Here is a 56,931-nt window from a genome sequence, read left to right on the forward strand (position 1 = left end):
CCTAGTACTGCAACGGTGTTTGTTCTGATTGCTGGGCAGTTTTCAGGGACTGTGGCCCCGTCGTTTGTAGTGACTGATGCGGGCTTGGTGTTGGCGCCTGCGGCGCCATGTCGACCAATGCAGGATGTGCTCGACCGGGGTGGGACAGCGGTCGGTGAGCCGGGTGATCAGTCGTCGGATCTCGGCAAGGCTCAGGCTGATGAGCTGGGAGGATCCGTTTCTGCTTTGTCCGTGTCCAGTTCTTGCGCCCGCAGGACTGTCAGGCAGGCATGGGCGGCCATGGCGAGAGTCATGTGTCGGTGCCAGCTGGGATAGCGGCGGACTTGGTAGTCGTCCAAGCCGCACTCCTGCTTCGCGGTCTGGAAACACTCCTCGACCGCCCATCGGCTGCCCGCGATGCGGATCAACTCGTCCAGCGTGGTGTCGGCAGGACAGTAGGCGATGTAGTAGGAGATCTCCTCGGGCCTGCTCACGCTGCGACGGGCGATCACCCAATGCCGGCGGTCCTCGCGGTGCCAGGGCCTCACCTCAACGCGGGCCCAGTCATAGATCCGCCGGCCGTGGGCTCCCTCACCACATGAACGGCGTTTCCACTTCTGCCGGGGCAGAGCGGGGAACAGGTCGTGGACTGGGTGGTCGATCGACCAGCGGGTGACGACGGTGTCGTGCCGGGTGGTGGCCACGACGTGCAAGACGTCAGCCTGCTCCAGCTCGATTCGCCAGCCCTTGCTGTAGCCGTAGGCGGCGTCCGCCGTCACCCAGCCGAACGGAATCCGGTCGGCGATGGCCTTGCGGACCATCACCCTGGCCATCGCCACCTTCGTCTCGAAGGCGACACTGTCGTCGATGCCCGCCCGCCGACATCGCTCACGGTCATCCGTCCATGACGTGGGCAGATACAACCGCCGGTCGATCAATGTGCGTCCGCGGCCCGTCGCGTAGGCGAGGAAGACCCCGATCTGAGAGTTCTCGGTGCGTCCCGCGGTGCCGGAGTACTGCCGCTGGACCCCAGCCGAACGGACGCCCTTCTTCAGGAAACCGGTGTCATCGACGATGAGCACGGCATCCCGGTCGCCGAGGTGTTCCACGACGTAGTCACGTACGTCGCCCAGGACCTCGTCAGCATCCCACTCGATCCGGTTCAGCAGCCGGTGGATGCGATCGGGGCCGCCATGACCAGCCTCCTCCGCCAGCGTCCAGCCATTCTTCCGCTCCAGCGGAGCGACCAGCCCGCGCATATAGGCCAGCGCCGACTGGCGCGGCTCCTCCCGGCTGAAGCGGTGCACGAACCGCTCATGCACCGCTTCAAGCTCACCCGCCCACAACCTGACATCAGCAAGGCCCCCACCCATAACCAGACCAACGACCCAACTGGCCACCAGTCACGGCAAGCACCGTTGCAGTACTAGGGCGTTTCTTTCGGATCGCCTCGGCGGCCGGATGAAGACGGGGGCGAGCCGGAGTCTGCCGAGGTGGATGGTGGACGCGGGGCACCCCTGTCAGGCCCCGCGCGCCCCCGCGGCTGGCGCCGGTGATGAACAGGGCCTTGCCGGTGAGCAGGCCGATGGGTGCGCTGTCCGCCGCGGCCGGCCACCGCAGAAACCGCCGCTTGCCCGGGGAGATCCGCGGCCGGTGCTACCAGGTGCGTGCGGTGCGGCGCAGGTCCTCGAAGCTCGCGCGCAGGTGGTGCTCGAGCGTGCGGTGCTCCGGGTCGGTCAGCCACCGGGCTGTGCCGAGTCGGTGCGCGGCGGCACAGACGGAGGCGGTCAGCGTTGCCGCCGGATCGGGCAGGCCCCGCGCGCGCAGTGCGTCGGCGATCGCCTCGCCCAGGGCTGCTACTTTCGCGCGTTCGCGTTCCCGCAGGTCGGCATGCGCATCGAGGAGTTTCCTGCGGCGCTGTGCCGCCTCCCGGTGCCGGTCGAACCAGTCACTGCCGGCGGTGAAGGCCGCGAGGACCGCGTCGAGCGGGGACTGCTCCGGGGGTGCGGCGGCCACCGTTTCGCGGACCTCGGCGACGAACACGTCCTGACCGGGGAAGAGCACCTCGCGTTTGTCGGCGAAGTGGTTGTAGAAGGTGCGCTCGGTCAGTCCGGCCCGCGTCGCGATCTCGGCAACTGTCGTGCGTTCGTAGCCGCGCTCGGTGAACAACTCGATCGCGGCTTCCTGGAGCCGTTCCTGCGTGCCGCCCGGCCATCGTCCCATGGCACGCAGCGTAGTGATTACAGAAACTGCAATCAACGTGTACGGTGATTGCAGAATCTGCAATCACTCTGGTGCTGCGGACAGTACTGCGTCCCGGGTGGACGACGCGCCTCGCGGGCCGGAATCGGACGGAGGAGTTCGTGATGGACGCTGCCGGACAGCGGGTGGGAGTGTTCCTGGGAGGCCCGTTCGCGCAGGCACCCGGAATGACCAACCTCGTGGACCGGGCTGTGGACCTCGCGCACGAGGTCGCCGGCGCGGGCGTGCACACCCTGTGGTTCGGGCAGGGGTCGGACTACGACGCGCCCCAACTCGCGGCGCTGGTGGGCCGGACGGAGACCCGGGTGCACGTCGGCACGTCGGTCGTGCCGATGCACCCTCGCCATCCCCTGCTGCTCGCGGCGGCGGCGAAGACGGCGCAGGCAGCCACCGCGGGGCGTTTCCGGCTCGGTGTCGGGCTCGGGGCACGCACCGTGCTCGAGCCGATGTTCGGCCTGGCGTACCCGCCGCAGATCCGGCACCTGCGCGAGTACCTCACCGCACTGCGCCCGTTACTGGACGGCGACGACACCGTCTTCGAAGGGGAGACGCTGGCGTCCCGTCCGGTCGGCTCGACGGCTGTGGCCGGGGCCTCCCCGGCGATCCCCGTTCTGGTGGCGGCGATGAGGCCGCGGGCCCTCGCGGCTGCCGGCGAGTTGGCCGACGGAACGATTCCGTTCCTCGCCGGGCCGCGCACGCTCGCCGAACGGATCGTGCCGACCATCACCGAGGCCGCCGCCGCGGCCGGGCGGCCGGCCCCGCAGATCGTGGCCGGGGTGCCCGCGGTGGTCACCGACGATGCCGCAGCGGCCCGCGACCGGGTGTCGGCCGCCCTCGGTTTCTACGACAGCATCCCGTCCTACCGGAAGGTCATCGCCGCCGAGGGGTTGTCGCGCGCGGCGGACCTGCTGATCGCCGGCGACGAGGACACCGTCGTCGCCGGGTTGCGTCGCTATCTCGACGCCGGGGCCACCGAGGTCATGCTCACCCACACCGACCTCTTCGAGAGGGAAGAGCGCGTACGGACCTGGAGCGTCGCCCAGCGCCTGTGAGCCAGGGCCGGACCGGCTGCGGCTTCTTCTGCCATGACCGCGCCGGGCCTCGACGACCCGCTGCCGGACCGGTCACCATCAGCACGTCGCGGGGCCTGTCCCATGGGCGGTGCGGCCTTGCCGCTCTACGACAGGACCGCCACCGTCCACCTCGCTGCCCTCTCTCATCCGGTCGGCGAGGTGAACCGAAAGAAACGCCCTAGTCCGTGCAGGTGAGCGACGGGCCGCGACTGCCGTATCCGGACCCACGTGCCCTCTAGCGTGCGGGCATGGAATCCACCCCGATGCCCGAGCCGCTGCGCCGCGCGGTTCACCAGCTCGTCTCCGAAGCGGTCTCCAACTGTCAGGAGGTGCTGCGGTACACCGAGCCCGACCAGGCGCACTCCTGGAAGCGGATGACGATGTACCGGGCCACGGACGCGGCCGACACGATGGACATGGCCGCGTTGCTGATCGCCGCGTACTGCCAGCGCATGGGCATGTCGGATGTGGCGCACCGGTATCTCCAGGCCGGCCAGCAGCACAACCGGGCCGCTGGGCCGCAGAAGGCGGACCACGCCGAGGTCGCCGGCCTCCTGGGCGAGCCTGCCCCCACCACCGACGACGCCGGGTCCCGGCTGCAGTATGCATGGGGCCAGCACTACGCCGAGGACGCACTGACCCCCGAGGACGCCCCGGAGCGGCTGCTGACCGAGGCGTGCCTGCACGGGCTGCGCGCCCGGCTGAGCGACGACATCGGCTCCCTGGACAGCTTCCTCCCGCCCCGCATCGCTCAGATGGCCCGCAAGGTCGCCGACGTTCTCGAAGTACCGCAGCCGGCCCCCGCGTAACACCGCGGGCGCACCCTCGACGGGCGCCTGGCGCGTGCTCCCAGGCAGAGGGCGCGGCCGTGCGGGGCATCACCCCCGCACGGCCGCGCCCACCTCCTGGTGCAGGTCTTCTGCGTTCAGAGCGCGGCGTTACCGCATGGCGGCATAGTCGTGCGGCGCCTTGCTGAGCCTCTCGAACATCTGCTCCTCGCTCATTCCCCGCCAGGCCACCGCGGAGGCGCTGGCGATCTTCTGGAACAGGACGTTCGTGGGGATCGGGGGGGAGACCGGCGAACAGGGGGTGGTGGTCCGCGCCGGCGCCCTCGCTGAACTCGCGGTGCAGCACCCACACGATCTCGGCGAACATGGCCTAGCTGCTCTGATGCTTGTTCCACAGGCACCGCAGTGCGTCGCCACCGAAATCGCGCTTGATGAACCCCCAGTGGTACGACATCTCTGCCGCCCTGTCCGGGAACTGATCGTCACTCAGGTATCGGACCCGGTCATTCAAGATGTCCTGCTTGGGGGGTGAGTTGCTGTGCCTGGACTGTGCTGCCTGAGGGGATTGTCCATCCCGGTCAGACGGCATTGCTGCAGGTAGATCGCGGACGGATAGGGGAAAGGGACCGGTGGCGGACGAGCACCAGAGAGCCGAAGGCCGCGGTCGGGGCCGACCCATCAAGTTGCAGGCGGAGACTGAGCAGGCTGCCGAGCTGGCGATGTGGCTGCAGCAGGTGACCAAGGGATGGTACGCCCGGAGACTCGCCGAGCGGTTCCCCTACAGCGAGACCAAGCGGGCTGACTTCCGCTGGGGCAAGGAGCTGATCCTGGACTGGCTTCTGGAGCAGGTGGTGCAAGCTCTGGTGCGCGAGCCGCAGCTCCGGCGGCTGGAGCTGGCCAAGGGACGGGCGCTGTTGGAAGCCGCGGAGAAGGCGGCGGCCAGGAAGCTGCCTGCTCAGGTCCGTCACCTGCCTGCCACGGACTTGCAGGCGCGGCTGGAGAAGGCTCAGCACGGACAAGAAGAGGTCCTCCAGACGCTCAACCATGCGATGGTGCTGCTCCTGGTCCTGATGAATGCGCAGCGCCAACTCACCGAGGAGTACGAGGCGCTGGAAGAACAGGCACGCCGGGACCAGCACCACATCTACCAGCTGCGGCTTGACCTGGCCCGGGAGCATCTGCGGCAGGCCCGCGCTGTGCGGGAAAAAGCCGAGGATACGCACCTGGCCAGTCATGCCCGGGCCGAGCTCTACCGGCGCCTGCTCCGGCAGGACGACCGCAAATCCTTGCCCCTGGAACACGCCCCAGCTTTCGGGTGGCTACGCGCTGCGGTGGTACGCCCTTACGGCGCGGGCCGGCGGGCAGATTCTTGCCGGTACTGGGCAGGCCGGAGTTCCTCTCTACTGCCATGGGGGTCGTGCTCCGGCCCGGGAGGCGGTGAGCGTGGTGCCGATTTCGGAGGAGGACGGCACCGTCAGCGTCGACCGGTACGAGCAGATCGTGGGCCGGTTACGCGAGGCCGCCGAGAAATTGTCGAAGAGTGCGTTCATCATCGGTGACGGTGCGCTGGATTTTTTACCGACCACCGGGGCCTGTGAACCGGGCCTGAAGCGCGACGATTCATAGATCACATGTCCGCGGGCGGCGAGTTGGAAACGCTGTTGCCGCTCGTTCGTGTGGTCGTCGTGCCGAGAGCGGAAGCGTGGTGGCCGAAGCGTCGCGGCGTGAGGATGCCTGGGGCCGCTGTCCCTGTAAATCAGTCGTCCAAGAGCGTGGGACCCGACACGATACGGTCATGATGGGCGATCTCTTGCTTGACCGGGCCCGGGCACTCTGGAAAGAGCTGGCGGCGAGGCCCGTGGAGTTCTCTTCCTCGCCGGACGGGGCGAACGTTGTGGTCTCTCCTGGCTCGCGGTTGTGTCCGCCGTTGTGGGCAGGGATCGTGGTCCTCGGCGGAGCCAGCATCATCACCGTGCCGAGCATGCAGGTCGGCCAGGTGATGGCAGGCGTTTCAAGCAAGCTGTCCGGTGAGGAGCTAGTCGACGAGGATCGCCTGCGTGAGGTGTTGGCCATCCTCGACGGACTGGGTCCTGCGTCCCTCTTCTATCTCGACCGCGCCGACTTCCTGCCTGCGCAAGGAGGTGCCGCTGTCGAGGAGGCAGTGGACGGTGACGATGAGTTGGCAGCACTCCTGTCCCGTGCTGGTGATGAGGACACCGGCGAAAGTGGCATGGCGGACATCACCTCTCCCGCATTCGTCATCCGTGAGTACGACGACGTGGTTGCCGCGGCCGGCTATCAGGTTTGGCCGCGGTCGGTGGCCCACCTGAGTGTGCTCGTTGCGCCGGGGCATCGAGGACGAGGACTGGCGCGGGTCGTGGCGTCTGCGGCGGTGGCTCATGCTCTTGATGCCGGGCTGCTTCCACAGTGGAGGGCACGGCCTCGTCCGTCAAAGCGTGTGGCACTTGCGCTGGGCTTCCGAGAGCTGGGTTCTCAGCTGAGCGTCCGCATCGCCTGAAGTCGGCCGAGGTAATTCAGCGCACCGTTGAGTCGGCGAGGCGGGCCTCAAGGTCGACGATGCGCCGGTCCTAGAAGCGGACGTCGGATCGAGCGGCATTGAGCCGCTTATCGAGGGTTCGGTTGTCGGCGGTCAGCTGACGCACTTGGGGGTGGTGTTCTCGGTGGTGTTCTCGGTGGCGATCCGCTGGATGCTCTCCTCCGCGCACTCGCTCTCCACGTGGGTCGGCGTCCCAACGGCTGCGGAACGGCAGGTGGTACAAGTGGTACAAGCCGTACAAGCCGTGCGGCGCCCAATCCCTCAGCGTGCTCGGCCAGCTGCCAGCAGTTCTCACGGCCGACCGGTCCCAGCAGGCCGCACACGTAGTCCCGCATCCGCCATCGTCATTCCATCCGGCCGAAGCAACGGTCCAGCGGCTCCTCGGCGCCGGCTCCCAGCGAGGACGGCGTACGGGCCGCCTGTACGCCGACACACGCCGCGGGCCTGGTCCAACTGCCTCAGTTCACCATCGATCCTGCGGGGTATCACGCCGGAGATCAGATTCTTCAGGGCGCGCGGCATTGGTCCGAAGCTGGCGACCCAGGCCTCGACAAGGTAAATCTCACTGCCCTCATCGATACCGAGAAAGCATCGGCCGTGATCGAGCTCGCCGAGCGGGAAGAGACGTCTTCCCAAGGCGTCGCTCCACTCGGAGAACCGGTCGTCCTCTCCCCAAGCCAGCTCCGGGTCCAGTGCGAATGGCTCCCCGGCGCAGTTGATGCCCAGACCGCCGATGCTCACGGTCAGCCCCCGAACTCCTGGAGAAACCTCTCCGCGGCGTCGTGCATGACGATACCGACCCCTTCGAACAGCGATCGCCAGTCGGCCGTGTCGCCCCGCCTGCCCGCCATCCATCCCGAAGCCTCCAAGTCCTTACGCACCGCCGGCGACCATTCGCTCATGAGCTGGCTCGGTGCTCCTCGGTCAGGGACGGCTCGGCGGTCAGCAACTCCTCGTACACCCCGGCCAGAGCGTCCTGGAGATCAGCGGCGGCGGTGCGGTGGCGGCCAGCCGGAGCCGGCCGGAGTGGTCGGTCGGGCCCTTGAGGGCCTCGTGCTGCTCGTCGGCGCGCCGGTCGTCGTCCCTCAGCTTCTCCCAGAGGGCGTGCAACTCGCGGCCGCGGGTGGGCTGGTGCTCTTCGTAGGCGGTGGAGCCGGGGTGGCGGGTGGCGTCCAGGCCGGCGGAGACCGCATCGGGAGTGTCGGAGCTGAGCTTGGCGTACTGCCGGCCCTGCCGGCCCGTGTGTGCGGGGGTGGAGGAAGGCGGTGCCGTCGCTGACCTTCAGCTGCGGGAGCGTTCCGCGAGCTGTGCTTCGAAGGCGTCGACGGCGTGCAGGCCGCGGAGCCAGACCATCAAGACCAGGTCGTCGGAGCCGCTGACGGGTACGGCGAGGCGGACCTCCTTCCTCCGGGCCGGCGCGTTGCCCGTGCCGCGAGATGGGTGCGGGTAACCACCGTGCGGCGGAACACACGTCGAGAGCCCCGCGAGGGGGTTAGCCAGGTCGCAGCGGAAGATGACTGCACTGTCCCGGGCCAACCGCTGAAGTCGGCGACGGGTGGTGGGCTTGCTCATCCCGATCGCCGCCCCGCAGTCGAGGAAGCCGAGGCGTCCGTCAGGACGAGGCTGACGGATTCGAGGTTCGGGCGCGGCACCGCACCTCTACGTAGACGACGGTCGCGGCTTTGGCCACGTCGTACGCGGTGACTTTCAGACCGTTCGCGCGCTGTCGTTCCCAGTGAGGCTGCCGCGGTCGCGTAGTCGCCTCCCCGCTTCGAAAGTTTCGAACGTCATGCACGTGCTTGCGTTATGTTCCTTCCTCATCTCATTCCACTCCTCGCAATGGTTAGTGGGAGAAGAGGCCTGAGCAGCGAAAACATACTCACCGAGACCCCTTCTGACCTATAAAAGAGTTTCCGAAAGAATGTCGAAAGTGTTGACAGGGTCATGGCGCTTTACGAAAACTGTGGCCACCGAGCGACAGGAGACCGTTGTTCCCTTCGCGTCATGTGACCGGGGATGGCGGTCGGTCGTTGCGGCACGACGACGGGCGACCCCCGCCGTGTTCCATGCAAGGCCGCGGGCAGCAGAAGCCGCCCGCCCCACCAGCCTTCATCGGGAGGACGCATGCAGCAGGACAGCACGCAGCAGGACCAGATCCAGCAGAACCCCGCTCCCTTCAGCGGCTTGAGCCGACGAGGCTTCCTCGGCGGCGCCGGCGCCGTCGCACTCGCCACCGCGTCCGGACTGCTGCTGCCCGGCACCGCCCACGCCGCCACCACCATCACCACCAACCAGACCGGTTACGACGGCATGTACTACTCGTTCTGGACCGACGGCGGCGGCTCCGTCTCCATGACGCTCAACGGCGGCGGCAGTTACAGCACCCGGTGGACCAACTGCGGCAACTTCGTCGCCGGCAAGGGCTGGAACACCGGCGGGCGCAGGACGGTCCGCTACACCGGCTACTTCAACCCGTCGGGCAACGGCTACGGCTGCCTCTACGGCTGGACGTCGAACCCGCTGGTGGAGTACTACATCGTCGACAACTGGGGCAGCTACCGGCCCACCGGCGAGTACAGAGGCACCGTCTACAGCGATGGCGGCACGTACGACATCTACAAGACGACGCGGTACAACGCCCCCTCCGTCGAGGGCACCCGCACCTTCGACCAGTACTGGAGCGTCCGGCAATCGAAGGTGACCAGTGGCTCCGGCACCATCACCACCGGCAACCACTTCGACGCCTGGGCGCGCGCGGGCATGAACATGGGCCAGTTCAAGTACTACATGATCATGGCCACCGAGGGTTACCAGAGCAGCGGAAGCTCGAACATCACGGTCAGCGGCTGACCCCTGTCCGGCGAACAACCGGCTGCGGGTTCCGCCCTCGTGGCGGGTCCCGCAGCCGTGGCGAACTCGCCACCACGGGATGGGTAGACCGGTTCGGTAGACCGGTTCGGTAGACCGGTTCGACAACCAGCACCTCCACACAGCTATCGGCGACATCCCACCCCGACGAGCACACGCCTTGTCCGCGATGACCACGTCGGGCCTGTGACGGGGGCCGCCCGGCTCCGGCCCGGGGCACCCCAAGGCGTCCATGACCTCGTGGAAGACGGTGGAATCGTTGACGTTGCCGGGCGTGACGACGACGGCCAGGGCAGGCCCTGGCCGTCGCAGTCGAGACGGAGCTTGGTGGTCAGCCCGTCGCGGGACCGGCCGACCGCCCCGCCTCACCAGTCGCCTCACGTGCCGGATCTTCCAGTTCATCCCGCGTCGCCGCCCCTTTTTGCGGGCCCGGCGGCGTGCTGGTGAGCCCGTGAACCCGGCTGATCGTAGAGCCGACCGACATCGTCCACTCCACGGACCCGACGGAGTCGTCCCGGATGTGGACCTGCTCGAGCAGGTGAGCCCAGGTCCGTCCGCCTCTCCGCGAGCGCACCGCTCATAGACCGTCTGCCACGGCCCATAGCGCTCCGGCAGAGATCACGCCACGAGCACCGGTTCGCAAGCGCCACAACACCCCGTTGATCACCTGTCGGTGCTCCCGCCACGGCCGACCTCGCCCATCAACACCCGGCAGCAGGGGCACTATCCGCTCCCATGCCGCATCCGTCAGCTCACCATGACCCACCATGACCCACCATGAGGCGCGACCCAGAACAGTTGCGCGCGGTGAAGGCCGGCCCTCGTGCCCGCGGCGATGCCGCAGGCAGCCGCGGGCAGCCGCGCTGCACAAGCGCTCCAAGCGTGAGCTCACGGCGATCCGGGCGTGAGCTCGCGGCGATCCGGGCCCGGGCCCGTGCCCACGGCCTCCAGGTTGCTGACCGCGGCCTGCCTGCCCGCCAGGAGCAGGCTCGACGCCTACGCCGCCGCCCACCCGGGCTGCTCCCTTACTCGACCGGCTGAGATCAACCCCGCAGTCACCCCGGCCGCGGCTGGCTGCCGCCGACCAGGGCCTGCCCGATGGGCCAGGTAACCCACCTTTCGGCCAGTCGCTCTGTCCGGTGTGGGGCGGGGTGATCTTTCCGATGACGAGTGGGCTCGACTCGAACCGAGCCTGCCCAGGAGCATTGGGCGGGGCGGACGTTGGCAGTGTCATCGGCGCGTGATCAACGGGGTTCTGTTCCGACAGCGCGCCGGCCTGCCGTGACGAGATCTTCTGACCCGCTTCGGGCGCGCCGGCGTCGGCTGACCGGTGGCCGTTCTTCCAAGTGATGTCCCGTAAGTAATCTCGATGTGCTCACCCCCCGCCACAGTCACAGCCCAAGGGCTCAACTGCACCGTTCGAGTGTCGGCGCGTCGGCCGTGGTCGAGCCCTGGAAGTTCCGTGGACGGCGAGTGCTTCGCCACCTGACGGGCGCCGACGGCAGGGAGACGCGGGTCACATTCGTCCGTGTCACAGGGCGTCGGGCCACCTCGTCTCAGGGGGTGTAGCCACTGACGACCACAGAGGAGCACACCATGGACGCACGCCTGGACTACTTCGCCGACCCTACCGCCGGCAAGGCCCTGAAGTACTTCATGTCGGCGGGCAAGGCGCTCAAGGACTCGCCGCTGCCGGCCGCGACGCAGGAACTGGTGGCGCTGCGCGTGAGCCAGATCAACGGCTGCGCCGTGTGCATGGACATGCACACCAAGGAGGCCGCCGCTGCCGGCGAGACCACGGTGCGGCTGAACCTGGTCGCGGCGTGGCGGGAGGCCACGGTCTTCACCGAGGCCGAGCGTGCCGCGCTGGAACTGGCGGAGGAAGGGACCCGGGTCGCGGATGCGGCCAGAGGGGTCAGTGACGAGGTGTGGTCGTACGCCGCCCAGCACTACGACGAGGAACAGCTCACCGCCCTGGTAATCCTGATCTCCTTCATGAATGCGGTGAACCGGCTGAACATCATCATCCAGCAGCCGGCCGGCAACTACGTGCCCGGACAGTTCCACTGAACGGCATCAGCGACTGGCTCGGGGGCCGGCTGCGGGCTCCGGGCCCGGGCCCGGGCGCGGTGGCGTTAGCGTGACCACCGGTGGTCCGGATGATCACAGAGGACCTGCGCCGGCGAGTGCCGCTGGGTGGGAAGGTGCACGGGGAGGGGATTCGTCGTGAACAAGGTCGAGGAGTTCGAGGAGCTGCGGCCGCTGCTGTTCTCGATCGCCTACCGGATTCTGGGCAGCGTGAGTGAGGCCGAGGACGCGGTGCAGGAGACGTGGCTGCGCTTCGACGGCTCGGCGACCCAGGTAGCGTCGGCCAAGGCGTTTCTGTCGGCCACGGTGACGCGGATCTCGATCGACGTGCTGCGCTCCGCGCGGGTGAGGCGGGAGGAGTACGTGGGCCCGTGGCTCCCCGAGCCGCTGCTCAGCGATCCGTATGAGGATCCGGCGCGTTCGGCGGAGCTGGCCGACTCGGTGTCGATGGCGGCGCTGCTGCTCCTGGAGCGGCTCAGCCCGCTGGAGCGGTCGGTGTTCGTGCTGCGTGAGGTGTTCGGCTTCGGGTTCGACGAGGTCGCCGCGGCGGTGGGGCGGTCGGAGGCGGCGTGCCGGCAGCTGCTGGTACGGGCACGGCGGCACATGCAGGCCAGTCGGCCACGGTTCGAGGCGGACCGTCAGGAGCGGCAGGAGCTGGCGGCGCGGTTCTTCGACGCACTGAAAGATGGTGACGTAGGCGGGTTGCGGAATCTGCTGGCCGCCGACGTCCAGTTGGTTGGGGACGGCGGCGGCAAGGCCCCGCAGCTCGCCAAGGCCGTCAGCGGCACCGAGAACGTGGCCCGGCTGCTCGTCTCTGTCTTGCCCCTGCTCGCCCGGATCGACGTGACGTTCGAGCCGCACGAGATCAACGGGCAGCCCGGCGCGATCTTCCGCGACCGGGACGGCAAGGTGCTCCACATCCTGGCCCTCGAGGTGCTCGACGGGCAGATCCAAACCATTCGCTCAGTGATCAATCCCGACAAGCTCGGCCACCTCGGGCCGGTCGCCGACGCCTGGGCCATTGACCGCGAGGTGAAGCAGGCCCGGAGGCAGATGAAGTTGAAGTGACCTTGGGAACGGTGTGGGCCTCACCGCGAGGCTGACCTCGATCCCCTTGGCGGCGGCCTGCGCCGTGGCCAGCCCACGCGTGATGGCGCGGTAACCGGGCTCGATGTCGTCGAGGAACTGCCGACCGAGCGGGGTCAGCCGCACCCGTCGCGACTGGTGCGCTCGAAGAGCGGCGCCCCGACGCGGCGCTCCAGGCGCTGAATCGTCTGGCTCACTCGTGCCCTGGAGACCCGCAGCCGCTTCGCCGTACGGCCGAAGTGCAGCTCCTCGACCAGGATCACAAAGTCACAAAGCTGTCGATCTCCAGTCTCTCCAGCACCTGGGGCACGCTAATCGTGGCCGGCCCGGACGTCGAGGCGGCGTCGGGCCCCGGATCGTCGTCAGGTCCGGGGCCCGTCAGGCACGCTGCGCGTCAGTCCGCCAGGGGCAGACGCGGTTGTCCGCGGCGCACCAACTCCTCGAAACAGTCACGCACTCCTCGAAACGGTCACGCAGCACGCTTCCGACTCAACACAGTCCAGGGGCCGGTGAAGACCCAGTTCGGGTTCCACCTCATCGAGGTGGCCAGCCGCCAGGACTGACGCGATCGCTGCATGTGCGGCAGATCTGGCGACGCCGCGTGCGACTGCCTCCCTCCCCCGAGGGAGGCAGTTCTGCCCGGCATGGCGCCACGGCCCGCCTGCGCCGCTGCGCAGGGGCGGACCGTGGCGCCAGCAGGTCATGGAGCACTCCCCTACTTTGAGGCCGTGGCACGCCCGGCCCTGGGGGCGTCCCCGCGCGTACGGGCTGCGGCGGCCTCGATCACCCCCCTGGACCTGCGCGCTTGCCGGGAGCACGGCTGCTGCAGCCGCTTGAACACCGCGCCCTCGATGCCGACAGCCGACCACGACAGTCACTTCCGCGCCATCGCCTCATCGACGGGTCTACGGGTGTCGTCCTCGGTCGGTTCGCTGCACAGGTCCTGCTTCCTCGTCGGCCTGCTCTCGGGCAACGGACGTCCGTGCATCGGCCTCGACAAGGACACTGCGGGAGCCCGCACAACTCCTCGGTGCTCGTGGATAACCTCGACGGTGACCTGGCTCCCGTCCCGGCACAGTCGGCGTCCGATTCGCCGGCGGCCCTACTTCGCACACTGGGTCAAAAATGAGGAGTCCGAGACCTGTGAAGCCTCGAAGGTTCCGGACAGGGACGTTCCGCCGGCCGCCGGCGTGTCGAATACCTCGCCACCTACGGGAAGAACGAAGGGACATTGTCAGGCTTGTCGTGTCACGTGCTGGCGGTGGCGGTAGAGCACATACCACCCGCCGAGCAGCGCGCAGCACATCGCCGGTATCCACAATGCGCGCAGGGCGGCCGCGCTCGCCCCGTAGGCACCGGCAACGCCGCCGCCCGCGAAAGTCACCAGGGTGGTGGCCAACAGCACGCCTTTCCAGGCCTGGCCTGACCGTTGCGGTAGCCGCGACATCCGAGCAGGACGCCGAGATCAGTCAGCGTTCCGGTCATGTGGCTGGTGCGCAGCACTATGCCACGGTAGTTGGAGGCCACGGTAGTTGGAGAAAATCCCGTTCTCCAACCCGCATGCAACGGCAGCCACGATCATGGCGTACGGCGGATTCTGCTGTTCGGTGGCCACCAGCGGGGCTGCGCCGAGCAGAGCGGCCTCCACCAGCAAGGAAACTCCGTAGCGGCGGCCGATCGTCTGGGTATGGGGACCGAGCAGGGCACCAGCTGCGATCGCACCGCCGAAGAAGGCGACCAGAACCGTTACCAGACTCGTCAGCCCGCTGAGATCACCGCCGGACACGTCCATGCTGACCTCGGACATCGATCCCGTCACGTGGCTGACCGGGAGGAGCGCCGAGGTGAGGAACACCGAGTTCACGAACCCGGCGACCGCGGCCAACACCGCAGTGGCGATCACCACGAACCGCTTCAGTCGAGCATCCTCGGCGTAGTCATGTATCGAACGACTCCCTGTTGCCTTCGGGGTCACCTTCGTTCACATACGACCTAATGGGTGCTTCTCGCGGTGCCTCCAGCAGCTCAGGCAGACCTGGGCAGGCCACCTGTCGTTGCCGTGACGGGCGACATGGAAGATACGGCCCACCCGGCCCGACGGACAGGACGGTGCGCCGGAGGCGGGACGAAGCCCGGTACAACACATCGGGCAGCACAGTGTCCCCTTGAACTGCACAAACGCGGTCCGCTGGACTACGCAAACGCGGTCCGCTCGACTCGTCCGAGGTCACGACGTCCACACCCGCCCGGAGGCACCCAGGATCAAAACCCATGGCACGGGGCCAAGCGGATGCCGCCAGGGCGTGGCCTGGCCAGACGACATCTGCAAGACCACGCCTTGGCCCGTTTCCGGCGCATCGGGGCCACTCCCCTGGCTCAGCGTCGGTCGACTTTCATTCCATCTCTCTCAAATGGACCATGTACTGGAGTGCATGCGGGTTCCTCACCGTGCGGCCGAGGGCCGGGCGACGGCCGAATTCCCGAGGGAAACCACCCGCGCGATGGAAGAGGCGCCCCGTCGCCGTGTGAGCCGGGGGTGCGACGGCGAATCGGATCCGGGTAGCGCAACCGGGCTCGCGTCGTGAGGCGGCGTCCTTACCTACGATGGGTAACCACGCGTTCTCAGCCGACGTCCTGAGGCTCCGCCCCAGCTCTCCAAGCCTCCAGGCCGAGCTCATGCCGGACATCTCGAACCTGACCCAAGGACGCGTGTACAGCCGCGCCGAGAGTGCTGGCCTCCCCCACGTCGTCAGGCTATCGAGCAAGCCAAATGAGATGACCTGTAAGTGATCGGCTCCGTACACCCTTCGGGGGTTGATCACGTTGGCTGTCCGACACAGGATTCTTCCTGGTGATCGGCGGTGTGCCGGTCGAGCCTGGCCAGTAGATCGTCCAGGTCGGAGGTGGTGAACTTCCACTGGAACGGCTGTGCTGTGGCGTTGTAGCGGTCTTCGAAGGCTTGGAGCCGGTCCCTGACCTGGGCGAGGTCGGTGAAGTCGTTGGGGTGGGCGACCCTGCGCTGCACGACGGAGAAGTAGATTTCCACTTTCTCCGTCGTGCAGCTGGTTCAGCCAGGAAGCGTGCACTGGGGTATGGATTAGCACCGCATTCGGGAAGGCGGCCGACAACCGGTCGGCAGCCTTCTTGCCGCGGTGGGAGGAGCCGTTGTCCATGACCCAGAACACGCATTTCGCGCTGGCGTAGGGCTCGCGGGTCATGACCTGGGTGACCAGGATCATGAACGGGTCGATGCCGGTGGTCTTCTCACAGCGGCCGAACACCTTTGCGTCGTGGACGACCTAAGCGGCCAGGTAGGCCAGGGTGCCGCCGCGTTCGTAGCTGTGGTTCATCCGCATCGCGCGGGCCTGGCCGGGGGCGAGGGTGGGGTGGCGGCGGCAGCGGGCCTGGATGGAGGTTTCTCGTCGGCGCTGATGACGTACTCGTCGGCGACGAGCGGGGTGCCCTGCAAGGTGCGGGCGTACAGGTCCAGCACACGCTGGGCTTTGGCGCGGAAATCGAGGTCGGCGATGAAGATTCAGAAGCGGTGCTGCCAGGGCTTGACCGCATCCTCGGCCAGCCAGCGGCGCACGGTGTCCAGGGGCAGTCCCGTCTCCTGGGCGATACGCGCGTTGGAGCGCCCGCGCGCGGCGTGCAGCACCACCTGTGCACGCACCCGCAGCCGGTGCTCGGTCTTGTGGCCGTAGGCCGTAGCCTTCACCCGCGCGCGGTCGGCGGCACTCGGGGCTATCGGGCAGGCAGTGCGGAGGGGCATGGCGGGCGAGCCGATCGGCCGAAGTGGATCACTGGCAAGCCGCAGCCTTCCCCGCCCGCCGTGGCAGTGGAGCCCAGGCGCCGCGGCGGTCAGCGGGCGCCCAAGCTTGGACTGACCAGATCACTCCACCACGGGCATGCACTCGGCGAGCAGGTCGACGACGTCGCGCCAGGCGCGCTGCGCGTGTCGTGGGTGGTAGCCGACGCCGGGGCGCACGGTGTGGTCGACCGGCGGGTGATGGAAGGCGTGCAAGGCGCCGCCGTAGACCGTGAGGCGCCAGTCGACGCCCGCTGCCTGCATCTCGGCGGTGAACGCGTCCCGTTGGGCGGGCGGCATGATCGGGTCTTCCGACCCGACCCCGGCCCACACCGGGCAGCGGATGTGCGCCGCCTCGCCCGGTCGGCCCGTGGTCAGTGCGTTGACTGTCCCGATCGCGCGCAGGTTGACGCCGTCGCGCCCGAGTTCCAGCCCGATGGCGCCGCCGGTGCCGTAACCAATGGCGGCGATCCGGTCGGGGTCGGTCCGCGGTTCGGCGCGCAACACGACGAGCGCCGCATGGCCAATCCCCCGCATCCGGTCGGGGTCGGCGAGCAGCGGCATGCAACGGGCCAGCATCTCCTCGGGGTCGCCCAGATAGCGTCCGCCGTGGAGGTCGAAGGCCAGCGCCACGTATCCCAGCTCGGCGAGAGCATCGGCTCGGCGGCGCTCGACGTCGCTGAGCCCCGTACCCTCTGGTCCGAGCAGCACCGCGGGTCGGCGGTCGACACCGGCCGGGAGCGCGAGGTGCCCGATCATCGTCAAACCGTCGGCCGGGTACTGGACCGTGCGCGTGGTAATCGTCGTCATGAGACTGGACTGTAGTGATCGTCGAGTCCGGTCCGGCCGGGGTTCGCCGCCGGCAGAACAGCGCGGGTGTCCCCCTGAAATGCGGCGAGGGCCCACAAGAACCGTCACAACCCCCGTTCCCACGGCAGCACCTGCCCCGGCACCACGCACGTCACAGGTTCCGGAGTCCCCCCGAAGGATTCACGGAGCCGGCCACTAAGTTGCCAATTCCGCGGGTGATCGGCGTGGGTGATGTCGCCCAACGGCGCCGCCACCGCTACGTCACGAGGTGCTGACACGGCCCCTCCTTTCCGCTCCACTTCGGTTGGGCAGGCGGCAGCAGTCTTCGCCATACATTCCGCAGCCTGCCAGACCGAATACAGCCGCTGCCGTCGACCTGCCCCCCGACTCGGGCCGGAGTCTGCTCCGACCCTGATCAACCAGGGGACTCTTCATCGGACCGACGAAGCGTGGGTCTCCTGAATGCCGGTTGCAAGCCCACCTCCCGGGGCAGCCACCGTGACCCTCGCGTGGCGTGTGCCGCAAAACGGCAGGTGCCCTAGCGACACACGCTTTCCGCTGGAGTGCTCGCACGCTGGCCTTCGGGACCGTCGTAAAGCGACACACAGCCAAAAGGACACGACGTTCGCCGAGACAAACCCCCACTCCAACCGCTGCGACCACCCGGTCAAGCCCTCCGGCCGGCCCCGTAACACCACCCCGCCGGACAGGGAACCGCCGTGTGACCCGCGAGCGCCTTGGCGGCCGGATCAGCCGGAGCTCAGGTCGGCATGCACCAGGTCGTGATCCGAGTAGTTGTCGTGCACGCCCAGGCTCGGCGCGGAGAAGGTGCCCGTCTTCCGTAGGAAGATGTAGTCGAACTTCTTCCGATACGGAGAGGCGTTGGCTGTCGGCTGGCAGGGCGGACGATTCCGGCTCGGGCCGCAGGCCGGGTCGGCGTCCCGGAACTGGTTCCACATGGGCTGCGTCTCCGAGTACTTGGGGTCGGCATTGAAGTCCCCCAAGACGATGGCGTCCTGGTATCCGCCTACGGCGCCCAGGAGTTGGTCGACCTGCTTGGCGCGGACTTTCGACTGCCCCGCCTGCGCCAGATGGGTCGCGAACACACGCACCTTCTTGCCGGCCACGGTGGTGTCAGCGGCGACATATCCGCGGGGCTCGCTGCCGCCATCGGGGTAGAGGCGGTTCACCTTGTTGGTGAGCGGAGCTGCCGACAAAATCGCGTTGCCGTAAGACGAGCCGTACGGGAAGCAGTTCCGAGCCGTGCTGTCTACGCTGCCGTGGGCAACGTAGTAACGGTATCCCCGGGCCGCTAGGACATCCCTCAGCCGCCTGGTCTCACCCACGCAGATCTCTTCCAGTGCGATGACCTGGGGCCGGTATTTGATGATCTCGTCTGCGATCTGGTTGATCTGGTGGCCAGGGTTCGGCCACCGGCACGGGTTGCACACATTGAAGTTGGCAACGCGGTTCGGGAAGACGGCCTCGGCCCGGGCCTTCGACTGGCGTGGCTTGGCCGGCGCGGCGTCGGCGGCCACGGTGGCGGTACCCGTGAGGGCGGCAGCGAGGCCCGCCGATAGCAGTGCCTTTCTCAGTTTCGCGGATGTGGACATGACACCTCGGATTCGTCAGGGGCGTATGTGCTGCCGTACGTGTGAGTAGTGCGGGCAGCCCTGGCGCGTGCGACGTCGGCCTTGCGCCGAGCGGTCCGGAACGGCCGGGTGACAGGGACTCTGGCGACGAGGGCCGATCCCGGTCAATGCAGGACGCCTGTCCCGGACAGCCCATGGCTGTCCGGCCTGCTCAGAGCCTTGTCCGACTTCCGTCCGTCGCCTTGCGCGCGGAGTCACCTTCCCAGCCGGGCACGGCGCTTTGAACGCGGCTCCGGAGACGCGAGGGTGGCCAGGCGCCTCGCCACCCTCGCATCTCGGAACACCGCCATGATCGACATGCCGGTGACATGTCGCCAACGGTCGTCGGCGACATGCTGAACATCACGCAGTGGGTCGAGTACGTGACGGATGTCCGAGTACGCGAGGTGGTGCCTCAGCCAGAACGACGGCTCCTGGCCCCCTGAGGAAGGAAACCAAGTGCGGCATTGATCAGAATGCGTTGCACGCGCGAAGCGACCCCGCCCCTGCCGAGTGGTCAAGAGCGGGGCCGTCGGGGTGCGGGAGTTACTTCCCGCGGCTTGCCCAGAGGGTCTTGCTGAGTCGCCGTACGTCGTCCTCGGGCGTGTGGTCGGAGATCAGGTCGGCCACCTTCGAGACGTCTCGCCATGGCAGGGTCTTGAGGAGGAAGGAAGGGACCGGTGTCGTGCGAGCGGGAGGCGCGAGTGCCGTTGAGGTTGTGGAACAGATTCGTCCGCGTTCTTCCCGCCACCTGCCAGGAGAAGGGCCTCAGCTACTGCGACGCCCGCTACGGCCGCGTGTCTGCCCATACCCACGGTGCGAGGTTCTCTGTTCGATCCTCGAAGCGCATGAGTACCGGTGCTCATGCGGGGTCCGGTAGATACGGCAGCGGCACGCGGACCCACTGGCTGCGGCCCGCGTGCCGCGTCATGTCAGCCCAGCGTGTCCTGTACTACAGGCTCGTGCCGCTCATGCTGCGTTCCAGGCGGGTTCCGGGCTCAAGTGCGTGAGGCTCGTCTGCATAGACGTGGCAACTGTCCTTGATGGGAACCAAGGACACAGGAGTAAGTGTCTGGCACTGTGGCGTAGTAGAGGCACTGGCGCCACATGTACCCAGGGCGGACGGACATTTCAGGGGGAAAGGAAAGTCCAGGATGCTGTCGGAGGCAATGGCCGGGTTGGCCGCGGCGGGAGGCACCGCGGTCGTGCAGGCCGCTGGAACGGACGCATGGACGGGATTCCGACAGCGGGCAGCCCATTGGTTCGGCCGAGGGAACCCGCAGCGTGAGGCCACGGAACTGGATCGTCTTGACCGGACTGCCGGCGAACTGCAAACCGCCGCAACGGCCGGGCCGACCGAGATGGAGCGAGTGCGCATCCACCAGGAGGCGGCTTGGCAGGCCCGTATCGAAGTCCTCCTGGAGAACCTGGCCGACGCCGAGCTGGCGCGGGCCGTGGAAGAACTGCACTCGCTGCTGGGCTCACACCATCCCCCCGGCAGCGTGTCGGCCGGCCCCGGCGGTCAGGCGATTGGCGGGGACGTTGATATCTCGGCCGACCACGGATCGGCTGCTGCCTGGGTGATGAGGGATGTGACCACAGGAAACCCTTCACAGCCGGAGCCGCGCCAGGGCTGAGCGGATCCGGCGCCATTCCAGCCTCGACTTCCACTCCTCACCACACGGTCCAAGCCTCGCACGGAGGCGTTGCCGCCTCCCACATCGGGCAGCTCCACCAACACATCACCCAGCAGTCGGCTGTCGGCAGAGTTGACCGACCCCGGCCCGTCGAATCCTGGACGGCGCAGCAGCTCGGGGTGCACCCGGCTATCCGCGGTGCCACCGAGGAAGAAGACGATGGTGCGTTCGTTCTGCCGGATTACATCCAGCGGCACCACGACTGGCTGCTGCGCAAGCGTCTGGACGCGGCGGTCTCCAGTGAGCAGCCGACGTTGATGCTTGTGCGAGGAGAATCCTGCACGGGCAAGACCCGCTCCGCCTTCGAGGCTGTCCGGACCTGCATGAAAGGTTGGCAACTGGTCTTTCCCAAGACTGCCGGCAGGCTTCTGGCTTTGCTCGATGCGGGCGGGCCCGCCCCACGCACGGTCTTGTGGCTCAACGAGATGCAGAATTACCTCACCGGGGCCGATGGGGAGGAGGCTGCTGCGGCCTTGCGTGGTTGTCTGGAGCTGCCCGGTCCGCTCATGGTCCTGGGGACGCTGTGGCCCGAGTACCACCGCATTCTTACCGCCACGCCTCCGGCTGGACAGGACACGCATGCCAACGCCCGCGCTCTGCTGGGCCAAGTCAAGCCGGTGGATGTTCCGGCGTCTTTTCCCGCCAAGGTGCTCAAAGACCCGCGGATGCACCGTGATGGTTCGCTGGCCCGGGCCATGGGAACGAGCACGGGCAACAGGATCGCCCAAACCCTCGCTGCCGGACCGCAGTTGGTCGACCACTATCAGCAGGCCACCGAACCTCACGGCCCCTATGGCCACGCCGTCATCACGGCAGCCATGGACGCCCGGCGCCTCGGCTACACCTCACCCCTGCCCGCTGCCTTCCTGGAAGCTGCCGCCCCGGGCTACTTGAGTGGCCAGCAGCGCGCTGCCGCCGACCCTGCCGCCTGGTTTGCCGGCGCCCTGGGATATGCCCGGGAGAAGGTCAAAGGGGTGGCCGCGGCCCTGGAACCCGTTGCGGATTCCGACCGCATGGGCGCTCTGCCTGGCGTCTACCACCTTAGTGACTACCTGGACCACCATGCCCGGGACAGCCGCCGCAGAGCGTTCCCACCGGAGTCCTTCTGGAGCGCGGTCCGCAGTCAAGAGCCTGCCCCGGACGAGCTTGCCGCCCTGGCTGATGCCTCTCGTGCACGGCACCGCTACCGCATAGCGGCAGACCTCTATCAGCATGCCATCGATGCCGGAGACACACGGTGCCTACGGCGGTTGGCGGAACTGCATGAGCAAGCCGGTCACCTCCAAGAGGCGGAGCAGCTCTACCGACGGGGCGCGGCTGCGGGAGACGCGTCGGCGCTGGTGGAGCTGGCGGTACGGCGCGCCCGGGCCGGGGACCTCGACGGCGCGGAGCGGCTCGCCCAGCAGGCCGCCGCTGCCGGCAGCCCCTATGCCTTGATGGAACTGGCAGTGCGGCGTGGGGATAGCGAGACCGTGGAAGCGCTGACTCAACAAGCGATCGACGACGGAGACCCCATGGTCCTGATGGCGCTGTCAGACCTGGCCGGCCAGGCCATGGCCGACGAACAGCTCGGGCAGGAGGAGTGGGGCTCTACAGGCCCCCTTGGACTGACGGAGAGCGCATTACAATCGCCGGAAGACATCACGGAAGAAGAGCTTTGGGACGAAGCCGTCTACGGCGACGAGGATCTCGCCCTGAGGAGCGAAGCGCAGGCGCAGGCGCGGTCCGGTGATTTCGAAGAGAGCGAACAACTGCTTTTGGAGGCCGCCGATGCCGGTGACGCCTCCGCCCTGACGGAGCTGGCACGGCTGCGGGAGGAAGCGGGAGACTTCGAGGCCGCAGAACAGCTCTTTCGGTTCGGCCTGGAGGCTGACGGTTCCCCAGCTCGTCCATGGTGAAGACGCGAAGCGGACGCTTCGGCGTACGACGCGACGAGAGCCTGGCCCCAGGCTTTGTACTGCGAGGGAGGCAGGAGCCAGAGCCTCCGGTGGCGACCTGGCGGTCTCCTACATGTCCGCGGCTTCCGCAAGGCGCAGGAGTTCGGCGACCTGATCGCGGTCTGCCAGGGACCGCGAAGCGACCCGTACACGACCGACGCCGCTCCCCGCCTGGCCACAGCTGTCGATGAGGTGAGCGCCGCGTGACCACCGCAGCCCTGGATGTCAACAGCCGCTGGCGGTGGTGGCACCGGTCTCTGGCCCTCCCCCGCCCCTCAAGCGCTGGCAGCTCACCCGCTGAACGCGCCCGACCCGCCTGCCGGCCGTCGCCCCACCGATCAGAGGTCGATGAGGGTTGAAAACCCCTGATAGATCATGATCGCGGCCATGATGAAGGCGAAGACACGGAAGAAGCTGGAGGTGCCGCCGTCGTGCGTCCGGGCGAGCCGCTCGGGATTGACGATGCCGAGCACGGCGAACACTGCCGCGAGAACGAAGAAGATGACGACAAGACCGACCACAGGTGCCCCCCGAGTAGTTGGACCCCCCATGCCTACCATCTGCACTCGAAGGGCTGGGCAGTGGGGGGCGGAGCGCATACCAGGGACGGTGGGTGCCTGCCGGGCACGGCGGCCGGCCGCGTCGTCGTGCGGCGGCACTGCCACGGCCGAGCGACAACTGCCGGTTCGGCGAACTGGGCACCACGCCTTGAGCGTCCGGCAGTTTCATGAAGGCGAATTCGCAGCTGCCCGTCCGCGCCCCGTGGTGGTCCAGTCGCCCCTCGGCGCCGTATCGGCCCCGGCGAGGACGGCGTCCGCGTACGCATTTACGCCGACGTACGGCGTGCCCCGGACGGTCACGAGCGGTGTCCCCGCGCCGGTCTGCCGGCGCGGGGCTTACGCCGGCTTCCACATCGTGACGGTGAACTCGTTCTGGTGGGGCGGGCTGGTGTAGCTGTCGCGATCTCCCGCAATGAAACGGGATGTCTCGGCCCGTACGACGTTCCCCTGGTCCGCCAGCAGGCACAAGCCATTCTTCGTCCTCAGCGGCCACTCGGACATCTGGGCATTGTCGAACCCACCGAGGTTGGCCTGCCGGGCAAAGAGCTCCGGCTCGTTCGGCACGGTGTCCATCCGGGCGGCATTACGGCCTTCCACCAGAGACAGGTAGCCCCACAGGTCGCTTCCGTAGGACAGGTCAGGCCCCGTGGGCTGATCCTGGACCTCCGCCTCCTCTTGTAGGTGGGCCACTCATCGTCGTCGTAGAACTCGGTCTTCGGTGCATCGAAGTCGCACGTTCCAACGCCTTCCTCGGGCACTCCACGCTGCATTTTCTGATCCTTGTAGACAGCTTCGAAGGCTGTGGGGCACCACACCTGCTCCGGATTTCTTCGCAGTCCTGCATCACGGACAGTCCGACCACGCCGACGGCTTTGCCGCGCTCTCCGGCGAGCGCGTTGCGTGCCGCAGAGCGACCGCGAGTTCCGGGTTCGCGACAAGAATGAACTGGAACACGTCCGCCTCGACCTCGCAGCGAGCTACGCCTCCCTCGCCGAGTCCGGTGCCCGTACCGTCGCCGTCCGGCTGGACATCGCCGGGCCGCCCGAGCAGTGAGCGCCCCGAAGCCCGCCGCGCCCAGGGCCGCAGGAACGTCCCAGCCCCCATGCGGGAAGCACCTTCGCCCCCCTCCCTTGCGGGAGAAGACCGCCCCGGTAAGGGAGGCGAGGGCGGCACAGGGCACGTATGTACGCGAATGGCCGCCGCGTGGCGGTCGGTGGGAAGCAATGAGAAGACCCCGCACCTCTCTGTGGTGCGGGGTCTTCTTCGCTCGAGCTCTAGCTCGTGCAGGCCCGAGAGGGGCCCTTGATTCGTCAGTCTCCGAGAGCCAAGGGGTTTACCACTGGCCTTCCCCAGCACAGCAGCAGGAGGCAGCCGACCAGGAGCAGGAAGCCGGCCTCAGCCAGCGCCAGGACGGAGTCGGCCGGGTGGATCGGCCAGGCCCAAGGCTGGGCTGTGCCGCCGGGGCGGCGTCCGGCGGCCGCGCACAGCAGTGGAAGGGCGGCGATGGCGATGGCTGCGATGCCCGGGCCGACCAGGGCTCGCAGAATCAGCGCTGCGCCGAGGGATCCGATGCTGTTGCGAGCCATGGACAGGACATCCGGCCGGTCGAAGAGGGCATGGACCACGGTCGCCAGCGCGGCGAGGACGACGACGTAGGCCAGGCACAGGGCCAGAGCGCGCGGGCGTGCGGGGCGGACGGCGACCTCTTCGGCCATGACATCGCCCCGTTCGAGGCCCCAGAGCAGGACCACGGCGGGCAGCAGGCCCAGGATCTGACCGAAGAGGAGCGAGCCGGAGGGCCCAATGATGGTCGGCACCGGGATGGCATGGCCCTGGGCCAGGGCGCTGAGCAGCACGGTGGCGAGGACGGTGGCGAGGACCTGCGGTACGGCCCTGGCCTTCAACCACCAGATCACTGCGCTCCTCCCGCGGTCTGGCCGGTCAGCTTCAGTTGAGGCTTGGTGGTGCAGTTGTGCAGCGCGGGCTCGTTGCGCTGGAACCAGGCACGCTGCTGAGCCGCGGGCGCGGTGCGGATACGGGCGGCGAGGGCGGTCTCCTGTTGGCCGTAGCGGCCGGCGACCTCGCCCTTGCTCGCGCCAGCAGTCAGGGAGAGCCAAGCGCCCAGGGGGCCGAAGGCCACTTCGCCGGGGAATTCGCCCCTGTCAGCGCAGGCCGGCGGGTTGGCGGGCAGGAGTCCGGCGGCGATGCCGATGCGGACGTTGTCGGCGGTGGCCTGCTCCCAGGAGCCGATGTACTGGGCGCCGGTGCCGGCGTGTTCCGCCATGGTGAGCTTTGCCGGCACGTTCAGTCCGGCGTGCTGTAGGCGCTGCCGGGTGTCGGCGGCCACGCGTTGGATGGTGGGCAGGTGGCTGCTCAGTTCGGGCCAGACGCACACCTGTGGTTCGGTTCCGCTGCAGGTCAGGGCGGTGGTGGAGCGAGGAGTGGTCGGTGTGGCGGGCAGGCCGTAGGCGAGGGCGCCGCTGCCCAGCAGTCCGACTGTCAGCAGGCCGGTGGCGGCGAGGCGCACGGCTCGCTTGCCCGTGGCGGTCAGTGCCAGGGCGGCGGCGAGGATGACGGCCAGGGCGAGGACGGTGGCGCTGGCCACCGGGCGCCAGTTGATGGTTTGGTCCAGGGAGCAGCAGCCGTTGACGCCGCCGGTGACCATGTGGCGCAGCCACAGCGGTTCGAGGGTGGCGGGGTAGGCGGTGAGGACGAAGCTGAGGATCAGGGCGAGGGGGGCTGCGATGACCAGTGGCAGTTTGCGGCCGAGGAGGAAGCCGGCCATGGCGTTGGCCAGGAGGACGACCAACCACATGGCGGCCACGCTGAGTGGGGGCATGCCGCCGGCCGGGGCGGTGGCGGTCAGGGTGAAGGCGACCGCGACGGCCATGCCGAGCAGGCCGAGGGCCAGGACGGGCAGGAGCAGGGGCCAGGCGATGGCCAGGCCACCGCGGGCCGGGGCCCAGGTGGCGACGTTGCCGCGGGCGATGCGGGAGCCTTCCCAGGCGCCGGCGGCGGCGCAGGCGGGGGTGACGAAGGGCAGGGCGAAGGTGGCCGCGCCAAAGACGCTGGGCCAGTAGCCGGCGGTCACTCCGGCGACGAGGTCATCGCGCACCAGGAAGGCGACGAAGGCGGCCAGCAGGGGGGCGAGCCAGGTGGCGGAGGAGGAACGAAGGACGGTGCGCCAGCGCATGACGTCAGACCTCCTGTTCGATCAGCTGGGTGTAGGCGCCTTCGGCTCGGCGGGCTTCGGGCAGGCCGGGGTGGGCCAGGGCCAGGAAGCCGGCGGTGTCGCCCTGGAAACGGACCGTGCCGCGGTCCAGGACCACCACGTGGTCGTAGACGGCGTCGAGGTCCTCGGTCTGGTGGGTGGAGACCACCAGGTGAACGTCGGTCAGGAGATCATCGACCACCTGGCGGAAGACCTTGCGCTGCGAGGGGTCCAACCCTGCGGTGGGTTCGTCCAGCAGGACGAGTTCGCTGTGGTGGACGAGTGTGCCGGCGATACCCATGCGGCGTAGCTGGCCGCCGGAGAGTTGGTGGCTCTTGCGGTCGGCGAGGCTGCCGAGCCTGACGCGCTCCAGGGCGGGGGCGGAGCGGTCCCAGGCTTCGCGGCGGGCCATGCCCTTCAGCCAGCCGAGGTAGGCGACGTTCTCCCGGACCGTCAGCCCGGGCATGGGCTTGATGTGTTGCGGTAACCAGCCGACGGCTGCGCGGTAGGCGGCGCGGTGGCGGGCGGTGTCCGGCTCGCGTCCGCGCCAGGCGACGGATCCGCGGGTGGGAGAGTGCCAGGAGGCGGCGATGCCCATCAGCGTCGACTTGCCCGCGCCGTTGGGCCCCAGCAGGACGGTGGCTCTGTGGTTGATGGTCAGGCTGAGCCTGTCGAGGACCGGCACCTTCCGGCCGTACTGGAAGGAGCATCGGGTGAACTGCAGAGACATCTCGTCCTTGCTGGTCGTGGGGGATGGCAAGGCCGGGTGGGGAGTCCCCGCCCGGCAGTGTTCGTCACTGGCGGTGTGTTACCACTTGATCGTCACGGTCTTGGCGTTGAGGTGGAGCGTCCCCGTCTCCGACCTACCGTTGGTCCTGTTCAGGACGAAGTAGTAGTCGTCGCCCTTGAGGTGACCCCAGGAAAGAGTCTCGCTGCAGGCGTTGCTCTTCCTTTCGTGGCTCTTGTCGGGTCCGAGGGTGTCCGTCCATACAGAGATCGCTGCGGTCGTCTTGGTTCCCGGCGAGCAGGAAATCGAGCAGCCGGTGAATCTGACGGTGGTGTTGGCTTTGTCTCGGTTGGCTTCGTGCCAGCGGCTGGACTCAGCTTGTTTTCATCCTCGGGCATCACGGAAAGTTACGGTCTCGCTTCGACTCAAGGGCGGTCGACTGCTCACGTCGGCCGGAGTCCAGGTTGTTGCTATGAGCCTTGGTCTAGAGGTAAGAGGCCAGGACGTTGCTGACGCCTCCCGGAACCGCGACACAGGAGGTTCTCCGGCGGCAGCGCTGTGCGGTCGGTGATAGTTGTAGTGGATGTTCCAGACACGGAGTGCTTCTCCGCGTTGGTCTTCTGAGGTCCATGTGCGGGCGTAGAGAAACTCCTCGGAGATGATCCGTTTGTAACGCTCTGCCTTTCCGTTGTGTCGCGGTGTGTGTAGGGCGTGATCCGCTGATGCCGCGATACTCGAGAAGCGCCCTCGCGAACGCGTCCGCGCGATAGCGAGCACCCTTGTCCGTAACGATCCGCTCGATGCGGGTGACGCGGTGGGCGGCGAACCACGCGCGTGTGCGGTGCATGAATGCGATTGCCGTCATGCCTTCTCATCTGCAAGGGCCTCTGTGTACGCAAGACGGGAGCAGCCGTCGATCGCCGAGTGGAGATAGACGTACCTGGTCCGTGTGCCGCGCTTCTTCGTGCGAGCGACGCGGCTTCGTGCGAGCGACGCGGCCGGACGATCTTCGTGCATACCGAAGTCCGTGATGTTGACGAGCCACCGGCCGCACTCAACATCCAGAGGCAATTCGTCCTGCACAGCCACTGACGAGCTACTCACCCGAAACGCTGCCCGCACTGAGCACTGTCAATAACCTGCTGGCCAGCAACATCAGGATGTTGAGATCCGCAGCCCTGAGGAACTGGCCGCGTTTGTTCGCGACCTGCACCAGGAGTACTTGAGCCGAGGGCAGGAGTGGGAGAACAGCAACCTGGACGCCGGCACACCCGCACGCTGGGTGGCAGGCGACGAGGTCTATGGTGACAACCCTCACCTCCGCGCCGCGCTGGCAGAGTGTCTGATGGGATACGTGCTGGCCACGCGGATCCCGAAGCGGGCCTGGCAGCGTCTGTCCAAGGGAGGGCGCGAAAGGCGAGCGCTTCCAGGACTGGGCCCAGGTCGACATCAACAGTCCGGCTGACCGTTCCGGTCACTGGTGGCTGCTGGTGCGCCGCAACCGCCGAAGCGGCGAACTCGCCCTGTACCGCTGCTTCTCTCCCCCGGGTCCGCCGTTGCCCGAGCTTGTGCGGGTGGCCGGACGGCGCTGGACCGTGGAGGAGACGTTCAAGGACGGCAAGGGTCTGGCCGGCCTCGACGAGCACCAGGTCCGACGCTGGACGTCCTGGCACCGCTGGTCACCCTCGCCATGCTCGCCCACGCCTTCCTCGCCGTCACGGCAGCTGCCGAACGCCGTGACCACTCCGCGGCCGGCCACCTGATCCCCCTGACCGGTAACAAAACCCGGCGTCTGTTCACCGCGCTGGTCAGCCCCATCCACGATCTCGCGCACCGACTGCGCTGGTCGCAGTGGCGACGCCGGCATCAAGCCCGTGCCCGCGCCTGCCACTACCGACGCCAAGCAGTCGTGCAGGTATGAAGATCGCCCCTTATGCGCGTTTGTGACCGGCGATGGCTACCGGGGAAGGTCATGGCCGATCGCTCGCAAGACATCAGCGAGCCAGACCAGGTGAAACGCCACGGATCGATCGCGGTCGGCAAGCAGATCCCGCAGGTGCTCCAACGACTCGGAAAGCTGCCCGACCGTCAGGCCGCTCGGCTCGTTGGCTGGGTCGTACAGCTCATCCGACGGCACGGACCAGAAGTACTCCTTGTCCAAGGTCACCTCGGTACCCGTAGTGGTTTCAAGATGGTGCAGCAGCACGTCAAACGACTCCCGCAGCTCAGCAAGAGACACACGCAAGGGCTCACCAGTCATGAGCACCATCATCCACCGTCAGGATCAATGTCTACGGCTGGAGTACCAGGAAGTCCGGGAAACGGAGCCGCCATAATTCAATCAGGGTTTCTGAGGCGACGTGAGCTCCTCCGCCGGCTCGCAGGAACCTCGGCTTCCCGTCGATGCCAGGCACCGTCCTGGTGGTTGCTCCGTGCTCCGTGTTCCATGGGCCGTTGAGAACGACAGTCGGAGCAGCCCAAGCTGAGCTGGCCAGCTCGGTGTGGGCTGAAAAGGCCGCAGTGCCCACGTTTCTGTCGGTCACTGCGCCACGTAAGTGGAGAATTCGGGGTCACCGATGTCGTCGAGCCAACCTGACTTCCGCCAGTGAGCAGGGAAAGAGCGCGGTCACTGTTCCGTCTTCCTGTTGGGTTGACGGGTCACCAGTTCACGGCGCACGGGCTTTCCTTGCCCTTCAGGCAGTGCTGGTCGAAAGTTGAAGACCTCGTTCGGAGCGACGCCCGTGATGGAGAACGTGGCGGTACCACGGCGACAGTGACAGTCGCTGCGATTGGCGGCGGGCGCGTGGCGGTGCGACCCGTGCAGGTAAGGACGTCGGCGTGTCGACTGCCGGATTCGCGTCCTACCCCGTGGCCTTCGGCCTGACCGAGGATGCAGCCCACGGCACCGAGCCGGCCGCCTGGGATTGTGGCCCTGGCCGTTCCGGTGCCGCAGGGCTCACCGCCTCGGCTCTCCATCTGCGCGGTCCAGCCGACGCGGCCCTGGACATCGCCCTGACCGACATCCTCGGCGCGGTGCACTCCGCCCCGGCGCCCTGGCTGGGCGAGGGCTCACTGGATCTGCATCTGCACTCTGGAGAGGCCATCGAACTCTGCACACCACGGCACAAGCACCTGGCGGCTGCGCTGGCATCAGCCGGCGTACGCGTGCTGAGGGCCTGACTCGACACACAACTCGACACATCGCGGAGACCGCATCCTGAGCCCGACGGTGACCATCCCGCGCGGGACCCAGCTCCTCATACACATCGGCCGGCACCAGCGCATGGGCCACCCCGAGCCGGCTGCGTTCCTCCGAGAGAGGGGAGCAACGCAGCCGCGCCGAGGGCGGCTTCGTGGGGTTCGGCCGGGGGCGGCGCAAGTGTCCTGCCGAACGCTTCTCCCGGGCAGCGGTAGCGGTGATCGTCCAGGAGCTGCTGAGCTCGTTCGCCGTGCACGCCCCCATCCGCCACACCCGGGCGCTGGAGGGCGGCGACCTGTGCCGTCTGGTACCCCTCGGCTTGCCCGAACCGCCGAAATGGGTTCAAGAAGATGCTCGTGCGCGCACGCGACCGCGCCGAGCGCCTTGCCTTCGGCACGGCACAAGTGTTCTGCCTGCCTCACCTGACCGCCCGGGCAGTACGGCGCTCGTCATCCAACACTGCCCGCACCGCCCGCGACGACTTCCCCTACCGCCCCTGATTCCGTCGGCACGGCAAGCAACAGCTGCGGCCCCGTTCCCCGGTTCCCCGCGGCCGGGGAACACCGGGAAACAGCTGTCCGTAGGGAGCAAACAGGTGGCAGCCGGTACGCGTCGCGTCAGGTGGCGCGGCGCTTGCCCTGGTTGTCGCAGGGAAGTTCGGCGGTGTGGTGGGCGAGGAAGTCGCGGGTGGCCTGGCGTCCGGCCTCGGTGATCGCGGTCGGTTGGACATCGATGATGCCGCCGAAGGGCCGGTCGACGTCCCTGATGATGCACAGCGTCGTCGTCAGCAGTGCCGTGATGACCACCAGTGTGACGATCTGGCCGCGGTTGTTGCGGCGGGGCACGCAGATCCCGAGGCCCATCACGGTGATGGTCAGCGTGGCGAGCAGGAACCAGAAGATCGGGCCCGGAATGCTCGCGGTCGCCTGGGTCAGCCGTTCCTCGCGTTCGTCGGACCGCTTGCCGTCGGTGGCGACCAGCATCCCGAACACCGGCTCGCCCTCCAGGGGGCGGAAGGCGTGGCGGACGTCCGTGGACCACACACTCGGCGCGGTGGAGCCGTTGCCGTCGGCCATGGCCGGCCACTCCTGCGCGCGAACCGCGCGGGCGTAGCACACGGCATCGGCCTGGATCCGTTCCCGCTGGGCCTTGGGGGCGTACTCGGCGGTCTCGGTGAGCTGGTCCAGCGCCCGGGCCTCCCCGCGGGAGGCCACCTCGGCCTTGCCGTACGAGCCGTTGGCGGTGACCAGGACGAACGCGAGGAGCAGGACAGTGAGCGTCAGCAACGGGCCGACCAGGTCCTTGACGGCCATGCCCGTGTCGTCATCCTCACTCAACAGTCTCGGCCGCAGAAGACGGTTCGCCCCAAGGCCCGCGAGCAGAGCAACGACGGCGACGAGAATGACGAGGAGCACAGGCGCTCACCTTTGAACGACCAGGTAACCCTGGGGTGGGAATGGGAGGCCGATCATCGCGCGGGCCACGATGCGCCGAAACGGAAGAAACGTTCGAGCGCACCGCATGAGGTACCGGCTTTGCGCCGTTCGGACCACCTGATCAGTCAGCCGGCTCACATGCCTTGTCCGCAATGCAAACCTCACCGCCCTCGCGAAGGATCTCTCGCACACCTGAGTCGTGGCCGCCGAGATCGAGGCCGAGCGGCCTATCGCCTCCATCGCCGAATTCCGTGGGGGGGGGGTGAGTTGTTCCAGACTTTCGGCTTGCGAGGGCCTGCGGATCGATGCCCTCAAGGAGTTGAAGTTGCCTTTGGCCGCCCAACAGCCAGCCCTCACCATGTCGATGTCTGCGCTCGCGCCTTTTGCGCGCCTGGTCGTCGGCTGCCTGGTGATGGCGTAATGGCGTACGGAGACGCGGGACGACATGTACCGATGGCTTGTAGAGGCGGACAGCCGCCGTGTCCGGCGTCAGCTCATGAGGAGACGGCTCGGTTGGGGCTCTCGGGTGCATGGGCGGTCAGGCTGGGGCGGATGGTGTCGGCGTCTGAAGCGCCCGGGCCGGAGTAGATCCTTAGGGCGACTTCCCAGCGGTGGCGAGCCTGGGCGAGGTCGACGGCTGTGTGGTGAGTGTCCGCGATGCCCTGGTGAGCGCGGGCCCCTGCAGGCAAACGGCCGGACTGCGGAGGCCCTCGCCCGACACGCCGACGCGCTGGTCCTGGCCGAGCAATCCGGTGACCGGTCCCTGCGTCGCCCCTCTCCAAGGCATGGCCGGCCGACCACGAAGAGCCAGCCTGGCATGAGGCACAAGACCTCGCCGCGGCCGCCGACCGGGATCAGCTGAAGAGCGCGCTGATCACACCGAAGCAGCCCTGGACCGAACGGTGGCACGCCGGGTGACCAGCTGTGCGCGCGTGATGCCTGGGCCGTCGAGCCGGAGGTCTCGGGACGGGTCCTCGGAGAAGGTGATGTGGCTCAGGGCATCCGGCGCGGTGGGCAGTTCTTCGGCGAGGACGCGGGTCGTCTCCGCGGCCAGCCGGTCGCAGCCGGCCCGGTCCACCGGCTGGCGGACCGCACGGCACCAGCTCCGGTGCTCACCGGCTGCGAGGGTGTCCACCCGGCGGCCACGAGGCGGACGCTGAATGCCTCCCACTGCCGCCGCACGGCCCGGCGGTGCGGTGAGAGCAGCGCGGCCAACCGCGCGCCCGCACGGCCGGAGGACGCGGGCCCGATCTCCGCCAGCACGTAGCCCTCGTCCTTGGCCAGGCCCACGTACAGGCCGGCCGGCCGCTCCTCGGTGAGCGTCAACTTGCTGCCCCGCCATGCGCGGGCATCTCCTGCAGGGCGGCGCCCAGGGCGACGGTGAAGGCGGTCCAGGGCGTGCCGGGGACTGGTCCTGGGTCATCATCAGCCCGGCATGGCCCGAGTGGGGCGAGGCTGTCCAGGGCATCGGCAGGCGCGGCGGGCGGAGGTTGGTGTCCTTCATGCTCCGGTTATGTCCGCTGGTATGCCGACGTCGCCGTCGCGTTTTTCCGGAACTGCGCAGATGCTGGCGGCAACGTCGGTCCACACGCGGCTGTTGAAGCCGGGGCCCTCGGACTCACCGGTCCGTCCTACGGATGACCGGCCTTTGCGCGAGACCGGTAGGAGAAGCTGGCCCATTCCGGTCGGCGACGAGGAGGTAGTTCATTCGCCGGGCGCGGTAGGCGGACAGGAGGCGAGGGCCACGCCGTAGCCGCGCAGGGGCCAGGGCAGGGGATGCAGAAGCACGATTTCCTAGACGGTGAGGTCTGGGCCGAGCAACTCCTCCTGGCGTCCGGGCGGCGGTAGTGGCCGGCCGCGTAGCGTTTCGCCAGCTACCGGCTGGTGCTCCAGGACCAATCGGTGCGGCGGTCGGGCACGGTTGCGCCGCCCCGCGCAAGCCCGATGGGGCTCTTGGACGCAGAATCGGCGTTCCGCGTCGATCCGTGTCAGCTCTCCGTGTCAGCTCAGGGAAGCAACCCACGTTCTGCAACAGCCACAAACAATGCGGCATCGTTCACAACCCCTAGCTTGCGCATCACCGATGCCTTCCGCTCCGAGAGCGTTTGCTTCGACACACCAAGGCGGCGTGCTATTTCGCCAATTCCGAGCCCCTGGTTGAGGAGCTTGAGCAGTTCCCACTCCTTGGCTGTCAAAGTCTCAGTGCCTGAAGGTACAGATTCCTCGGGTGTAGCCACCTTCGGTCCTTCCAGGAAGAGCAGTGCGTGCCCGAATCGAGCCGCCATTGCCGCTTCAGGGGATCTTCCCATGATCACTTCGTATCGTGACAGTCGCTCCCCGGCCAAGCGGCGACCCCATGCCGACGCCCCTGCTCCATCGCTCAGCACCCAAGCGTCCCGAGCTGACCACTGGTGGCCGCTGCGAGCCCCGCGGCAGAACGGTGGACGGACAAGCATCGTGGGGGGCGATGAGCCGCTCGATAACGCTCTGGCAAGGGTCGTTGCTATCCGCGGAATTGCGCTAACGCCGGTACGCCGTGGCGCTTTTGGGTCTGGAAGCGGCGGGTGTCGATGCCGTCAGACTCAACGTCGATGGCTGCAAAGCACCCGTCCCGCTCGGCCGCTTTGACCTCCGCTCGGCCGCTTTGACCTCCGCTCGGCCGCTTTGGCCTCCGCCCACGTTGGCTGAGTGCCCAGCGGCAGCCAGGCACTCAGGTGGAAATTATGGATGCCATCACCAGTGCTCGTGGAGACCGATCACGACAAGAATCAGTCGCAGAGCCGACAGCGCAGTACGCGCTACCGCCAAGCGAAACGTGACCCTTTGCGTCCTCTCATCTCCACACAGCCCACGTTTGGTTTCCACGGTTATCCTCCATCGTTTGCCATCGGCGCTCCCCTTGGAGGAAGTGAAGGACCGAGGCAGACGACCAAGGCTGCCGCCCCAGGTCGCCCCGTTGGCGGACATTTCGAAAGTACTGCGAGGGCCAGCCAGTCGGTAGCCACGAACTGAGAAACCTCAGCAGCACCCGAAGCATGCGCCTACGTTCGAACCGTATGGCAACTGGCGAGCACGTTTGTCGGAATCACAACAGAGCTCGCCGAAACAACGTCAGGCAACGGCGCGCGACACGTGAGCTCGGCTTTCACGGGTGCACGGAAATCTAGCTCACCGCAAAGTGACCGACGCGCCCCGCACTGGACACGATCCGGGGCGGGGCGGCTTTCTGCGTTTCAGGCCCGCGAGGCGCCAGCAGGCCACACCACATCGACCGGTACGCCCATGTGTCGGGCGTACGCCACGACGTCCGCCGTGCCGCCGTATCCGCGGGCCGGCAAGCCGTCCCACACTGCCACGAGCCGGTCCACCAGGCCGACGAGGATCTCGCTACCGGCCATGTGCGCCTGTGCCGTCGACTCGCGCATACCGGTGGAGTGCACCTCGACGGCTTGAGCGATCAGCTTGTCGTACGTGGAATGGCGGTTCTCCGGCAGCCCATCGCGGTACTGCTCGGCTGGGATCACCACGTCGATCCGGCCGCCGTGTTCGAGGACGGCCTCGGCGAACCAGGCGTCAGGGCCGTCCGCGATGCACGACACCCCGATCAGATCGACCCCGTCGTGCTGCTGCACCTGCGTGGCGAGCTCGCTGCGGATCAGTCTCTCCACCGGGGCCGACAACCCGCGATGTCCGGTGATTCCCCATCGCACCGCTGCTCTCCTCTCGCGCTACGGGTACACGCCGTACAGGCCTACGGGTACACGCCGTACAGGCCTACGGGTACACGCCGTACAGGCGGTCGTCGAAGTCGCGCACCACGCGCGGCGGGGCCCCGGAGACGTACTTCCGTCGCACCGCGCGGGCTCACTGCACGATTCAGCCGGACTTGTACCGTAGCCCTGCTTCCAGGGTCCGTGTGGTGAGAGTGAAAGCACCGTTCAGCCGTCCCGACGACAGGTGCCAGCGGCCACGTCCAGGAGCAAGCGGCCATGTCCAGGAGCAAGAGCACCCGCTGCTTGTCGTGTCCCGACGACATGACCGTGGTGGCCGAGGCGTGAGCGGCAGATATCCAGCGCGGCAGGCCGAGGCGGGCGCCACAGGGCACCCGCGTGGCGGCAACAACCTTGGCTTCGGTGAAGGAGAACACCCACGGTCGTGGGGGCGTTTCCTCCGCCGCGATGTGCTTGGTGAGTCGTTGCTGCTGCCGTGAGTGCGGCGTCCGTCGCCTCCCCATCACCCGCCGCCGCGTGTGCCAGCGCCTCGACACCGGACAACCAGACGTCGGCGATGGCCGGCATGCATGCGTTCGCCGAGCGTCTTCCGGGCCGACCGCGCGAGGTCGAGACCCTGCCGCGCGTTGCCCGCGCGTGCCTCGAACTGCGCCAGACTGCCCAGCTGGTAGGCCGGCACGCCGCCGGGGTCTGCAGCCCCCGGCAGTGTCAGCCGTCGGTCAGCTCAGTCGTGCGTCGGCGTAGACGGCCATCGCGTCGCGCTGGTAGGTGGCCAGCCCGTCGGCGATCCGGTCGAAGTTCGTACGGAACTCAGGGTCGTCCACGTACGTCTGGCCCAGTCCCTTGTACGCGGCCGCGCACGGGGTCCAGAACCGGCAGACGCCCTGGTAGTGGGCGTCCACCTCGGCCTGCGCCGCGGGGTCGGCGACGGGGGTGCCGGCCACCATGAGCTCCGCCATGCGGATCATCTGCGCCGTCACCTCACGCTGCCACTGCTCCATCTCCTCGGCGGTCATCCCCGCGATGGCTCGCTGGGACTGCTCCCACTGCTTCGGCCACCGCTCGCGTGCCTCCGCCTCGTGGCGGCCGGGCTCGAATCCCTCGAACAGGTTCTCCGGCCTGTCGATCTTTGCCATGTCGCTGTTGCCCTTACCTTCCTCCAGTTCGGCGATGGTGCGGCCGACCGTGCGGGCGAGCGTCTCCAGCCGGTCGCGTTCGGCGAGCAGTCGTCGGTGGTGCTCGCGGAGCGCGGCCAGTTGATCCACCTGACTGTCCAGGACCGCCTGGATCTCGCGTAACCCCAGGTCCAGCTCCCGCAACAGCAGGATCTGCTGCAGCCGCAGCAGCTCGGCCTCCTCGTAGTAGCGGTGCCCGTTGCTCCCGATCCACGCCGGCGGCAGCAGGCCGATCTCGTCGTAATGCCGCAGTGTCCGGGACGTCACCCCGGACATCCGGGCCACATCCGCGATCGACCAGGCCATTGCTCCGCCTCCCATCACCGGGCCGGTCTCTCCGGCCACACCGAAGACGGTAGAAGTTGACGCAGCGGAAACCGCAAGTCGCAACCTGCACCGGGTTGCGGAACCACGGGCCGCCCGCCCGCACAGCCCACCCCGCCACTCCTGCCGGCCGGCCGGTCGCGACGAGGCAGGGCACCTCCACCACGCGGGTGTGCGGGAGGTTGTCGATGAGGCCGTGGTTGGGCAGGTTGCCGTAGACGGTGCGGGGCGTGCGGTGACGATGCTGTGGATGATCTGCGGGGCGTATTCCATGGTGCCGTCGATGGTCAGTGGCTCGCCGGCGGCCAGTGCGTCGCGGGTGCTCTCGTACGCGGCGACGTTCTCCTCGACGATGTCGAGGTAGGCACCCACCGGCAGGCGCAAATCGTCATCCGCTATGAGTTCACTCTCGATGAGGTCGTCGAGGCGCGCGTACAGGTCGGTATCGCCGTGTCGCAGTTCCAGGATCCATGCCTGATGGTTGACGTCCGCGGCCCGGTGGGTGACCTCCGGAAAGGGGACCCTCAGGAGGTCGGAGAGGTCGCGGATGGTCCAGTACACCGAGTGGCACAGGCCCGCCACCTTGGTCAGGCCGGTGACCTCGGTCAGGCCGGTGACCTCGGTCAGGCCGGTGACCTCGGTCAGGTACTGGACGTTCATCGCTATGGGGTTGGTGTAGTTCAGTAGCCACGCGTCGGGACACGGTTCGGCGATGTCTGCGCCGAGCTCCCGCAGGTGCGGGAAGGTCCGCAGTGCGCGGAAGATTCCTCCGATGCCGAGGGTGTCGCCGATCGTCTGGCGCAGGCCGTAGCGTGCGGGCATTTCGAAGTCGGTGCGGGTGGCTTCGACCATGCCGATCTGGACGATGTTGATGACGAAGTCAGCGCCGGTCAGCGCCGCGCGGCGGTCCAGGTGGGCAGTGATCTGCGCGCCCGCGCCCAGACGGTCGGCGATGTGGTGTGCGGCGGCCTCGGCGGTGTGCAGCCGTTCGGGGTCGATGTCTTGCAGCGCGATGTGTGCGTCTTGGAGTTCGGCGAAGGCGAAGAGGTCTGCGAGCAGGCCCTGGGTGAAGACGACACTGCTGGCGCCGATGAAGACGATCTTGGGGCGAGACATGACGCGGTCTTTCCGTTGCGGGTGACACGGGCGAGGGCTTCGTCCCACGTGGGTTGGGCTGAGATGCCACCGTGTGCCCGGGTGGACAGGGCACCGCAGGCGGCGGCGAACTGCAGAGAGTCCTCCAGCAGGTCTCGCGTAGGTAGCCCCTCAGCAGGTCTCGCGTAGGTAGCCCCTCAGCAGGTCTCGCGTAGGTAGCCCTTGCTGCCCGCGGGAGAGACGTCCAGGTCACGACGCACAATGCTCAGCTCGTCGCCCCAGCCCTCGCAGGCCTTCGACAGGCCCTCGGCCGCGTACTCGATCACGATGACGTGATCACCGAAGGCCGAGCTGTGCTGATCGCACTCGTCCCACCTGCCGCACTCCTCGGCGATGGCGAAGTCGAGCCCGTTGGCGACCCGGTTCCCGGACAGCTCCGAGGTGTTCTTCTGCGCGATCGCCAAGCCCTTGTCGTGGGCGTGGGCAGAAAGCAGCTTGGTGAAGGACTTCGCCTGGGCCTTGGTCAGCAGCTTGTCGGAGCTGCTGAAGCTGTCGAGGTTGTCGGGCTCCACCGCGTCGAAGCCCTTGCTCGCACACTCGTCGATCCAGGTGCCCACCTTCGCGGCGACGCGCTGCCGCTTGTCCGCGGTGCGCACGTCGAGCAGGGCCTCGCCCCAGCCGTCGTCGTAGACGATGTCGCCGTTCGCATCGCGCAGCAGCAGATCGGCGTCCCAGTCCTTCTCCGCGCCAGGCTGAGCCTGGAAGGCGTTGACGTAGCAGATGTTGTACTTGCCCGCGGCCGGCGAATCGTTGTGGTCCCGGCTCACCACGGCCACACCGGCCGGCGGTGTGTAGGCGCCGCCGATCTGGTGGTCGAACCCGGCGTGCGCGCGAGGAAGGGTAACGTCGCTCGGTCCGGCCGAAGCGATGGCCGGCATGAGGAAGCAGGCCGCGAGGGCCGCCACCCCGGCCGCGACAAGACTCAAGTGCCCACGGTGACGGTGACGGTGACGGTGACCAACGGAGTTCAGGCTCAGCAGGCGAGCTCCACACGGTGGGGGCACGTCCCCGCCTCGGACACAGACAGTGATCCTGGCGACTCAGTCCGGGCTCATGGCGCAACGCCAACTACCGGCTAGGCGTACCTCTGCGTCGCCCGGTGAGCGACGTGACACGGAGTAAATTGAGCACACCCTGCCATGACAAGAGCATGAAGTTGCGCGATATTAGACGGAGTCAGCGGTGTCAGCGGAGTCACGCATCACGCAACTCAACGTCGCGGACTCCGTTTCGCCACGCGCAGACCGGGACGCCCCCGGAGGCCACGAGTCCACCAATCCACCAGGTCACCGCGTTCACCAGGTCACCGCCGAGGGTGAGAGGCCCGTTCCCACCGTGCCGCGCCGGGGCCAAGTTTCGCCTGCTGGTGGGCAGCCCAGGCCGGCCCGAGGTCCCGGACGGGGACGGGGACAGGGACGACGCGCTCAGCAGGGCGTGAGGGTGGTGACCAGAACGTCTCGGCGCGCGGGTCGGGTGGCGTCCAGCGGGCGGATCGGGGAGACGCCGTGCAAGGTCGCACGGTCGTCCCCCACAAGGAGGGTGCCGGGCTCACTGAGCGTCGTGGTCATCAGTTCCGCGCCGTCCCGGTCGTACACCGTGCTCTCGCCTCCGGTGGCGTTGTCCCGGCCGATCAACAGCGAGGTCACCAGCGTGACCCCGTCGCGGTGTCGTCCCTCGGGGGTGGGCTGTCCATGGCTGCCGTCGTGGGCCAGGACCCGGAAGGGGTGCACCTTGGCACTCCACTCCTGCGCATCTTCCAGGCTTGCCGCGAGCCGACCGAGCATACGGAGCAACGACGCCAGCAAAGGTTCGGCCTCGAAGGCGTCGGTCAGTGGCTCGAAGTGACGGTTCACGTCCACATACAGGGGATTGCTCTTCTCCGGCTGCACGAAGGCGTCATGGGGCAGCGCGCTGATCTCGCCTGTCCGGGTCAGGGAGAAGTGCCCATAGCGCCGCAGACGTCGTGTGCCCCGCTCAGCCGCGTACGCGTCCGATGCCAGTTCTTCCCAGTGCGCGGCGAACCGCTCCCACTCCTGACCGTCCGTTGCCAGGCACTGCCAGACGTCGACCGGTGGCATGACGTGCGAGCCCACCGCCAGCAGAGCTCGGCACGCCTGCTCGTAGGGGCGGCGAACTCGGCCCTCCGCCGTTCGGGTGATCTCGTGCTCTCCGCCCACGTCACGCAGGCCTGACTGCACGGCGCTGTCTCCGTCTTCCATAGCCCCATGCTCCGCTCCGGTAGGAAACCCCGCATCCGCGGAATGTCGGAGCGCTCGGGCGCTGCGCAGCGGCGGCCACAGCGCACCCACCTCAGGCTGGTGCCCAGCCTGGTGCCCAGCCTGGTGCCCCTCCCTGTGCACCACAGCCGCGCGGCCTACCGAGTATCCACCGGTTCTGGCTATCGGCTACCGCTGGAAAGGGCCGTACGGGTGGCTTTGCAGCACTCGTTCGATCAGGGGTAGCGGCCGTGGGTCCGCCCCCACCCAGTACGCGGCCCGCACCGGATCCGTGAGGCCATCAGGTGCTCTCAGGCCGAGGCTGTGACTGGCGGTTGAGACGTACGGTTGGGACGTGCGGTTGGAATGGCACCGGCGGCGCGGCCACTGAGGTCCGACCGGGTGCACTTCTCCCGAACGCGAATCGAGACGCGCCGAGCTCGCCGCCGCCCAGTTCACCCACCTCGCCGAGCTCGGGCCGATCCGGGCGTAGCCGGAGTCTTCTGTCGGCACCACGCCTGAGCTGTCTCTCTGCCGCTCTGTCTCTCTATTGGCTCTATCGCTCTGCCGCTCAACGGGGCAGCTGGACCATCGGGAACGGCAGCGATCCGAGGTTGCTCGACGACGTCGTAGGAGCCTCATGGTCATGCTCAGGATGATCTTCATGGTCAGCCTCGTGGCCTGGTGGCGACGCAGATGTTGTACCGCCATGCCTCCTGATGCCGGTCCGCGTACCCGAAGCGTGAACCCAACGCCCGGTAGTAGGGCATGCCGTGTTGCTGGTAGTGCGTAACGGTCGTTCGGGTCATCGCTCAGGCCCCCAGCCAGTCGACCCCCGACGCTAGGGATGGAGGAAGGTGGCCGTCCTCCACGCGAAGGGGGCAGGCACCCGGACGAGGGAAAGTGTTCCCGTCTTCGAGCGAACCGCCGATCGGCTCCGCGCTTTCCTTCCCGCCCGGCATCTGATGGGCAGCAGCAGACGCCGCCGGTGGGTCCTGCACCACCTCAGACTGCCACGGGCACGGTTTGACAGCGCCAGACCGGCTCGCGCTCACGCTCGTCCGGTCCTCCGGCCTCACCCGGTTCGCCGGGCGCGCAGGCCTCCGCGATGTCACTCGGATGAGAGCACTACAAACGTCATCGGGTGGTGGCGTGCTGCCGTGATCGTGTCCCAGCGTGAACCAGCCATGGTCGTGTCAGTCGTTGTAGCTGCACCTTGGCTGTGGCTGCGTCTTGGCTGTGGCTACATCTTGGCGGTGTCGGACGTGTGCGGCGGGTGTGGGTCGGTGCCGGCCTGCTGCTAGGGCGGAGGTGCAATCACGTTGCAGCATCGAGTGAGTTGGATCCCGCAGTTCCGTGGCGCCGAGTCCGTATGAGTGCCGAGACCATGGTCGCGCCCACCACCACTGCCGTGGCATGTAAAACGGCCGCAGCCGTGAGGTTCTCGGGCAGCGACGCGTCGCTGAGATGTGCCATCGCCACGTATGACGTGAGTGGCAGCTTCCGACCGCCCCACGCAAAGAGTGAGCCCGTCCCCAGCCAGCCGAGCGTCACAGGCACCCAGCGGGGCAGGCGGGCGGGCGCACCACGGATGAGCGACCACGTGGCAGTCGAAGCGGTGAGGGCCCACAGGCCGCATACGCCATTGAGCAAGCGCCAGCTGACGTCCCGGTCGGCCGGGTGTGCGACCCCGATGGAGCCGCCGATCGCCCAGTAGAGCCAGAGCCTGCCGATGACCGAGCCGACACTCGCTGCCCACAGGGCGACGGGCGGGCGACGACCGTCGCTGTCGTACGCTTTCCGGTCCTCGCCCCCCGCTAGCGCCGCCGGACATAGGCCGGCAAGGCAACCGCAGAACCAGCCTCATCCCGACGAAGCTGATCTGGATCAGTGCAGCTCCCCAACCCGGCATCGTCGAACTGTCGTTGCCACTGGGCTGTTCACCGCCCGACCCGTCCAGCAGCGAGTTCGAGGCGACATAGGGAAGCATGGCGACGAGGAATCCCGAGCCCACCCAGGCCCAGGCGATGAACGCCACCAGCGGCCCTGGTATCCGCATCCCCCAGGGTCGTACCAGAGCAAGAGCCATGAGGACGCCGATACCTGCCATGCCGATCGTCGCGGTATTCAACACCACCCATCCGGGCAGCCCAAATCCGTCACCGATCGGCAGCAGCCCCACGCATGCGCCGACCACCCACGAGATTTTGATCAAGATGTAGGGCGTCATCACCAACGCAGCTCCGTACGCGGCCAATCGGCCCGCCCGGTCCAACTCGTCCAACTGGTCCAACTGGTCCAACTGGTCCAACTGGTGCCACCGATCCTGCCGACCCCACCGGCCCATCAAGATTCCTCCACCTCACTGTGAGGAACCCACTTTCATCGGCCACATCGCCCCACCGCGTCGTTCCCGAACCGTATACGCGTCCGCCGCAAGGCTGAGACGAGCTGTGTCACGAGCGACAGCCTGCCCCAAGACGTCGGTCGCCAGCAGTAGGGCGATGGCGACGGTGGTGTGGCGGGAGGGGACGGAGAAGCCGGTCTTGGTGACGGTAACGACGGCGGTGGGCGGCGATGGGCAGCGGTGGGCGGGTGCGATCGGCGACGTCCTTGACCAGGGGGCGGCGTGAGGGAGAGGAGGCCGCGCGCCCGGTGACGATCAGCGGTCATCCGCGGCTGGCAAAGGCCAACTGGGCGCCGAGGCCCACGAAAGCCACGGCAAAGGTACGGCGCATCCAGGCCAGCACCTTCGGCTGGGTGATGATGCGGTCCCGCACGCCTGCCGCGAAGGCTCCGTAGATCACGAACACGACGAACGTCATGATCATGAAAACGGCCGAGAGGCCGAGCATCTGAGGAAGCGTGTTGGCGCTGGTGGTCGGGACGAACTGGGGAAGGAAAGCCAGGAAGAACATCGACAGCTTCGGATTGAGGAAGTTGATCAGAATAGCGTTGCCGGTCACGCCGGCCGCTGACCTTTCCTTCTGCTCACCCGCGGTGTCGATCTTCATCGCGCCCTTTTCCCGCAGGGTCTGCCAGGCGAGATAGAGCAGATAGGCGACGCCGGCCCACTTGAAGCTTTCGAAAAGCACCGCGCTGGTGTGCAGGATGGCGGCAAGGCCGGCGATCGCCGCCGCCAAGTGCGGAACGATGCCGAGCGTGCAGCCGAAAGCTGCCACAACCGACATGCGCAGTCCGCGGGTCAGACCGGTGGCCACGGTGTAGACGGCTCCGGTTCCGGGTGAAACCACGATGATGAAGGCCGTGATCAGAAACTCAACACTCATTACTGGGCGCCCCCTTGATGATGTTGTCGAACGACATTACTGTGCCAGGAGCGCCCGCGTGGCGACCTCGGCGTCGAGGACACGCATCGCATCGAGGACACACATCGCATCGGACACCCGCCACCGCGGAACGTGTTGATCTCGACCGCGGCATACGCTCAAGGCCCCGCGGCGTACCCAGCCCGCGCGCCCAGCCCGCGTGCCCAGTCCGCCCGCTTCCGCCAACATCACGCGCGGTTCTTAGTGGTCGGCTCCGAAAGTCCTTCGGGGGTGATCATGCTGTCAGGGCGATGGAGGATTCTTGGTTCGGTCGGCAGTTGTGTGTCGGTCGAGCCGGGCCAGCAGATCGGCCAGGTCGGAGGTGGTGAACCTTCCACTGGAACGGCTGTGCCGCGGCGTTGTAGCGGCCTTCGAATGCTCGAAGCCGGTCCCGGACCTGGGGCAGGTGTGTGAAGTCGTTGGGTGAGACGACCTTGCGCTGGACGATCGAGAAGAAGATCTCGACCTGGTTTGTCCATGGGGCGTGGACGGGGGTGCGGGCCATGACCGCGTTCGGAAACGCCTTGGTCAGGCGGTCGATTGCCTTCTTTTCCCGGTGAGAGGAGCCGTTGTCGACGATCCAGAAGACGGGTCTGGCACTGGCGTAGGGCTCGGTGGTCATGACCTGTTCGACCAGGGCCATGAACGGCGCGATGCCGGTGGTGACCTCGCAGCGGCCGAAGACTTTCGTCCGGTGGGCGTCGTAGGCGGCCAGATAGGCCACGGCACCGCCGCGGCCGTAGGTGTGGTTGACGCGCATCGCCCTGGCCCGGCCTGGGGCCAGGGCCGGGTGGCAGCGGCAGCGGGCCTGGATCGAGGTCTTCTCGTCGCTGGAGACCACGTATTCGTCCCCGCCGAGGGGTTCGCCTTCGTAGGTTCGGGCGTACAGGTCAAGAACGCGCTGGGCATTGGCGCGGAAGTCCGGGTCCCGGATGAAGATCCAGGACTGGAACTGCCAGGGCTTGAGCACGTCCTGGCGCAGCCAGCGGCGCACGGTGGACGCTGAGACGGTGTCGGTGACGCCGCGTGAGGTCAGTTCGGCGGCCAGTTCCGGGCACGACCAGCGTGCCAGCGGCACCCCGGTCTCGGCCGGGAGCTGGCAGGCCAGGGCCTTGGCCTCGGCGACCTGCACGGAGGTGAAGCGGGCCGGGCGCCCGCTGCGTTTGCGGTCGGCCAGGGCCGGCAGGCCGCCGTCGGCGAACCGGCCCCGCCAGGTGCGCACGGTGTCCACGTACACTCCCACCTCGCCAGCGATCTGCGCGTTGGATCTGCCCGGGTCGCCATGAGCACGATCTGTGACCGGACCCTGGCCTGGTACGGAGTCTTGTGACCGTAGGCCGCCTTCTTCAACCGTTGCCTTTGTGAGGCGGTCAGGGATATAGGGCAGGCGGTGGCAACAGGCAAGGCAGGCAGGCCGATCAGTAGAAGTGGATCTTATCTGCGGGAGTGAGCAGCGCCCGCGCCCCGACGACCGGGCAGGTTGGACGCATACTCACCGTGTCGGAGTCGTCCAACTCCCCCTCACCCAGAACCTGACCGTCCGTGCCCGCGGCTCCTGGCCCAGCTCGCGGGCCTGGACGTCGGTCACCGCGGCAGTTCGCCTCTGCCGACAACTGGCTGACGGACGGACCCGCCGGCCCCGGCTTGCCCCGGCTAGGAACTGCGGCCTCTGCACGACCCGGACACCCCGAGGACACCGACGACGGGTGCGCGGATGGGTGTGAGGGGGTCAGGAGGCCGGCGTGGCCAGGTAGTCGCCGTGCTCCAGGTCTTCGAGCAGTGTCGGATGGGTGGGAGACCAGCCGAGCAGTTCCTGTGTGTGAGTACTGGAGACGGGGGCGTCGAAGCCGTAGACCTTGGCCATGAACGGGCTGGCGTAGTGCCCGGCGGCCTGGTCGGGGGTCAGGGAGACCATGGGCAGGTCCAGGCCCCGGGCGATGGTCTGCGCGATGCCCTTCATGGTGACGCCGTTTTCGGCGACTCCGTGCAGCATGCTGCCTGCAGGAGCCTTCTCCAGTGCCAGGCGGAACAGAGCCGCGGCGTCGAGCCGGTGCACTGCGGGCCACCGGTTGGCGCCGTCGCCGACGTAGGCCGAGACGCCGGTCTTTCGTGCGGTGGCGATGAGCATGGGGATGAAGCCGTGGTCTTCGGGGCCGTGGACGGTGGGAGCGAGGCGGACCACGCTCGCGCGTACTCCCCGGGCGGCGAAGTCCAAGCAGGCCCGCTCGCCCGCGATGCGGAAGGCGGCGAGCCCCGCCGTGTCGGGCTCGTCCTTCTCCGTGGTCTCCCGGCCGGCGGGCATGACCAGCGTGCCCGAGGTGATGACGAGCGGCTTGCCCGAGTGCTCCAGCGGCTGGCCGAGGGCCTCGATCGCGGTCCGATCGCGCCTCATCATGTCGTCGAGGTCGGAGAAGTCCCCGCCGTAGGCCATGTGCAGGACGCCGTCGGCGGCTTCGGCGCCGCGGCGCAGGCTGTCGTGGTCGTCCAGGGAGCCGCGGTGTGGTGTGGCGCCCAGCGCCTCCAGCCGGGTGGCGGCGGCATCCGAGCGCGCCAGACCAGTGACGTTGTGGCCGGCCGCGATGAGCTCGGTGACGACGGCGGGGCCGGTCTGGCCAGAACCGCCGGTGACGAAAATACGCATGGAAACGCTCTCCCTGTGGGCGAGTGCACCGGGGCCGCCGAATGGGTCCAGTGCGGGTGAGGCGGGAATGGCCTGCCTATCGAGGGCAGCAGCGCACCGACGTGTCGCATGCGCGTCCTGTCAGAGCCGACGAGGGGGAGGGAAACCTGGTCACCTCGACGGTGTTCGGGCCGAAAGGCCGGGGCCGCTGCCACCAGCGGCGAACAACCTTCCACTTAGCGCCAGTCACTGGCGCTAAGTGACGCCAGTCACTGACTTTACGTAGCGCCAGTCACTGGCGTCAAGCGGTGTCAGTCACTGGCATATGCGGTATCTTCGAGAGGTGCCACGAAGCGGAATGGATGCGCGCCGCCGCCTGAAGCAGGCGGCTCTGGAGCTGTACCGGGAGCGTGGGTTCGATCAGACCACCACGGCTGAGATCGCTGCCCGGGCGGGCGTCAACGAGCGCACGTTCTTCCGGCATTTCCCGGACAAGCGCGAGGTGCTCTTCGACGGCGAAGCCGACCTGCGCGCCGCGCTGACACAAGAGGTCGCCGACGCCCCCGATGGCCTGCAGCCACTCGGCGTCCTGCTGTACGCATTCCGGAAAGCCGGACGAATCCTTGAGGACAACCGCCCGTTCTCCGAGCCACGGCTAGCGGTCATCGCCAAGACCCCAGCCCTCCGGGAGCGTGACTTGGCCAAGGCCGCAGCCCTCACCGAAGCCGTGGCGGAGGCGCTACGTCAGCGCGATGTCCCCGACCGGCTGGCCAGCCTGGCCGCACACACCGGCTGGGCCACCTTCCACCACGCCGCCCAAGCCTGGATCGACGACCCCGCACAGAGCTTGGACGTACATCTCCTCCAAGCCTTCGACGATCTGCACGCCCTCTCCGCGACCGTCCCACCGGAACAGGCGCGGCCTGAAAGCTGATACCGCTCCGCCCGCGACGACCCATCGACGCAAGCAAACGGCAGCGTCCGGAGTCAACCCCCGAAGGACTTTCGGAGCCGACCACTTAGGAACCTCGCGCGCGAGGAGCTCGGCCGTGGTCAAGGTGTCTCGATGGGCTTCCGCTCACCACGCAGCTTCGTTCCCCAAGGTCACGTCGGCGAAGCTACGTTCCCCAAGGTCTCGTAGGCAAAGCTTCGTTCCCCGAGGTCACCGTGCCAGCCGCTTACGGCGATCCGCTGCGCTCACGTCCGTCGGTCATGCTGCCGTTGCGGGCGGGAGCCTCCGGCGCATGGAATGAGCGGCCAGCCGAAGGCTCCCTCGGCGCCTGTTGGGTGGTACTTGTGGTTCCAGGCGCCGGACGACGAGCGGGGCGGAAGGCATCCGCAGCCGTTACCAGCGGTTACCCGACTCGTCGGCCGTACATTATGCACGCTTCCTGCCCAAGATTTTCCTCAATGAGGACGCGCCTGACGGCGTCAGCGCCTCGGCGTACCCCTGAGCAGTGCGATTCACGGGCTCGGGAGCGAGTTGTGTTTCACGCGCCAGCAGGTTGTGTTTCCACGCGCCAGCGGGTTGTGCTTCCACGCGCCAGCAGGTTGTGCTTCCACGCGCCACTGGCGAGCATCTCCTACGCCCCTTCGAGAGCACGGGTTATCTGCTGGAAGTCCGGCGAGGTGAAGTTGCCTGCACTCAGCGCGGCGTTGCGGAGTGAGCGCGGCCGCACGACGCGTTGATGGGTGATCAGCTCTGGGACGGCCACCTGCCAGGCCGTTGCCACTCGCCCCAGCACAATGACCGCGTCGCGTCGGATCGCCTGACGGACGAGGTCGAAGGTGAAGGCTTGGGATGGCAACGTGACCGGCAGAATACGCCACGCCTCGGAGTGGTAGCCGTGGAACCGCACGGCGATCAGTCGCTGAGCAAGGTCTTCATAGGTGTAGCCGAGTGGCAGAAGTCCGCGGAGCGTTCGGCGCCACCAGCGGCCGCCCGGCTGGTCGCTGACATCCCGTGCCAGGAAGTGGATCGGGACCCCCGCGGGCGCCGCTGTGTTGTCAAGCGCCAGACAACTGGACCTGGCTGATCATCGCCGCCTACACCTAGCTCCGCCTTGCGCGCCCCCCCTTGCCATCGACCTGCGGCGCCCTTGGGAACGGCCCGTCGCCACGAACAGGCTCACCCCTGCCCGGGTCCGCCGCGGGTTCCGACACCTGGGCACGAAGATCTCAACGCCGGCCGGAGGCCTGAAACCCTCCAGGCCCGGCCCCGGACGCCCTCCTGGATCAAAGAATCGCCGCCCCGCCGAACGCTACGACGTGGGCCTGCTCCTGGTCACCGGCCGGCGCACTCCACCGCCGACCACCCACCACAAGATCGGCACCGAACCACGCCGCAGTGGATGAACGGCAAGCTCACTGTCTCACGCCCCACTCGCAGCCTTATCAGTGCCCGGCCGTAGAGTGCGGTCATGCGGGCTGTAGTGATCGACTCCGACGGGCAATTCCATCTGGAGCAACGGCCGAACCCGGTGCCGGGGCCAGGAGATGTGGTGGTCCGCGTGCACGCCGCGGGTCTCAACGCCGCCGACCTCCAGCAGGCACGGGGGGACTATCCGGCGCCGCCGGGCTGGCCGACCGACGTGCCCGGCCTGGAAGTCGCCGGTGAAGTCGAGCACGTGGGGAGCGCTGTTACCGGGTTCTCCCCCGGAGACCGAGTCATGGCGCTGGTCGGTGGCGGCGGTCACGCTGAGCGGATCACCGTCCCTGCCGATCTTCTGCTTCCGGTGCCCAATGGCCTGTCCTGGCAGGAGGCCGGCGGCTTCCCGGAAGCCTTCAGCACCGCCTGGGACGCCCTGATCACCCAGGCCCAAGTCCGGGCAGGCGACCGTGTACTCGTTACCGGGGCGGCAGGCGGCGTGGGAACGGCCATGGTGCAGGTTGCCGCAGTTTCCGGAGTGCATACCGTGGCAAGTGTGCGCCGTCCCGAGCTTCACGACCAGGTGAAGGCGCTCGCCCCGGACGGCACACACGTCGACGTCGTCACTCCCGCCGAAGAGGCGCAGCATGGGCCGTACGACGTGATCGTGGAACTCGTCGGCGGACAGGACTGCCTGCAACGGGTCACCCTGCTACGCAGCCGCGGCAAGGTCCTCATCGTCGGCGTACAGGCCGGCGCCACAGTCCCGTTGCGCATGTTCGACCTCATGCTGGTACGCGGCCATCTGATCGGAACGACCATCCGCGGCCGCACGCACGCGGAAAAAGCACTGCTCGCCGACCTCGTTCGCACCTCGGTCCTTCCCCTGCTCGCCCACGGTCGCCTGCGAGTCCCCGTAGACACGGCCTTCTCCCTCGACCGGTACGCCGATGGCTATGCCCGGCTCGCCGGCCCGGGCAAGTTCGGCAAGGTCATCCTGACGTGCGGATGACAGCGCGCTGTCGAATGCGGCCTCAATGGCATCAATGGCCTCAAGAGACCATCCGCCGCGCCAGGTCGCGGCGACCTTGCCGAGGTCGACATCGAGCCGTGGCCACCAGCTACGACAGCAATTGGCGGCCGCTATAGGGCCGCCGTCCTCGTTGTCCACATCAACGAGTGGTGGTGAGGTACTCGTCCGACGACAACTCGAAGACCCGGACTCGCCGACCGCCGGTGGGATGGACGGTCTCACGGACCGGATGCATCCCCATTTTGGTCATGATCCGTTCGGAGGCGTCGTTGCCCACTTGAGTGATGCTGACGATCCGCTCCAGTCCTCGCTCTTCGAACGCGAACCGTACAACGGCCGCAGCGGCCTCGGTGGCCAAGCCCTGCCCCCAGTGGGAACGACCCAGCCGCCAGCCGACCTCGACCGCCGGCAGTACCTCCGGCAAGAAGTGCGGCACCGAAAGGCCGGTGAACCCGACCAGCTCGCCAGTGGACCGGATCTCCATAGCGAACAGGCCGAAGCCCTGTGACTCCCACTCGCGCTCCCATGCCCGGATCCCGTCACGGGTCTGCTGCTCGTCACGGACGCTGCCGTCACGGATCCACCGCATGACCTCGGGGTCGGCGTTGATGGCAGCCATGGGCGCAACGTCTTCCTCGCGCCAGCGACGCAGGACCAAACGGGGAGTCTCAAGCGTGACCATCCCATCATTCTGGATCACTCATGGCCTCTCCACCATCGTCACCAGGCACTCTCGATACAAGCCCTGGCGCAGTGCCGGTGACATGCGTCCGGGCCTGCTCCGGGGCCGGCCATGGTCCGGCTCGTGCCGGTGGATTCCTGAGTGACGAGCCGGCCGAGGCGTAACGGTCGCGGGGGCCGCGCGCCGTGCGGGCCCCGCTTTCCCGTGACCTGGTGGCGACGTCCAGGACGTCGGAGGGCTCCCGGTTCTCGGAGCTGGAGCGGTTGCGCCTACCCGCCACGGACCTGGCCGCTGCCGGCCGCGTCCGCGCCCCGGTCACAGAGCGCGCCGGCGCGGGGCGTGCAGCGCGGAGCTTGCAACGCTGACCGCCTGACCTCCCGGCCACCTGATCGAGCCGTCGAGGGCCGGCCGGGTCCCCGGCGGAGGCGGGTGAGGTAGCTGAGGACGTGCGCGGATGGCCCGCTTTCCGCCCCTCCTCGCGCGGCTGGCTCCTTGACACCGCGGCGGCTTTTTGGCCTTTCCGGCCCTCGGTGATAGTGAGCGCCATGGACTATGACGTAGTAGTGGCCGGAGGCGGCCCGGTCGGACTGATGCTGGCCTGCGAGCTCCGGCTCGGAGGCGCGCGGGTGGCCGTCCTTGAGCGCCTCACCGAGGTGGACCCGACGATCAAGGGCGGGGCGATCACCACGCCCAGCGCCGAGGTGCTCTACCGCCGGGGCCTGCTGCCCGCGCTGGCCGAGGTGCAACGGCGGGCGATGGAGCGCTTCCAGGCGTTCATGCGTGAACAGAACGGCGGGGACGGAGGCGGGGCTGCGGGTCAAGGACTCGGGATCGTCGGGCACTTCGCCGGGATCATGCTGCGCGCCGACCTGGTCGATCGTACGGAGCCGGGCCTCGGCGACGCCGGGCCCGCCGGCGAGATCGCTTTCGTGGCGCAGCAGGACATCGAGCGGCTGCTCGGCGGGCGGGCGGACGAGCTCGGCGTCGACGTGCGCCGGGGAGTGGAGCTGACCGGCTTTGACGCGGACGACGGTGCCGTCACCGTGCGGACCAGCCATGGGGCCATACGCGCCGGCTGGCTCGTGGGCTGCGACGGCGGCCGCAGCGCGGTCCGCAAGCTCGCGGGGTTCGAATTTCCCGGTACGGACCCGGAGATCACCTGTCACCAGGCGGTCGTGGAAATGACCGGCGCCGAGGGCCTGAAGGTCGGCTGGACCGCCACGGACACCGGGGTGTACGCCTACGGGCCGATGCCGGGCCGCGTTGTCACCGTGGAGTTCGACGGTCCACCGGCCGACCGACACGCGCCGGTCACCGCCGAGGACCTCCAGGCGCGGCTGCGTCGCGTATCCGGCGTGGACGTCACGATCACCGGGGTGCGGACCGCGACCCGCTTCACCGACCACGCCCGCCAGGTCACCGAGTACCGCAAGGGCCGGGTACTGCTGGCGGGCGACGCGGCGCACGTGCACTCCGCGTTCGGGAGCCAAGGGCTGAGCCTGGGGATCGGCGACGCGATGAATCTCGGCTGGAAGCTCGCCGCGGTGATCGGCGGCCGGGCCCCGGAACGGCTGCTGGACACGTACACCTCAGAGCGGCACCCGGTCGGTGCGTGGGTCCTGGACTGGACCCGGTCCCAGGTCGCGGCCATGCGCCCGGACCCTCAGTCCCGGGCCTTGCGCGAGATCGTCAGCGACCTCGCGGGGACGGTCGTGGGCACCACGTATCTCACCGCGCGGCTCAACGGTGGTGGGGTGCGGTACGAGTTGCCGGGCGAGCACCCGCTGACCGGCCGCAGTACCCCGGACCTCGAACTCACCGACGGCTGCCGCCTCGCGGACCACCTCCACGGCGGCCGGGCGCTCCTGCTGGACCTCACCGACGACCCGGAGCTCCGGGCCTTCGCTGCGGGGTATGCCGGCCGCGTCGACACCCTGACGGCCGGCTGCCCGTCCCGCCCGGAACTGGCGGCGGTCCTCGTCCGTCCGGACGGCTTCACGGCCTGGGCGGCCGACGCGACGGGGCAAGCGCCGACGTCGACGGCCGGGCTGGCGGAGGCGCTGAAGGAGTGGTTCGGAGTGCCCGAGGGTGCGGTGAGACCGGGCTGATCCGCCGCCCTGCTGACTGACGCTTTCGGACGCTTTCTCCATGAAGAATGCTTTTGATGTTGGTTGAGGGCGGGTGCGGCGCGGGTGGTGTCGCCGATCCGGCGGCGGTGCGCGGCCGGCAGACGGGCGCGGTGGTCCACGACCTGGCGGGGGACATCGAGCGTGGCAACATGGGTGACCAACGTGGCCTCTGGTGGTTACGGACATGACCTTGTGATGAGACCTGTCCTAGCAGTGGCCTCACGGCAGTTCTGACTCAGGTGCATCACGACGGGGGTCAACAGTGCAGGAGCTCGATTCCGCGGTCGTGCTCGTCACGGGCGTCATGGCGTCCGGGAAGTCCACCATCGCCCAGCTGCTGGCCGAGCGGCTCCCACGCTCCGTGCACCTGCGCGGCGACGGCTTCCGGCGGATGATCGTGTCCGGTCGCGAGGAGTTCACGCCCCGGCCGACCGCCGAGGCCAGGGATCAGCTGCAACTGCGCTACCGGGCATCCGCTGTGGTCGCAGACCTGTACGCACAGGCGGGGTGGACCGTCATCGTCCAAGACGTCGTCCTCGGTGAGTACTTGGACGCCTACCTCGACGCCGTGACGACAAGGCCCCTGTATCTGGTCGTCCTTGCCCCCGGCCCCGAAGCAGTCACAACGCGTGAGGCCTGCCGGCGCAAAAACGGCTACGGCGGCCCCTGGACGGTCGACATCCTCAACGACGCGCTGCATCGGGACACCCCACGCCGCGGGCTCTGGCTGGACACGTCGAACCAGACACCCCACCAAACCGTCGATCAGATCCTCGCCGACCTCGCCACGGCTCGTATCGTCGGCTGAAAGAGCCCATCACAAGGCCGCTGAGGAAAACCTCACCGACTCGACACGAGCCGATTCCACCCGCGGCCGCCGCACCCACCCGGTGTGGCGGCCGCCCGCACCCCAGTCCCCGGCCCAGCAGCAGCCCGGGGCCCTCACCGTCCTGGACGAAGCCGGGATCGAGGACCCGGTCGTCTTCGAGGAGGACCCTGCACGTCAGCGCCACCCCGGCAGTCCACCGCCAGCTCCTCGCCCGCTGCCAACCCCTCGACGGCACTCAAGGCGCTCCAACCGTCCCGGCACAGCGAAAGGCCCGACGCGAATTCGACAACAGGGTCAGCGCCCTTGTTCCGACCGAACCGTGATCGTCGCCAACAGCTGTACCGATGTGTCAAGGCCGGTGGGCGTTGTCGCCGAGCCAGGCCAGGACCTGGTCGGCATGCTTGTCCGGCGGGAAGATCGGGTAGAAAACGTGCTCGATCACGTCGTCTTTGATGATCAGCGTGAGCCGCTTGTACAGCGTCAGCCCGCCTGTGGTGAAGGTGGGAAGGTCCAGCGCCTGGGCCAAGCGCCGTGCGGGGTCGGACAACATCTGGAACGGCAGGCGGAGCCGCTCGGTGACCTCACGTTGGTAGTCGCTGTCCTGGCTGGAGAGGCCGTACACCCTGGTCGCGCCGGCCGCGAGCAGGTCCTGGTGGTGGTCGCGGAAGCCGCATGTCTCGGCGGTGCAGCCACGGGCGCCGGGGATGGAGTCCCAGCCCTCGGGCAGATCGGTGCCGGGGCGGCCCGTCAGCGGGTAGATGTAAAGCACCGTGCGGCCTGCGCCCAGCGCGTCCAGGCTGATTGTGGCGCCGTCGGTGGCGTGGAGTCGCAGCTGCGGCATTCTCGCACCGCGCAGGTGGGCAGCAGCGCCGTCGTCCTTGGGAACGGGCAGGTCGGCAGGCAGGCTCGTGTAGTCGGTCATCGGTTCCTCTCCTTCGGTAGCCGGTGCGAAGCGGCTGTTGCGGTGAGCGGCCTCGTGCAGGTGCGCCATCAGTACCGCCCGGCGGGCGGTGAGGTCATCGATCCGCTGCGTGAGCTCATCAATGGCGTCCCGGTACCCGGCCAGCGCGGCCGGGCAGTCGTCCGCGTGCCGGTGTCCCAGGGCCAGGCATTCCAGGAACGGCCGTGTCGCCTCGACAGGGATGCCGAGGCGACACAGCGTCCGGATCTCCTGCGTGAGCCGTACGTCGTGCTCGTCGTAGTCCCGGTAGCCGTTGGTCAACCGCACCGGCGCGAGCAGCCCCAGCGATTCGTAGTAGCGCACCGCCTTGGTCGTCACACCCGCTCGCCGGGCCAGCTCACCGATCCGCATGCCTCTCACCTCGAAGAACGCTAAACCTTGCCCTTGAGGGTAAGGTCAAGCGCTTCGCGGGGATGCCTGCACGCCCCGCAGACGAACACAGCCGCCCGCTGGTTCCGGCGTTCTCACTGCTTTCACGAAGCCCGCCATGGGTCGAGGCGCTGTGCGCGCTCATCGACACCACCCGGCCACGATCGTTCTCACCGATAACCGCTGTCCCGATGTCCCCCCGAGGCCGGACGACGACATGGACGCTGTGCATGAGCGGGTCGTATGCCTCACGCTGCTCCGGCCCGTCAGTCGCTGGTCCTCATCGGCGATACACGCTCGTCCGGCGGCTGCCGGGCGCCCCGGATCACCTCGCAGGACCTGGCCCACCGTGCTGGAGGTCGTCGACGTGCTGGAGGTCGCCTATGTGCTGGAGGTCGCCTACGGGCATGTCCGGCGGCTCGTGGACTGCGCGACCGGGGGGAGCTGCTCGTTCGGCACGGCGGCGTGGGCGCCGAAAATTCCCATCAGATGCGACCCGCCATCTTCACCGAACCCGCCACACCCGCGCAGGAGGACGCTTTCTCCCGGCCCGCGCACCGGGACGTTCACCTCCTACGCAGCTGCGGTCCGGCGCAGTGCCCGCGCGGCGGTAGGCGCGCTGCTCGTACACAGACGCGGGGCTCCGGACGCCGGGAGGCCGCCGGAGCACCCAGCCGTCGACGGGTGTGCGTCACGGCAATGGTCGCCGGTACCGACGGCCGAAGACAGCCGACGACAGCCGAAGACGGCCGATCCTGCAGACTCTCGACGAACCAGATGACCTCTCACTATCGCCGGCACCCGGTCGAACGCCTGGGTGCCGAACACTCACGCCCAGTGCGCTGGCCGTACAGCACGGCGCATCATCAACTGTCGCGCCTCCGAGCGGACCACCGAGTCACTGCAGGCCGCTCTCAGCGTGCGGTAGCGTGCGTTCGCCCCGACACCGGGCCACACCTTCACGCACCACCACTACGCAGCGCCGAATCGCTTCGGCGGCGCCTGAAAAAAGGGGGCACTATGACGTATTCAGTCACCGAGCAGCAACGTGCACTGGGCGCAGTGATCGCGTTTGCCCGGCGCCACCTCGACTCCAACGAGGCCGATGCCGAAGCGTTTGCCCCCGGCGACCGTCACAGCCAAATGGCACACCGCGTTGCCGGGCTGACGAAAACCCTCCAACTCCTCCTCGAAGCAGCCGAGCCGCTGACCGCACCGATACCCGCACCCACTGCAAGGCAACGCGAAGATGCGTCCTGCACGAAGTCACCTTCACAGGGACCATCCGACTGACAGGCCGTCGCCGGACCGCTGGCCACGAACTGAGATCAGGGCGCGCGCAAAAGGTACGGCTCCGAGGCTGTGCGCCACGTCCTCAGTCGCTCGCCCCCGCAGCGCGTCAAGGTAGGACGAGTTCGTCCCGCATACGAACTCCGTCCCGCCTACGAACCCCGTCCCGCCACCGAAACTCCGACCCGCATACGAACAAGGTGGCCACCTGGCAGACTTCTTGATATCGACGTACCTGGAGGCAGCGACTGATGAGCGATCCCGACGGCGTGCCCCTGGCCGACTACATCCGCGTACTCCGCGAACAGTTGGAGACGGCGCAACAGGAATCGGTCGGCCGCGGAGTCAAGTTCGGCGTCGGGACCGTAGAGCTGGAGTTCGAGGTCACGATGACGAGAGAGGCAAGCGGGCGCGGCGGGCTGAAGCTGTGGGTGGTCGAGGCGGGCGCCGACGGTAGGCGCAGCGGCGGCCGGACGCAGCGCGTGCGGATGACCCTTACGCCTACCGATGACGCCGGCCGGCCGCTGTCGGTCATCGACCGGCTGCCCGAACTCCCGCGCTGAGAACCGTGGTGAGGGATTCCCTTACCGGGCGGTGTGTCGAGGTCCTGGTTGAGCAGGACGGCGGCACCGGGTACGGCTCGGGACTGCGGCTCGCGACGTCCTTGGTGGTGACGGCGGGGCATGTGGTCGGGCACGGTGGGTCGGTCAGGGTGCGTCTGTTCGGCGGCGCTGCCGATGAGATCGTCGTCACCGGCCGGGCAGTGTGGCGAGGTGCCCGGCTGGACGTCGCGTTCATCGAACTCGCTCCGGACGTCCCCCTCGACCCCGCTCCGGACGTCCCCCTCAGCCTCGCTTCGGACGTCCCCCTCAGCCTCACTTCGGACGTCCCCCTCAGCCTCGTCCCGGACGTCCCCCTCGACGAGATCGCTCCGATGACTGTTGGAGTGGTATCAGGGGAGGCCGACGGCCAGCTTCCGTTCACCGCCATCGGCTTTCCGCGC

Annotated in this window: 51 protein-coding genes and 8 pseudogenes (1 of these 59 only partly in view); 23 read left to right on the top strand and 36 right to left on the bottom strand. The window is 68.1% G+C overall.

What is annotated here, in order from left to right; genetic code table 11:
- Positions 1-191: 191 nt before the first annotated feature.
- Together IF20_RS30600 and IF20_RS30605 are read right to left on the bottom strand one after the other, a co-directional pair.
- Positions 192-1,352, bottom strand: a complete 1,161-nt coding sequence (locus IF20_RS30600; RefSeq protein WP_052868645.1) for an IS701 family transposase — start codon at positions 1,350-1,352, stop codon at positions 192-194.
- Between the two features lie 283 nt (positions 1,353-1,635).
- Positions 1,636-2,202 (bottom strand): TetR/AcrR family transcriptional regulator, encoded by a 567-nt coding sequence (locus IF20_RS30605; protein WP_052868646.1) that lies wholly within the window; start codon positions 2,200-2,202, stop codon positions 1,636-1,638.
- A gap of 143 nt (positions 2,203-2,345) precedes the next feature.
- Between IF20_RS30605 and IF20_RS30610 the strand changes: the two genes are divergently transcribed.
- The 5 genes from IF20_RS30610 to IF20_RS30630 all read left to right on the top strand — a co-directional run bounded on the left by IF20_RS30610 (position 2,346) and on the right by IF20_RS30630 (position 6,620).
- On the top strand, positions 2,346-3,293 hold the full coding sequence (locus tag IF20_RS30610; protein ID WP_199896800.1) for a TIGR03564 family F420-dependent LLM class oxidoreductase: 948 nt from the start codon (positions 2,346-2,348) through the stop codon (positions 3,291-3,293).
- Positions 3,294-3,562: 269 nt separating this feature from the next.
- On the top strand, positions 3,563-4,123 hold the full coding sequence (locus tag IF20_RS30615; protein WP_234426878.1) for a hypothetical protein: 561 nt from the start codon (positions 3,563-3,565) through the stop codon (positions 4,121-4,123).
- Positions 4,124-4,283: 160 nt separating this feature from the next.
- The gene (locus IF20_RS39370) at positions 4,284-4,634 is read left to right on the top strand and encodes a hypothetical protein (RefSeq protein WP_199896801.1); all 351 of its coding nucleotides are present in this window, start codon (positions 4,284-4,286) and stop codon (positions 4,632-4,634) included.
- Between the two features lie 97 nt (positions 4,635-4,731).
- Complete coding sequence (locus IF20_RS39375) at positions 4,732-5,661, top strand: hypothetical protein (protein ID WP_199896802.1); 930 nt, start codon at positions 4,732-4,734, stop codon at positions 5,659-5,661.
- Between the two features lie 236 nt (positions 5,662-5,897).
- The gene (locus IF20_RS30630; protein ID WP_052868650.1) at positions 5,898-6,620 is read left to right on the top strand and encodes a GNAT family N-acetyltransferase; all 723 of its coding nucleotides are present in this window, start codon (positions 5,898-5,900) and stop codon (positions 6,618-6,620) included.
- 330 nt (positions 6,621-6,950) lie between these two features.
- Here IF20_RS30630 and IF20_RS40960 read toward each other — a convergent pair whose 3' ends face one another.
- From IF20_RS40960 to IF20_RS30635, 4 genes are all read right to left on the bottom strand, one after another.
- Positions 6,951-7,400 (bottom strand): SUKH-3 domain-containing protein, encoded by a 450-nt coding sequence (locus IF20_RS40960; RefSeq protein WP_199896803.1) that lies wholly within the window; start codon positions 7,398-7,400, stop codon positions 6,951-6,953.
- A gap of 2 nt (positions 7,401-7,402) precedes the next feature.
- Complete coding sequence (locus tag IF20_RS39380; RefSeq protein ID WP_199896804.1) at positions 7,403-7,561, bottom strand: SUKH-3 domain-containing protein; 159 nt, start codon at positions 7,559-7,561, stop codon at positions 7,403-7,405.
- Positions 7,562-7,601: 40 nt separating this feature from the next.
- Entirely contained in the window at positions 7,602-7,769 is a 168-nt protein-coding gene (locus IF20_RS39385; RefSeq protein WP_199896805.1) for a hypothetical protein, read from the bottom strand.
- Positions 7,770-7,940: 171 nt separating this feature from the next.
- A complete protein-coding gene (locus tag IF20_RS30635) occupies positions 7,941-8,231 on the bottom strand; it encodes a hypothetical protein (protein WP_199896806.1) in 291 nt (96 codons plus the stop codon).
- Positions 8,232-8,783: 552 nt separating this feature from the next.
- On the opposite strand from IF20_RS30635, the gene IF20_RS30640 reads away from it, so the two are divergent.
- Positions 8,784-9,509, top strand: coding sequence for a glycoside hydrolase family 11 protein (locus IF20_RS30640; protein ID WP_030622421.1), 726 nt, complete (start codon positions 8,784-8,786; stop codon positions 9,507-9,509).
- Positions 9,510-9,671: 162 nt separating this feature from the next.
- Here IF20_RS30640 and IF20_RS38285 read toward each other — a convergent pair.
- Positions 9,672-10,296: pseudogene (locus IF20_RS38285) on the bottom strand (IS5 family transposase); the annotation flags it as partial.
- A gap of 372 nt (positions 10,297-10,668) precedes the next feature.
- Between IF20_RS38285 and IF20_RS38290 the strand changes: the two are divergent.
- From IF20_RS38290 to IF20_RS30650, 3 genes and pseudogenes are all read left to right on the top strand, one after another.
- Positions 10,669-10,809: pseudogene (locus IF20_RS38290) on the top strand (transposase); the annotation flags it as partial.
- Between the two features lie 314 nt (positions 10,810-11,123).
- Positions 11,124-11,597: a carboxymuconolactone decarboxylase family protein gene (locus IF20_RS30645; protein WP_052868652.1), complete on the top strand. Its 474-nt coding sequence runs from the start codon at positions 11,124-11,126 to the stop codon at positions 11,595-11,597.
- Positions 11,598-11,753: 156 nt separating this feature from the next.
- Positions 11,754-12,683 carry an RNA polymerase sigma-70 factor gene (locus IF20_RS30650; RefSeq protein ID WP_052868653.1) on the top strand — a complete coding sequence of 310 codons (930 nt, stop codon included), beginning with the start codon at positions 11,754-11,756 and terminating at the stop codon, positions 12,681-12,683.
- A gap of 39 nt (positions 12,684-12,722) precedes the next feature.
- Here the strand turns inward: IF20_RS30650 and IF20_RS40965 are convergent.
- The 7 genes and pseudogenes from IF20_RS40965 to IF20_RS30670 form a co-directional block, all read right to left on the bottom strand.
- Positions 12,723-12,964, bottom strand: a pseudogene (locus IF20_RS40965) (LysR family transcriptional regulator); the annotation flags it as partial.
- A 971-nt stretch (positions 12,965-13,935) separates the two neighbouring features.
- Complete coding sequence (locus IF20_RS39390) at positions 13,936-14,100, bottom strand: hypothetical protein (RefSeq protein WP_199896807.1); 165 nt, start codon at positions 14,098-14,100, stop codon at positions 13,936-13,938.
- Between the two features lie 66 nt (positions 14,101-14,166).
- Entirely contained in the window at positions 14,167-14,676 is a 510-nt protein-coding gene (locus IF20_RS30655; protein ID WP_110944686.1) for a YoaK family protein, read from the bottom strand.
- An 843-nt stretch (positions 14,677-15,519) separates the two neighbouring features.
- Positions 15,520-15,747: a hypothetical protein gene (locus tag IF20_RS40155; protein ID WP_234426879.1), complete on the bottom strand. Its 228-nt coding sequence runs from the start codon at positions 15,745-15,747 to the stop codon at positions 15,520-15,522.
- Between the two features lie 489 nt (positions 15,748-16,236).
- Positions 16,237-16,473 carry a helix-turn-helix domain-containing protein gene (locus tag IF20_RS40160; RefSeq protein ID WP_234426880.1) on the bottom strand — a complete coding sequence of 79 codons (237 nt, stop codon included), beginning with the start codon at positions 16,471-16,473 and terminating at the stop codon, positions 16,237-16,239.
- A gap of 120 nt (positions 16,474-16,593) precedes the next feature.
- Positions 16,594-17,319 carry a dienelactone hydrolase family protein gene (locus IF20_RS30665; RefSeq protein ID WP_052868655.1) on the bottom strand — a complete coding sequence of 242 codons (726 nt, stop codon included), beginning with the start codon at positions 17,317-17,319 and terminating at the stop codon, positions 16,594-16,596.
- 749 nt (positions 17,320-18,068) lie between these two features.
- The gene (locus tag IF20_RS30670) at positions 18,069-18,932 is read right to left on the bottom strand and encodes an endonuclease/exonuclease/phosphatase family protein (protein ID WP_052868656.1); all 864 of its coding nucleotides are present in this window, start codon (positions 18,930-18,932) and stop codon (positions 18,069-18,071) included.
- A gap of 1,172 nt (positions 18,933-20,104) precedes the next feature.
- On the opposite strand from IF20_RS30670, the gene IF20_RS30675 reads away from it, so the two are divergent.
- Entirely contained in the window at positions 20,105-20,587 is a 483-nt protein-coding gene (locus tag IF20_RS30675) for a hypothetical protein (protein ID WP_052868657.1), read from the top strand.
- A 179-nt stretch (positions 20,588-20,766) separates the two neighbouring features.
- Complete coding sequence (locus IF20_RS30680) at positions 20,767-22,545, top strand: tetratricopeptide repeat protein (protein ID WP_234426881.1); 1,779 nt, start codon at positions 20,767-20,769, stop codon at positions 22,543-22,545.
- 377 nt (positions 22,546-22,922) lie between these two features.
- On the opposite strand, the gene IF20_RS30685 is transcribed toward IF20_RS30680, so the two are convergent.
- Positions 22,923-23,105 (bottom strand): hypothetical protein, encoded by a 183-nt coding sequence (locus IF20_RS30685; RefSeq protein ID WP_052868659.1) that lies wholly within the window; start codon positions 23,103-23,105, stop codon positions 22,923-22,925.
- Positions 23,106-23,480: 375 nt separating this feature from the next.
- On the bottom strand, positions 23,481-23,834 hold the full coding sequence (locus IF20_RS30690) for a hypothetical protein (protein WP_052868660.1): 354 nt from the start codon (positions 23,832-23,834) through the stop codon (positions 23,481-23,483).
- Between the two features lie 210 nt (positions 23,835-24,044).
- Here IF20_RS30690 and IF20_RS39395 point away from each other — a divergent pair, with 210 nt between their 5' ends.
- Positions 24,045-24,197: a hypothetical protein gene (locus tag IF20_RS39395; protein WP_199896808.1), complete on the top strand. Its 153-nt coding sequence runs from the start codon at positions 24,045-24,047 to the stop codon at positions 24,195-24,197.
- A 257-nt stretch (positions 24,198-24,454) separates the two neighbouring features.
- On the opposite strand, the gene IF20_RS30695 is transcribed toward IF20_RS39395, so the two are convergent.
- From IF20_RS30695 to IF20_RS38305, 4 genes and pseudogenes are all read right to left on the bottom strand, one after another.
- The gene (locus IF20_RS30695; RefSeq protein WP_052868661.1) at positions 24,455-25,060 is read right to left on the bottom strand and encodes a hypothetical protein; all 606 of its coding nucleotides are present in this window, start codon (positions 25,058-25,060) and stop codon (positions 24,455-24,457) included.
- A complete protein-coding gene (locus tag IF20_RS30700; protein ID WP_052868662.1) occupies positions 25,057-26,337 on the bottom strand; it encodes a DUF7224 domain-containing protein in 1,281 nt (426 codons plus the stop codon). Before IF20_RS30700 ends, IF20_RS30695 begins: the two co-directional genes overlap by 4 nt.
- A gap of 4 nt (positions 26,338-26,341) precedes the next feature.
- A complete protein-coding gene (locus IF20_RS30705) occupies positions 26,342-27,085 on the bottom strand; it encodes an ATP-binding cassette domain-containing protein (RefSeq protein ID WP_052868663.1) in 744 nt (247 codons plus the stop codon).
- 481 nt (positions 27,086-27,566) lie between these two features.
- Positions 27,567-28,132, bottom strand: a pseudogene (locus IF20_RS38305) (integrase core domain-containing protein); the annotation flags it as partial.
- 205 nt (positions 28,133-28,337) lie between these two features.
- Here IF20_RS38305 and IF20_RS40165 point away from each other — a divergent pair.
- A pseudogene (locus tag IF20_RS40165) lies at positions 28,338-29,003 on the top strand (IS701 family transposase); the annotation flags it as partial.
- A 36-nt stretch (positions 29,004-29,039) separates the two neighbouring features.
- Here the strand turns inward: IF20_RS40165 and IF20_RS30725 are convergent.
- On the bottom strand, positions 29,040-29,342 hold the full coding sequence (locus IF20_RS30725) for a hypothetical protein (RefSeq protein WP_052868705.1): 303 nt from the start codon (positions 29,340-29,342) through the stop codon (positions 29,040-29,042).
- 578 nt (positions 29,343-29,920) lie between these two features.
- Here IF20_RS30725 and IF20_RS30730 point away from each other — a divergent pair.
- Complete coding sequence (locus IF20_RS30730) at positions 29,921-30,262, top strand: hypothetical protein (RefSeq protein WP_052868667.1); 342 nt, start codon at positions 29,921-29,923, stop codon at positions 30,260-30,262.
- A 636-nt stretch (positions 30,263-30,898) separates the two neighbouring features.
- Here IF20_RS30730 and IF20_RS30735 read toward each other — a convergent pair.
- Entirely contained in the window at positions 30,899-31,696 is a 798-nt protein-coding gene (locus IF20_RS30735; RefSeq protein ID WP_052868668.1) for a bestrophin-like domain, read from the bottom strand.
- A 220-nt stretch (positions 31,697-31,916) separates the two neighbouring features.
- Here IF20_RS30735 and IF20_RS30740 point away from each other — a divergent pair, with 220 nt between their 5' ends.
- The gene (locus IF20_RS30740; RefSeq protein ID WP_052868669.1) at positions 31,917-32,138 is read left to right on the top strand and encodes a hypothetical protein; all 222 of its coding nucleotides are present in this window, start codon (positions 31,917-31,919) and stop codon (positions 32,136-32,138) included.
- Between the two features lie 453 nt (positions 32,139-32,591).
- Here the strand turns inward: IF20_RS30740 and IF20_RS39405 are convergent, their stop codons facing one another.
- The 11 genes and pseudogenes from IF20_RS39405 to IF20_RS30780 form a co-directional block, all read right to left on the bottom strand.
- Positions 32,592-32,852 carry a hypothetical protein gene (locus IF20_RS39405; protein WP_199896810.1) on the bottom strand — a complete coding sequence of 87 codons (261 nt, stop codon included), beginning with the start codon at positions 32,850-32,852 and terminating at the stop codon, positions 32,592-32,594.
- A gap of 871 nt (positions 32,853-33,723) precedes the next feature.
- Entirely contained in the window at positions 33,724-34,026 is a 303-nt protein-coding gene (locus IF20_RS38315) for a response regulator transcription factor (RefSeq protein ID WP_199896811.1), read from the bottom strand.
- Positions 34,027-34,950: 924 nt separating this feature from the next.
- Positions 34,951-35,427, bottom strand: a complete 477-nt coding sequence (locus IF20_RS30750; RefSeq protein ID WP_052868671.1) for a hypothetical protein — start codon at positions 35,425-35,427, stop codon at positions 34,951-34,953.
- Between the two features lie 740 nt (positions 35,428-36,167).
- Entirely contained in the window at positions 36,168-36,929 is a 762-nt protein-coding gene (locus IF20_RS30755) for a MerR family transcriptional regulator (protein WP_052868706.1), read from the bottom strand.
- A gap of 160 nt (positions 36,930-37,089) precedes the next feature.
- A pseudogene (locus IF20_RS38325) lies at positions 37,090-38,063 on the bottom strand (family 4 glycosyl hydrolase); the annotation flags it as partial.
- An 11-nt stretch (positions 38,064-38,074) separates the two neighbouring features.
- Positions 38,075-38,191: pseudogene (locus tag IF20_RS40975) on the bottom strand (carbohydrate kinase family protein); the annotation flags it as partial.
- Positions 38,192-38,239: 48 nt separating this feature from the next.
- Complete coding sequence (locus tag IF20_RS30760) at positions 38,240-38,980, bottom strand: endo alpha-1,4 polygalactosaminidase (protein WP_110944698.1); 741 nt, start codon at positions 38,978-38,980, stop codon at positions 38,240-38,242.
- Between the two features lie 546 nt (positions 38,981-39,526).
- Positions 39,527-40,321, bottom strand: coding sequence for a 2OG-Fe dioxygenase family protein (locus IF20_RS30765; protein ID WP_110944688.1), 795 nt, complete (start codon positions 40,319-40,321; stop codon positions 39,527-39,529).
- 2,666 nt (positions 40,322-42,987) lie between these two features.
- Complete coding sequence (locus tag IF20_RS30770; RefSeq protein ID WP_052868673.1) at positions 42,988-43,608, bottom strand: LysE family translocator; 621 nt, start codon at positions 43,606-43,608, stop codon at positions 42,988-42,990.
- Between the two features lie 274 nt (positions 43,609-43,882).
- On the bottom strand, positions 43,883-45,085 hold the full coding sequence (locus IF20_RS30775) for an IS630 family transposase (protein ID WP_456113442.1): 1,203 nt from the start codon (positions 45,083-45,085) through the stop codon (positions 43,883-43,885).
- A 291-nt stretch (positions 45,086-45,376) separates the two neighbouring features.
- Positions 45,377-46,288, bottom strand: a complete 912-nt coding sequence (locus tag IF20_RS30780; protein WP_052868674.1) for an SDR family oxidoreductase — start codon at positions 46,286-46,288, stop codon at positions 45,377-45,379.
- 337 nt (positions 46,289-46,625) lie between these two features.
- On the opposite strand from IF20_RS30780, the gene IF20_RS30785 reads away from it, so the two are divergent.
- Positions 46,626-47,201 (top strand): TetR family transcriptional regulator, encoded by a 576-nt coding sequence (locus IF20_RS30785; protein ID WP_234426884.1) that lies wholly within the window; start codon positions 46,626-46,628, stop codon positions 47,199-47,201.
- 649 nt (positions 47,202-47,850) lie between these two features.
- Here the strand turns inward: IF20_RS30785 and IF20_RS30790 are convergent.
- Complete coding sequence (locus tag IF20_RS30790; RefSeq protein ID WP_052868676.1) at positions 47,851-48,126, bottom strand: hypothetical protein; 276 nt, start codon at positions 48,124-48,126, stop codon at positions 47,851-47,853.
- Between the two features lie 149 nt (positions 48,127-48,275).
- Here IF20_RS30790 and IF20_RS40170 point away from each other — a divergent pair.
- Positions 48,276-48,622: pseudogene (locus IF20_RS40170) on the top strand (NF041680 family putative transposase); the annotation flags it as partial.
- 65 nt (positions 48,623-48,687) lie between these two features.
- Entirely contained in the window at positions 48,688-49,647 is a 960-nt protein-coding gene (locus tag IF20_RS30795) for an alcohol dehydrogenase catalytic domain-containing protein (RefSeq protein ID WP_052868677.1), read from the top strand.
- A 160-nt stretch (positions 49,648-49,807) separates the two neighbouring features.
- Here IF20_RS30795 and IF20_RS30800 read toward each other — a convergent pair whose 3' ends face one another.
- Positions 49,808-50,350, bottom strand: a complete 543-nt coding sequence (locus tag IF20_RS30800; protein ID WP_110944699.1) for a GNAT family N-acetyltransferase — start codon at positions 50,348-50,350, stop codon at positions 49,808-49,810.
- A gap of 545 nt (positions 50,351-50,895) precedes the next feature.
- On the opposite strand from IF20_RS30800, the gene IF20_RS30805 reads away from it, so the two are divergent.
- Both IF20_RS30805 and IF20_RS30810 read left to right on the top strand, forming a co-directional pair.
- Positions 50,896-52,458 carry an FAD-dependent monooxygenase gene (locus tag IF20_RS30805; RefSeq protein WP_052868678.1) on the top strand — a complete coding sequence of 521 codons (1,563 nt, stop codon included), beginning with the start codon at positions 50,896-50,898 and terminating at the stop codon, positions 52,456-52,458.
- A 283-nt stretch (positions 52,459-52,741) separates the two neighbouring features.
- Positions 52,742-53,287: an AAA family ATPase gene (locus tag IF20_RS30810; RefSeq protein ID WP_110944689.1), complete on the top strand. Its 546-nt coding sequence runs from the start codon at positions 52,742-52,744 to the stop codon at positions 53,285-53,287.
- Between the two features lie 370 nt (positions 53,288-53,657).
- On the opposite strand, the gene IF20_RS30815 is transcribed toward IF20_RS30810, so the two are convergent.
- Positions 53,658-54,620, bottom strand: a complete 963-nt coding sequence (locus IF20_RS30815) for a MerR family transcriptional regulator (protein ID WP_052868679.1) — start codon at positions 54,618-54,620, stop codon at positions 53,658-53,660.
- 1,038 nt (positions 54,621-55,658) lie between these two features.
- Here IF20_RS30815 and IF20_RS39410 point away from each other — a divergent pair.
- The 3 genes from IF20_RS39410 to IF20_RS30825 all read left to right on the top strand — a co-directional run.
- Positions 55,659-55,931, top strand: a complete 273-nt coding sequence (locus IF20_RS39410) for a hypothetical protein (protein WP_199896812.1) — start codon at positions 55,659-55,661, stop codon at positions 55,929-55,931.
- 248 nt (positions 55,932-56,179) lie between these two features.
- Positions 56,180-56,491 carry a trypco2 family protein gene (locus IF20_RS30820; protein ID WP_052868680.1) on the top strand — a complete coding sequence of 104 codons (312 nt, stop codon included), beginning with the start codon at positions 56,180-56,182 and terminating at the stop codon, positions 56,489-56,491.
- Positions 56,492-56,499: 8 nt separating this feature from the next.
- Positions 56,500-56,931, top strand: partial view of a hypothetical protein gene (locus tag IF20_RS30825; RefSeq protein WP_199896813.1) — the 5' end (the start) only. The gene runs 3,864 nt beyond the window's last position; only the first 432 of its 4,296 coding nucleotides appear in the window; the start codon lies at positions 56,500-56,502; the stop codon falls past the right edge of the window.

Source organism: Streptomyces niger, assembly GCF_000718305.1.
GTDB lineage: Bacteria > Actinomycetota > Actinomycetes > Streptomycetales > Streptomycetaceae > Streptomyces > Streptomyces niger.

What these genes read in the sequence shown, in the direction of transcription:
- IF20_RS30600 (WP_052868645.1), bottom strand. Translation starts at nt 1,352, where the DNA reads ATGGGTGGGGGCCTTGCTGATGTCAGGTTGTGGGCGGGTGAGCTTGAA.
- IF20_RS30605 (WP_052868646.1), bottom strand. Translation starts at nt 2,202, where the DNA reads ATGGGACGATGGCCGGGCGGCACGCAGGAACGGCTCCAGGAAGCCGCG.
- IF20_RS30610 (WP_199896800.1), top strand. Translation starts at nt 2,346, where the DNA reads ATGGACGCTGCCGGACAGCGGGTGGGAGTGTTCCTGGGAGGCCCGTTC.
- IF20_RS30615 (WP_234426878.1), top strand. Translation starts at nt 3,563, where the DNA reads ATGGAATCCACCCCGATGCCCGAGCCGCTGCGCCGCGCGGTTCACCAG.
- IF20_RS30630 (WP_052868650.1), top strand. Translation starts at nt 5,898, where the DNA reads ATGATGGGCGATCTCTTGCTTGACCGGGCCCGGGCACTCTGGAAAGAG.
- IF20_RS39380 (WP_199896804.1), bottom strand. Translation starts at nt 7,561, where the DNA reads ATGAGCGAATGGTCGCCGGCGGTGCGTAAGGACTTGGAGGCTTCGGGA.
- IF20_RS30635 (WP_199896806.1), bottom strand. Translation starts at nt 8,231, where the DNA reads ATGAGCAAGCCCACCACCCGTCGCCGACTTCAGCGGTTGGCCCGGGAC.
- IF20_RS30640 (WP_030622421.1), top strand. Translation starts at nt 8,784, where the DNA reads ATGCAGCAGGACAGCACGCAGCAGGACCAGATCCAGCAGAACCCCGCT.
- IF20_RS30645 (WP_052868652.1), top strand. Translation starts at nt 11,124, where the DNA reads ATGGACGCACGCCTGGACTACTTCGCCGACCCTACCGCCGGCAAGGCC.
- IF20_RS40160 (WP_234426880.1), bottom strand. Translation starts at nt 16,473, where the DNA reads ATGCCCCTCCGCACTGCCTGCCCGATAGCCCCGAGTGCCGCCGACCGC.
- IF20_RS30665 (WP_052868655.1), bottom strand. Translation starts at nt 17,319, where the DNA reads ATGACGACGATTACCACGCGCACGGTCCAGTACCCGGCCGACGGTTTG.
- IF20_RS30670 (WP_052868656.1), bottom strand. Translation starts at nt 18,932, where the DNA reads ATGTCCACATCCGCGAAACTGAGAAAGGCACTGCTATCGGCGGGCCTC.
- IF20_RS30675 (WP_052868657.1), top strand. Translation starts at nt 20,105, where the DNA reads ATGCTGTCGGAGGCAATGGCCGGGTTGGCCGCGGCGGGAGGCACCGCG.
- IF20_RS30700 (WP_052868662.1), bottom strand. Translation starts at nt 26,337, where the DNA reads ATGCGCTGGCGCACCGTCCTTCGTTCCTCCTCCGCCACCTGGCTCGCC.
- IF20_RS30705 (WP_052868663.1), bottom strand. Translation starts at nt 27,085, where the DNA reads ATGTCTCTGCAGTTCACCCGATGCTCCTTCCAGTACGGCCGGAAGGTG.
- IF20_RS30725 (WP_052868705.1), bottom strand. Translation starts at nt 29,342, where the DNA reads ATGACTGGTGAGCCCTTGCGTGTGTCTCTTGCTGAGCTGCGGGAGTCG.
- IF20_RS38315 (WP_199896811.1), bottom strand. Translation starts at nt 34,026, where the DNA reads ATGGGAAGATCCCCTGAAGCGGCAATGGCGGCTCGATTCGGGCACGCA.
- IF20_RS30755 (WP_052868706.1), bottom strand. Translation starts at nt 36,929, where the DNA reads ATGGCCTGGTCGATCGCGGATGTGGCCCGGATGTCCGGGGTGACGTCC.
- IF20_RS30760 (WP_110944698.1), bottom strand. Translation starts at nt 38,980, where the DNA reads ATGCCGGCCATCGCTTCGGCCGGACCGAGCGACGTTACCCTTCCTCGC.
- IF20_RS30765 (WP_110944688.1), bottom strand. Translation starts at nt 40,321, where the DNA reads ATGGAAGACGGAGACAGCGCCGTGCAGTCAGGCCTGCGTGACGTGGGC.
- IF20_RS30770 (WP_052868673.1), bottom strand. Translation starts at nt 43,608, where the DNA reads ATGAGTGTTGAGTTTCTGATCACGGCCTTCATCATCGTGGTTTCACCC.
- IF20_RS30780 (WP_052868674.1), bottom strand. Translation starts at nt 46,288, where the DNA reads ATGCGTATTTTCGTCACCGGCGGTTCTGGCCAGACCGGCCCCGCCGTC.
- IF20_RS30785 (WP_234426884.1), top strand. Translation starts at nt 46,626, where the DNA reads ATGGATGCGCGCCGCCGCCTGAAGCAGGCGGCTCTGGAGCTGTACCGG.
- IF20_RS30795 (WP_052868677.1), top strand. Translation starts at nt 48,688, where the DNA reads ATGCGGGCTGTAGTGATCGACTCCGACGGGCAATTCCATCTGGAGCAA.
- IF20_RS30800 (WP_110944699.1), bottom strand. Translation starts at nt 50,350, where the DNA reads ATGGTCACGCTTGAGACTCCCCGTTTGGTCCTGCGTCGCTGGCGCGAG.
- IF20_RS30805 (WP_052868678.1), top strand. Translation starts at nt 50,896, where the DNA reads ATGGACTATGACGTAGTAGTGGCCGGAGGCGGCCCGGTCGGACTGATG.
- IF20_RS30815 (WP_052868679.1), bottom strand. Translation starts at nt 54,620, where the DNA reads ATGCGGATCGGTGAGCTGGCCCGGCGAGCGGGTGTGACGACCAAGGCG.
- IF20_RS39410 (WP_199896812.1), top strand. Translation starts at nt 55,659, where the DNA reads ATGACGTATTCAGTCACCGAGCAGCAACGTGCACTGGGCGCAGTGATC.
- IF20_RS30820 (WP_052868680.1), top strand. Translation starts at nt 56,180, where the DNA reads ATGAGCGATCCCGACGGCGTGCCCCTGGCCGACTACATCCGCGTACTC.